This window comes from Metapseudomonas otitidis (assembly GCF_900111835.1).
Classification (GTDB): Bacteria; Pseudomonadota; Gammaproteobacteria; order Pseudomonadales; family Pseudomonadaceae; genus Metapseudomonas; species Metapseudomonas otitidis.
In genome coordinates, this window is sequence record NZ_FOJP01000015.1 from 110,287 (window position 1) to 165,358 (window position 55,072).

Consider the following 55,072-nt stretch of genomic DNA (forward strand, 5'->3'; position numbering starts at 1 on the left):
GAAGGCAAATCGAAGGCCGGTGATATTTCCAACACCACCTTCTCTCTGGCTGCTTCTTACTCCATCGGCGCTCACAAGCTGACCCTGGCTCATCAACGCGTGAACGGTGACGAGCCCTTCGACTATATCTCGATGGACGGTCAGAACTCTGGCGACTCCATCTTCCTGGCGAACTCTGTTCAGTACTCTGACTTCAACGCTCCGAATGAGCGTTCCTGGCAATTGCGCTACGACCTGAACATGGCGACCCTGGGCGTTCCTGGCCTGAGCTTTATGGCCCGATACATCACCGGTACTCATGCCGACGGTACGAAGGCCGATGCAAATGGCGCCTACGCCGGCTCCTTTGGCAGCGACGGCAAAGAGTGGGAACGCGATCTGGAAGTCAAGTACGTCGTTCAGGAAGGCCCGGCGAAAGACCTGTCCTTCCGCGTCCGTCACGCGACTTGGCGCTCCAACAATGATATGGGCGGTTTCTACTCCGCTGGCAGCAGCGCTGTGGATGAAGTTCGCGTCATCACCGAGTACCCGCTGGACATCCTCTAACACAGGACGGATAGCGAACTCACGAAAAAGCCCGGCCTAGCCGGGCTTTTTCTTTTCCGCTGTCCCGTCATTTATATCGGCAGCGCATAGGTGCCCGTTACATGGGCCACCATCTCCTCCTCCGCCCCCACCGAATACAGCGCGACCTCGCACACAGCCTGACGCCTGCTCAAACGCAGGATGCGAGCATCGGCCAGCAGGTCAACCGGCTTGGGTTTCGCCAGGAAGTTGATGTTGAGGTTGCTGGTGACCGCCATCTCCACCCTCCCCAGGCTGCCCAGCACCACCGCGTACATCGCCGCATCGGCCAGCGCCATGATGGTCGGGCCGGACAGGGTGCCGCCAGGGCGAACCAGGCGAGGATGGAACGGCACCCGTGCCAGGGCACGGCGGGTATCGAGGAGGTCGATGTGCAAGTCGATATCTGCCGCCATCGGCACCCCTTCCCGAATCAGCGCCTGCACCTGCTGGGCACTCAATGACGACATCACCACCCTCCTCTCACGGTTGGACCCGCAACCTGTACGCGCCCCGATGAGCGCCGTACAATGCCCAGCCACTCAAACCCATCGCAACCGACGAAACGGCCAAACATGCGTACCAGTCAGTACCTGCTTTCCACCCTCAAGGAAACTCCCGCCGATGCCGTGGTGATCAGCCACCAGCTGCTGCTGCGTGCCGGCATGATCCGCAAGCTGGCGTCGGGCCTCTACACCTGGTTGCCGATGGGCCTGCGGGTACTCCGCAAGGCGGAGACCATCGTCCGCGAAGAAATGAATGCCGCCGGCGCGCTGGAAGTGCTGATGCCCGCCATCCAGCCCGGCGAGCTGTGGCAGGAGTCCGGTCGCTGGGAGCAGTACGGCCCCGAGCTGCTGCGCCTGAAGGACCGCCATGGTCGCGAATTCTGCGTCGGCCCGACCCACGAAGAAGTCATCACCGACCTCGCCCGCAACGAGCTGAACAGCTACAAGCAGCTGCCCATCAACATGTATCAGATCCAGACCAAGTTCCGTGACGAGATCCGTCCGCGCTTCGGTCTGATGCGTGGCCGCGAATTCATCATGAAGGACGCCTACTCCTTCCACGACTCCCAGGCTTCCCTGCAGGAAACCTACGACGTCATGTACGGCGCCTACTGCAAGGTCTTCACCCGCCTGGGCCTCGACTTCCGCCCCGTGCAGGCCGACAACGGCTCCATCGGCGGCAGCGGTTCCCACGAATTCCATGTGCTGGCCGAGTCTGGTGAAGACGACATCGTCTTCAGCGACAGCTCCGACTACGCCGCCAACATCGAGAAGGCCGAAGCCGTACCGCGCGAGAAGGAGCGCCAAGCCCCCCATGAGGAGCTGCGCCTGGTCGACACCCCTGACACCAAGACCATCGCCGCCCTGGTTGAAAAGTTCGGCCTGCCGATCGAGAAGACCATCAAGACCCTGGTGGTCCACGGCGCCGAGGAAGGCACCCTGGTGGCCCTGATCGTCCGTGGCGACCACGAACTTAACGAGATCAAGGCTGCCAACCAGCCCCTGGTCGCCAGCCCGCTGGTCTTCGCCAGCGAAGAAGAACTGCGTGCCGCCATCGGCGCCGGTGCCGGCTCCCTCGGCCCGCTGAACCTGCCCACGCCCTGCATCGTCGACCGCTCCGTGGCCCTGATGAGCGACTTCGCCATCGGCGCCAACATCGACGACAAGCACTACTTCGGCGTCAACTGGGAGCGCGACCTGCCGCTGCCCGAAGTCGCCGACCTGCGTAACGTCGTCGCCGGCGACCCGAGCCCCGACGGCAAGGGCACCCTGGTGATCAAGCGCGGCATCGAAGTCGGCCACATCTTCCAGCTCGGCACCAAGTACAGCGAGGCCATGAACCTCAGCGTACTGGGCGAGAGCGGCAAGCCGGTCACCCTGATCATGGGCTGCTACGGCATCGGCGTTTCCCGCGTGGTGGCCGCCGCCATCGAGCAGAACAACGATGACCGCGGCATCCTCTGGCCGGACGCCCTGGCGCCCTTCCAGGTAGCCCTGGTTCCGCTCAAATACGAGACCCCCGCCGTCAAGGAAGCCACCGACAAGCTGTATGCGGACCTCACCGCCGCCGGCATCGAAGTGCTGCTGGACGACCGCGACAAGAAGACCAGCCCCGGCGTGAAGTTCGCCGACATGGAGCTGATCGGCATCCCTCACCGCGTCGTCGTGAGCGAACGCGGCCTGGCGGATGGCAACCTGGAATACAAGAACCGTCGCGAGACCGAAAGCCAGCCCGTTGCCGTCGACGACGTGCTGTCCTTCATCAAGGCCCGCCTCAACCGCTGATCGAGAAGACATGTCCAAGCGTCGTACCACCCGCCTCCTGGGAGCTGCCTTGTGCAGCTCCCTGTTCCTCGGCGGCTGCGCCAACCACCTGCCCCAACGCAGCGAACATGAGGAGCGTGTCGAGCGCAAGCTGCTCAACCACGCCCTGCAGGTCGACGCTGGCGAACCCCGTGTCCTCGAACTGCCGCAACGCCGCGTGCGGGTCTATGACCAGAAGACCTTCGAAGTCACCGAATTCGAAGTCACCCGCCGCTATGACCGCTACACGCCCTACCAGCCCTGGCGCGAGATCTACGAGATTCCCCTCGGGGCCGTCGCGGTGGTGGCCGGTGTAGGCGCCAACGTCCTCAACGTCGCCCTGCTGGGCAGCCTGCCCGACACCGCCACCAAGGACTGGATCAGCTACGGTTTCGCCGGGCTCAACCCGTTCATGAACGTCGAGTCCAACGGTCGCTCGGAACAGAACCTGGCCAGCATCGACGAAGAACAGCGCGACAAGCGCGTCGAGTATTCCAGCCTGCCCTGGTCGGAACGGCCGGTGATGGTCACCGCCGGCAAGCAGACCAGCGAGCTGCTCACCGACCGCCATGGCGTGCTGCGCCTCAACCTGCTGGATGGCCCCTTCGCCGATCAGGACATCAGCCGCGTCGGCAAGCTGCTATTGAGCGTCGAAGATCCGCAGGACAGCGCCCGCGCCGAAACCACCCTGATGGTCAGCCGTGACCTGCGCGGCAAGCTCAAGGAAGCCCATGCGCTGATCTACGAAGACCTGGAAGACGACGAGGTGTCCCAGTGGGTCCACCGCGTCAAGCGCCTCTCCGAGCTGGGCCTGGAAGAAGAAGCCAGCGAACTGGAACAGAGCCTGATCGAACTGACGCGCAATGATCCGGAACTCCAGCAGGAATTCCTCAAGGCACTGATGAAGGATGCCGGCCGCCTGGTGGCTGACCCGGGTGAAGGCGAGTAAGCCGTCACAACGTGACGGCCATGCCGATTCAGCGACGGACCACGAACCCCGCGATCCCCTGTAGCGGGTGAACCTCCAGCTCCACGGCGCTGACCCGTGCCTCCTCGGGGCCCTGCTCCAGCCAGGCTGCCAACTCACGAACGGCGGCCTCTTCCCCCTCGAACAGCACCTCTACGCGCCCATCCTCAAGGTTGCGCACCCAGCCATCCAGCTCCAGCCGGTCGGCCTCTTCCTGAGTGGATTGGCGGTAATAGACGCCTTGCACCTTGCCGCTGACATAGCCATGCATGCAGATTCTCGCCATCACGGTTTCTCCTGCCGCAGGCCTGCAAGCCGCTCGCTCAAGCCCTTCGCGGTCTGCTCGCCCAGCAGGCGCTCGCGCACCTGGCCACGGGTATCGAGGATGTAGGTCACCGGCAACGCCTCGCTGCGCGGCAGCTTGAAGCGCTCGGAAGGGTCCTGGGCCAGCACGGTGAAGCCGATACCCATCTGGCGGCTCGCCTTTTCCAGCTCGGCGCCCTGCAAGCCATCGAAGTTCACCCCCATGACCTGCACCCCCTGCCCCTTCAACTGTTCAGCCAGAGCGTTCAGCTCGGGGATTTCCGTGCGGCACGGCGCGCACCACTCAGCCCAGTAATTGATGACCAGCCACTGGTTTTCGAAGCGCTCACTCGTTACCTTCTGCCCATGCTGATCGAGGCCCAGATCCTCAGAACAGCCTCCCAGCAACAGAGCGGCCCCCGAAACGATGAGCGCCCCGAAAACAGCCTGGAGTCGTGATCCCATCTCGTCGATCCTCGTACCTGCGGGGTTGATATGACGTTGGATGCCCTGCGCCTCGAGGTACCGGACATCATCGACGAGGATGGCAGCTGCCTCATGGGGCTCAACCCCGCGCTGGCCAGCGCCCGGCTGCTGCCCCTGGAGACCGGCCTGCAACAGGCCCTGGGACAGCTGTTCCGCCTCAATCGAAGTGCGGTGACCTTACTCGAAAGGCAGCGGGCGCTGCAAAGCTTCAGCGAGGAATACCGCCACTACGCCGTCGACTTCATCGAGTCCCGCCCCCCACCGCCACTGTTCCTGCGCTATTGCGCCGAACTGGCCGCCGGCTTCAAGCGCCTGCTGCTGCAGATCCTCCAGGGCCGCCAGCCCTCGCTTCCGCACCTCGCCTGGTGCCTCTACATGGCCCAGCACTTCACCGCGCAGACGCTGATGCGCCACTACCAGCAGTACCAGGAGCCGCCCGGCGCCCTCTGGCGTGACAGCCACCTGCTGTACTGGATCGGCGAGCACCAGGGCTGCCTGGACGAACCGGTCGCCGCCGCCTTCCGCCCAACCCCGGCCGATACCCTGCGCGGCCTCTACCAGCAGGTCCTGCTGCTGGCCCTGAGCAACCCGTTCCACCTCACCGAAGGCGAGTGCCCGCTGCTGTTCGGCGCACTCGCGCCCCTGGCCGGCCTCGCCCGGTTGCTGCCCTGGGACGGCGAGGACGAATCCGAAGGCCCCGTCGTCGACCTCGGCCTACCGCAACCCTACCTGCCACTGGACCAGCCCGCCCGCGCCCCGTCCGCCCAGTTGCGCAGGCTCGAACTGGGCCCCCTGCTGGTGGCCCTGTACGAACCCGCGCCCCTGCAAAGCCCGGTCGAGCACGACCTGCTGGAGCGCGTCAGCGCCAACTGGCTGGGTCGCCAGCAGCGACGTCATGTCCGAACCGAGAACGAAACCGCCTGCACCCTGGTGGCCGGCCTGCCCGCCATCCATGCCCACCTGCTGGCCCAGCGTCCCGGGGCCATCGAAGCGCGCATGCAGGACGCCAGCGCCGGCGGCGCGCGCCTGCTCTGCCTGCCCCACCAGGCACCGCAACTGGCGGTCGGCCAACTGGTGCTGCTGCTCAACAGCGGCACCCCCACCCTGGCCCTGGTGCGCTGGCGCCACGGCAACCGCGAGGGCCTGCACATCGGGCTGCGCTACCTCAAGGGACTGCCCCGCCCCGTCTGGCTGAGACGCGCCCCCAACGCCCAGACCCACCCCGGCGTCCTGCAGAGCACCCCGGCCCCCGGCAACGGCTGGCACCACGGCCTGTGGCTGCCCCAGGACCAGTTCGTCGAAGGCGAACAGCTCTGGCTCCAGCTCGCCAGCGTCAACAGCCAGGCCATGCTGCCGCTGCCTGCCGCGAACCTGGCGACGCCCCTGGTGGCCCGCCACCCGCTGAAACTTGCCTGATCGGCCAAACTGCGAGCCGAGTCACGCCGCGCGCCGCTCAAGCGCACAGTTTCCCCGCCCGTCGATTCCTATAATCAGCGGCCTACCGTCCGCCGCCCTGCCCGAAGACAGGAATCCCCACGATGTCTCAGAACCTCGACAAACTGATCGGCCCCGTTCCCTCCCGAATCGTCGAAGGCGCGCATTTCGTAGTGACCCCCTACGAGGGTCGCGTGGCCGAATTCAACGTCGCCGCCTGGCTGCAACTGCCTGGGCTGGCCAGCCTGCCGGTGTCGCTGCTGGTGAGCTACCGCGATGGCGAAACCCGCCGCGAAGTCATGGTCGACCACGGCAAGGTCAACGCACACGGCAAGATCCTCCTCTCCGGCATTGCCCGCCTGCCCGCCCGGCAACGCATCGAGGACATGCAGGTGCGCCTGAAATCCGCCGTGCCCTGCCAGAGCCTGCAGGTCGAAGAACTGTTCGTGCAGGCCGTCGAACAGGCCGTCAGCGACAGCCGCCAGGCCATGGCCTGACAGCAACCGGACATGAAAAACCCCGCCTTGGCGGGGTTTTTCATTTATGCGGCAACTATGTCAGGCGCGCGCAGCATCACTGGTGGGCGGCGTCGACTCGTCCGGCCTGACCGGCAGCGCGTCATCCGCCGTCCTGGGCGGCACCAGCGACTCCGGCCAGCGGGTGAAACGCAGCCCGGTGATGCGGTTCAGGCGTTCGAGGGCCTCTTCCGGATCACGCTCATGTAGGTGGACAACCTTCGATCTGCCCTTGCTCATAGAAGTACTTCAGTCCTTGCGGCCCGCCTGCTGGCAGGGTGATGGCATGTTGTACAGGTATCTGCCAGAAACGTGCCAGTCATCCCGAATGCAGGGGCGCCCCACCGTTACACGCCAGATACCAAGCGCCACGAAACAGACACCCGCAACCAGCTGACCTTTTTTGTCACTCCTCGACCGGCCGCAGCCAACTGGCCAGGCTTTTGTCGAACAATGCCTGCTGATCCTCCTGTAGCCGCTCCAGCGCGACCTTGAGCGCCGGATACCAGGGCTCGTCCAAGTGACCCGGCAACTGCGCCGGTTTCGGCAACGGCCAGGGGCAGTGGTTGAGCAGTTGGTGCAGGCTGTAGCTGGAAAGGTCTCGGCACAGCACCCAGGAACCCACCGCCACCGGGCAGGCTAGGTGCTGGGCCTCGAGGAAGTCCATCAGCTCCAGCCACTCATCCTCCGGCAGCAGCCAGCCGGCACGCTGCGCATCCAGGTGGCGGACCGGCAGGCCACGCTGCTGGCGGTCATGCATCACCCGCAGGATGCCCAGCACCACCAGCAGACGCGGCAAGGCCTGGCGGCGCCAGTGGCGCGAATGGCCCAGGTTGCACACCAGCTCCGCCCCAAAGAGCACGATCACCCATGAGACATAGACCCACAGCAGGAACAGCGGAACCGTGGCAAACGCACCATAGATCAGCTGATAGCCGGGAAAGAGGCTGACATACAGGCCGAACAAGGCTTTCGCCAATTCGAACAACAGCGCCGTGAACGCGCCCCCCACCACGGCATGCCGCAGGGGCACGCGGACGTTGGGCACCGCCGCATAGAGCAGGGTAAAGGCCGCCACGTTGAACAGCAGCGGGGTGAACCCCAGCAGCGCGCGGGTGCCGGCGATCTCGTTGAGGCTGGACAGCAGCGCCAGGGAAGTGATGTAGGTGCTCACCGCGAAGCCCGCGCCCAGCAGCAGCGGCCCCAGGCTCAGCACCGCCCAGTAGAGCAGGAAGCTGGCCATGCCCCGGCGCCGCTGGCGCACGCGCCAGATGGTGTTGAAGGCCTTCTCGATGGTCACCAGCATGGTGAAGGCCGTGATGGCCAGCAGCCCCACACCCACCCAGGTCAGGTGCCGCGCCTGCAGCGTGAAGCCCTGCAGGTACTCCTGCACGGCCTCGCCGGTACTGGGCACGAAGTTGTGGAAGATGAACCGCTGGATCTGCTCGCCCATGCCCTGGAAGGCCGGGATCACCGAGAGCATGGTGAAGGTCACCGTCATGATCGGGACCACGGCGAACAGGCTGGTGTAGGTGAGGGCCGCCGCGCTGTTGAAACCGTTGTCGCTGATGAAGCGCTGCAGCAGGAAACGCCAGAACTCCTCGATGTCTCTGATCCGCTGGCGCATTCCTTCTCCTTCGTTGACTGAGGTGCCTTGTCCGCCGCCCGAAACCACATGCACGGTTCAGGCCCGCACGCGGACGCGGTTAGAATAGCCGCCTCACTCAAGGCCTTGCGACCCCCGCCATGACCGAAATGACCCTGTATCACAACCCGCGCTGCTCGAAATCCCGTGGTGCGCTGGAGCTGCTGGAGGCCCGCGGCCTCACCCCGACCGTGGTGCGCTACCTCGAAACCCCGCCCAGCCCGGCCGAGCTGAAGACCCTGCTGGCGCGCCTGGGCATCGGCGCCCGCCAGTTGCTGCGCACCGGCGAGGAGGAATACCAGAGCCTGGGCCTGGCCGACACCGGGCTCAGCGACGACCAGTTGATCGATGCCATGAGCCAGCATCCGCGCCTGATCGAGCGCCCCATCCTGGTGGTGGGTGACAAGGCCGTGGTGGGCCGCCCACCGGAGAAGGTGCTGGAGATCCTGCCTTGAGCACGCCCTACGTCCTCGTCCTCTACTACAGCCGCCACGGCGCCACCGAGCGCATGGCCCGCCAGATCGCCCGTGGCGTCGAACTCGCCGGGCTGGAAGCGCGCCTGCGCACCGTGCCGGCGGTGTCCGCCGACTGCGAGGCCAGCGCGCCGGACATCCCCGCCGAAGGCGCCCCGTACGCCACCCTCGACGACCTCAAGGGCTGCGCCGGGCTGGCCCTGGGTAGCCCGACCCGTTTCGGCAACATGGCGGCACCGCTGAAGTACTTCATCGACGGCACCAGCAGCCTCTGGCTCAGCGGTGAATTGGTGGGCAAGCCGGCTGCCGTGTTCACCTCCACCGCCAGCCTGCACGGCGGCCAGGAGAGCACCCTGCTGTCCATGCTGCTGCCCCTGCTGCACCACGGCATGCTCATCACCGGCATTCCCTACAGCGAACCCGCCCTGCTCAGCACCACCGGCGGCGGCACCCCCTACGGCGCCAGCCACTACGCCGGCGCCGACGGCAAGCGCGGCCTGGATGAGCAGGAGAGCGCCCTCTGCCGCGCCCTGGGCCAACGCCTGGCACAGACGGCACTGCGACTGGAGAACGGACGTGGCTAGAAAACCCAAGAAACTCCCGGAGCTGGACTGGCTCGCCCCGCGCCTGGCCATCAGCCGCGCCCTGAGCCTGGCCAGCTTCCTCGGCCTGATCCTGCTGCTGACCGTATGGACCCTGGTGTACGCGGACCTGAACGGCGCCCGCTACTGGGTGGTGCTCAGCATCGAGCTGCTGCCCCTGGTGCTGCTGGCCCCCGGGATGCTCCTCGGCAACGCCCGCGCCCACGCCTGGGCCTGCTTCGTGATCAACCTCTACTTCATCCAGGGCGTGCTGGCCGCTGCCGATCCCAAGCGCATGGTGTTCGGCTGGCTGATGGTGGTGCTCAGCGTGGTGCTGTTCTGCGCGGCTTTGCTGTACACGCGCTGGAAGTTCCAGCACAACCGCAAGCTGGCCGGCGAAAGCTGAGGTCGGGAACGGTGAATCGCACGAAGCGCCCTACGGGGCGCTTCGTCGTTACCAGCCCAGGGTTTCCTTGAGGAAGGGGATGGTCAGCTTGCGCTGCGCCTGGAGAGAGGCCTGGTCCAGGCGTTCGAGGATGTCGAACAGCACGCTCATGTTGCGCGAGCCGCGGGTCATGATGAAGCGGCCGACTTCCTCGGTCAGGTGCAGGCCACGGCGCGAGGCACGCAGTTGCAGGGCACGCAGCTTGTCTTCGTCGGAGAGGGCGTGGAGCTGGAAGATCAGCGCCAGGGTCAGGCGCGACTTCAGGTCCGGCAGGGCGATGGGCAGTTCCCGCGGCGCGGTGTTGGCAGCCAGCAACAGCTTGCGGCCGGCATCACGCAGGCGGTTGAACAGGTGGAACAGCGCCTCTTCCCAGTCGGCGCGGCCAGCCACGGCATCCAGGTCATCCAGGCAGACCAGCTCGCACTGCTCCAGGTTGTCGAGGATCGCCGTGCCGTACTGCACCAGGTCCGCCAGGGGCAGGTACACCGCCTGCTCGCCACGCTGCTCGAAGCGCAGGCAAGCCGCCTGCTGCAGATGGCTGCGCCCGACACCCTCCGCACCCCACAGGTAGATCAGGCTCTCGGTCCACCCGGCATCGGGTTCGCAAAGGCGCTCGACATAGCCGAGGGCCGCGGCGTTGGCGCCGGGGTAATAGTTGGCGAAGGTCGCGTCGTCACGCAGGCGCACGCCAAGGGGAAGCTGGATGGGTTTCATGCCGTATCGCTGGGTTCGTCGGAACCGCTGCCGGTCTCTCCGTAAAGATCCGAAAGTTTATAGAAATCATGCGCATGGCGCAGCAAAACCATGATCACGGCCGCCACTGGCAGCGCCAGCAGTACACCGGTGAAGCCAAACAGCTGGCCGCCGGCGAGGATCGCGAAGATCACCGCCACCGGGTGCAGGCCGATCCGGTCGCCCACCAGCATGGGGGTCAGCACCATGCCTTCGAGCAACTGGCCAACGCCGAACACCACGGCAATTCCCAGCAAGGCATAGGGGTCGACCCCGCCGAACTGGAACAGCGCCGCCACCACGGCCATGCCGATACCGACAATGAAGCCCATGTACGGCACGATGCTGGCCAGCCCGGCCAGCAGGCCGATCAGCAGGCCGAGGTCGAGGCCGACGATCATCAGGCCCACCGCATAGATGCCGCCCAAGGCCAGCATCACAAGCAGTTGCCCACGGATGAACGCCCCCAGCACCTCGTGGCATTCGCCGGTGAGCTTCACCACCAGCCCTTCGCGGCTGCGCGGCAGCAGGCCACGCAGCTTGGCCACCATCAGGTCCCAGTCACGCAACAGGTAGAAGCCCACCACCGGGATCAGCAGCAGGTTGCCGACCCAGCCCACCAGCGCGAGGCCCGAAGCCGTGGCACTGGCCAGGATCACGCCCACCAGGTCGGTGGTCTGTCCCAGGTGGCCACTGACGACCTCCTTGAGCTTGTCGAAGCGCCAGAAGCCCTGGGGCAACCCCAGCTTGGCCTGGACCCAGGGCAGCGCGCTGTTCTGCAGCCAGTCCAGCATCTGCGGCGCCGTCTCGTAGAGCCGCGCCACCTGCCGCGCCAGCATCGGAATCAGGATCAGCAGCAGCGCCAGCAGCACCAGGCTGAACAGGGTGAACACCGCCACCACGCCCCAGGTGCGGGACAGCCCGCGAGCCTCCAGGCGGTCCACCAGCGGGTCCCCCATGTAGGCCAACAGCATGCCCACCAGGAACGGCGAAAGAATCGGATGCAACAGGTACAGCAGCCAGCCCAGGAGCAGAACGCCCCCGACCCACAGCCAGCGACGCGAATCAGTCATGACGGCCCCTCATCCCGGACGAATGTGGCAGGTAAAGCATCCTTACCACTGGAAGCGCAGCGCATTCTGCCGTGGCACGACCTGCGGCGCAGCGCCCGGTGCAGCCGGTTGGGCCGCGTCCACCGGCGCCTGCTCGGCGGGCGACTCGGTCAACCCACTAAGGGCCAGCTGGGCACGCAGTTGGTCGACGCTGGCGCTGACGTGGAAGCGCAGGACATTGCCCTCCACCTGGTACAGCCGGGCCCCGAAGGGCTCCAGCGCGCGCGACAGCTCGGCGTAGCGGTCCAGGTCGGCGCCCTTCACTTCCAGCACCTGCTCCTGACCGACGCCCGGCGCCACCACGAAACGCGGCGCCAGGCGCTGGCTCACGGCGAGCATCACGACATCGGCCAGGGCCGCCGGATCGGCCGCCTCCAGGGTGCCCTGCTCGCGGCTGTCACCGATCCACAGGTGCCAGGTGGCCTTCCACTTGCCATCCGCCTCGCTGGCCAGCACGGCGAGCAGGGCATCGGCACCATAGCGCTCGGAGGCCGGGTGCAAGGCTGCCGGGTCGGCAGCAGTCAGGTTCTCCGGCGTCGCGGCCAGTTGCTCACTGAGGTCCGCCAGCGGCAGGCGCAGCGGCAGTCCACGGTGCTGGGCGGCATCACGCAAAGGAGCGGCGGCGGTCTGGGCGTCGCCCACCAGGCTGGCGCCCTCGGCCGCCTGGTTCAGCCACCAGGTCAGGATCGCCGGGCGGTTGGCACTCCACAGGCCGATGCCGGCCTGGCGGAAGGTGCGATCGGTGGTCACCGGGTCGAAGTCCACCTGCAGCGACTGCCCCTCGTAGCCGAACTGGCTGATCAGTTGCTGCGGGTTCTTGCGCACCTCGGCCAGCGCCGGGTTGTTCAGCGCCTTGGTGTCGCCGGTCAGGCGGATCACCAGGGTTTCCAGCGCGCGGTTCAGCGCCTGGTCGCGCTCCTCGGGTTGCTGGGACAGCACCGGCTCGCGCACCTGATAGAGGCTGGCGACCGTTTCGGCATGGGCCAGCGGGCTGAGCAGCGGCAGGCAGACCAACAACAGGCGGGCGATCAGGCGCATGGGGGGACTCTCGACGAACGGATGGAGCGGCCGGGGCCGCATCGGGAAGGGCTATACCTTAAACAGGCCCATCCTGGCCGGCAACGGGCGGCGCCCGGCGGTGCGGGCTTTTCCCCCTGCGCGACCGCTGCCGATGGCCGCTACAGGCCAACCCTGATAAAATCGCGCGCCTTCGCGAACCGGCCCTTGTTGCCGGTCGACCCACGAATTTCCCCTAAAGGCCTGGATCTATGAGCAAGCAACCCTCCCTGAGCTACAAGGACGCCGGTGTGGACATCGACGCGGGCGAAGCCCTGGTCGAACGCATCAAGGGCGTGGCCAAGCGCACCGCCCGCCCTGAAGTGATGGGCGGCCTGGGTGGCTTCGGCGCCCTCTGCGAGATCCCGGCCGGCTACAAGCAGCCCGTGCTGGTCTCTGGCACCGACGGCGTCGGCACCAAGCTGCGCCTGGCGCTGAACCTGAACAAGCACGACAGCATCGGCCAGGACCTGGTCGCCATGTGCGTGAACGACCTGGTGGTCTGCGGCGCCGAGCCGCTGTTCTTCCTCGACTACTACGCCACCGGCAAGCTCAACGTTGACGTGGCCGCCACCGTGGTCACCGGCATCGGCGCCGGCTGCGAACTGGCCGGCTGCTCCCTGGTGGGTGGCGAGACCGCCGAGATGCCCGGCATGTACGAAGGCGAGGACTACGACCTGGCCGGCTTCTGCGTCGGCGTGGTGGAAAAGGCCGAGATCATCGACGGCTCCAAGGTCCGCACCGGCGACACCCTGATCGCCCTGCCCTCCTCCGGCCCGCACTCCAACGGCTACTCGCTGATCCGCAAGATCATCGAAGTCAGCGGCGCCGACATCGAGAACGTGCAGCTCGACGGCAAGCCCCTGGCCGACCTGCTGATGGCCCCGACCCGCATCTACGTCAAGCCGCTGCTCAAGCTGATCAAGGACACCGGCGCGGTGAAGGCCATGGCCCACATCACCGGCGGCGGCCTCACCGAGAACATACCGCGCGTGCTGCCCGAGGGTGCCCAGGCCGTCATCGACGTCGCCAGCTGGACCCGCCCGGCCGTATTCGACTGGCTGCAGGAGAAAGGCAACGTCGATGAGCGCGAGATGCACCGCGTACTCAACTGCGGCGTCGGCATGGTCATCTGCGTGGCCCCCGAACAAGTGGACGTGGCCCTGGAAACCCTGCGTGCCGCTGGCGAACAGCCCTGGGTGATCGGCCAGATCGCCGCAGGTGCCGAAGGCAGCGAGCGCGTCGTGCTGAACAACCTGAAAGCCCACTGATGACCGACCGCTGTGACGTGGTGGTGCTGATTTCCGGCTCCGGCAGCAACCTGCAGGCCCTGATCGACAGCACCACCAGCGCCGGGCATCCGGCGCGAATCCGCGCGGTGATCTCCAACCGCGCCGATGCCTACGGCCTGGAGCGTGCGCGCCAGGCCGGCATCGAAACCCGTGTACTGGACCATCGCGAATTCGACGGACGCGAGGCCTTCGACCAGGCCCTCGCGGCACTGATCGACAGCTTCGCCCCGCACCTGGTGGTCCTGGCCGGATTCATGCGCATCCTCAGCCCAGGCTTCGTGCGCCACTACACCGGCCGCCTGCTGAACATCCACCCCTCCCTGCTGCCCCGCCACAAGGGCCTGCACACCCACCAGCGCGCGCTGGAAGCCGGCGACGCCGAGCATGGCTGCAGCGTCCACTTCGTGACGGAGGAACTCGATGGTGGCCCTCTGGTCGTACAAGCGGTAATCCCGGTAGAGTCTGGCGATTCGCCAGACACCCTGGCCCAGCGGGTGCACGCCGAGGAACACCGTATCTACCCGCTGGCCGTGCGCTGGTTCGCCGAAGGTCGTTTGCGCCTCGGCGAGAACGGCGCCCTACTGGACGGCCAAGCGTTGCCCCCTACCGGGCAGCAGTTGCGTAACTAGGAGATTTGCCAATGCGTCGTGCTGTGCTGTTGCTCCTCGCCCTCTTCACCCTGCCGGTCACTGCGGCCGAGCTGAAGCCGTTCAAGGCCAGCTACACCGCCGACTGGAAGACCATGCCCATCAGCGGCAGCGCCGGCCGCTCCCTGAAGCAACTGGACGATGGGCGCTGGCAGCTGGATTTCGAGGCCTCCATGCTGGTGGCCAGCCTGAGCGAAGTCAGCGTATTCCGCCTGGACAAGACCACCTTCCTGCCCGTTACCTACCGCTTCAACCGCAGCGGCCTGGGCAAGAGCAAGCAGGTCGAGCTGGACTTCGACTGGGGTGAGAAGCAGGTCATCGGGACCGACCGCGGCAACCAGGTGCGCCTGCCCCTGAACCGCGGCATGGTCGACAAGTCCACCTACCAACTGGTGCTCCAGCGCGACGTTGCCGCCGGTAAGAAGAGCATGAGCTACCAGGTGATCGACGGCGACGAAGTGGAAACCTACGACTTCCGCGTCCTCGGCCAGGAGCGCGTGGACACCATGGCCGGCAGCGTCGATGCCATCAAGGTCGAGCGCGTGCGCGACCCCACCCAGAGCGCCCGCAAGACCACCCTCTGGTTCGCCAAGGACTGGGACTACCTGCTGGTGCGCCTGAACCAGGTGGAGAAGGACGGCAAGGAATACCAGATCATGCTCAAGGAAGGCAGCGTCGACGGCCGCGAGGTCAAGGGCAGCTGAGCCACCACGCCACCATCCCAGAAGCCGGGCCCTGCGCCCGGCTTTTTATTGGGCGCCCCACCGCAAGGCCGGGCTGGCAGCCACGCCGGACGGGTATAGGATGTCGGGGTACAGCCCTTGAGGATGCCCTCATGACCCCTTACCTGCCCCTTTCCTGCGAGCTGTACGACTACATCGAACTGGCCTGCCTGCACCGCTACCAGTTGCTCATCGAACTGGACGACGGCCGCCAGCTGGAAGCACGCGCCATGGACACCGAGACCGACCGCAACAAGGACGAATTCCTGCTGGTACACAGCGAGGCCGGGCGCGAGCGCTTGCGGCTGGACCAGATCGCCGCCATCACCCCGCTGACCGAGGGCGCGCACTTCGGCCGGGTGCTGCTGGGCAACCAGGTCTGCTGAGGATCCCCCAGCCATGAAAAAGCCGGGCATTGCCCGGCTTCTTCCCATTCAACCCGCACTCACCACATCAGGTCGTCCGGCACCTTGTAGGCGGCGTACGGATCGTCCTCGTCCACCTCTTCGGAGGCGACGTTGAGCAACACGATGCGACGCGGATCGCGCTCCTGGATACGCAGGGCGGCATCACGCGGGATCACCTCGTAGCCGCCGCCGTGCTGGACGATGGCCAGCGAGCCACGGCTCAGCTTGTCGCGCATCAGGTCGTTGACGGCGATGCGCTTGACCTTCTTGTTGTCGACGAAGTTGTAGTAGTCGTCGGTGGTCAGCTTGGGCAGGCGGGTGCGTTCGATCAGTTGCTTGACCTGCGCTGCGCGGGCCTTCTGGTCGGCCTTCTCCTGCTGCTGGCGGTTCAGCTCCTGGTCCTTGGCCAGCTTCTCGGCCTGGGCCTGGAGGGTGGCCTGGCGCAGGCTGTCGTCCTTCTCCACCTGGTTCTTCTTCTCCAGGCGCTGTTGCTTCTGCTGTTGCTTACCGGCCTGCTTGGCCTGCTTTTCACTGACCAGTCCGGCTTTCAGCAGCTGGTCACGAAGGGAAAGGCTCATGGGTCGTTCAGTCTCTCTGCTTAGCAGCCAAGGGTGGCTTTTTCCTGTTTCTTGGCCTCGCCCCAGAGGGCGTCCAGTTCATCCAGGGTGCAATCTTCAATGGGACGACCCGCTTCGCGCAATGCCTGTTCGATGTAGCGGAAGCGCCGCTCGAACTTGGCGTTAGCCGAACGCAGTGCCGTCTCGGGGTCGACCTTCAGGTGACGGGCGAGGTTGACCGCAACGAACAGCAGGTCGCCCAGTTCCTCGGCCACCGCCTCGGGGTCGTTCTCGCTCATGGCTTCGAGGACCTCGTCCAGCTCCTCGCGGACCTTGTCCACCACCGGCAGCGCCTCGGGCCAGTCGAAGCCCACCTGAGCCGCGCGCTTCTGCAGCTTGGCCGCCCGGGACAGGGCCGGCAGCGCGCTGGGCACGTCGTCCAGCAGGGAGAGCTGCTCCGGGGCGGCGGCCTGCTCGGCGCGCTCCTCGGCCTTGATCTCCTCCCAGCGCTGCTTGATGGCGGCCTCCTCCAGGCGTGCCATGTCCGGGGCGCCGTACAGGTCGCCGTCGGGGAACACATGGGGATGGCGGCGCACCAGCTTGCGGGTGATCGCATCGACCACCGTGGCGAACTCGAAGCGGCCCTCCTCCTTCGCCAGCTGGCTGTAGTAGACGACCTGGAACAGCAGGTCACCCAGCTCGCCGGGCAGGTGGGCGAAGTCACCCCGCTCGATGGCGTCCGCCACCTCGTAGGCCTCTTCGAGGGTGTGCGGGACGATGCTGGCGTAGTCCTGCTTCAGGTCCCAGGGGCAGCCGTACTGCGGGTCACGCAGCCGGGCCATCAGGTGCAGCAGGTCATTGAGTTGGTACATGGCAGATCCAGTGGTTGAACCCGGCGCGACCTGAACGTCACGCGCGAATCGCACAGCGGTTCAGGCTGCGCGATTACGACGGGCCTCGATGATGTTGGGCAGCTGGGCGATCTTCGCCAGCAGGCGGCCCAGGGCGTCCAGCCCCGGGATCTCGATGGTCAGCAGCATGGAGGCGGTGTTGTCCTCCTTGTTCGAGCGGGTGTTCACCGCCAGCACGTTGATGCGCTCGTTGAGCAGCACCTGGGACACGTCACGCAGCAGGCCGGAACGGTCGTAGGCCTTGATGACGATGTCCACCGGGTAGGTCTGCACCGGCACCGGGCCCCAGCTGACCTGGATCATCCGCTCGGGTTCGCGGCTGGCCAGCTGCAGCGCCGAGGCGCAGTCCTGGCGGTGGATGCTGACGCCACGACCGAGGGTGATGTAGCCGACGATCGGGTCGCCCGGCAGCGGCTGGCAGCAGCCGGCCATCTGGGTGAGCAGGTTGCCGACGCCCTGGATCTGCACGTCGCCGCGCTTGCCCGGCTTGTACTGTCCGGTGGAGCGGCGGGGGATGAGCTCCAGCTGCTCGCTGGTGCCGCGCTCCGGCTCCACCAGTTGCTGGGCGTTGCTCACCACGTGGGCCAGGCGCAGGTCGCCGGCCCCCAGGGCCGCGTGCATGTCCTCGGCGGTGCGCAGGTTGCACTTCTCGGCGAGCTTCTCGAAGTCCACCGGCGGCAGCGCCAGGCGCGCCAGCTCGCGCTCGAGCATGGCCTTGCCGGCGGCGACGTTCTGGTCGCGGGCCTGCAGCTTGAACCAGTGGACGATCTTCGCCCGCGCCCGGGAGGTGGTGATGTAGCCCAGGTTGGGGTTGAGCCAGTCGCGGCTCGGCGAGCCCTGCTTGCCGGTGATGATTTCCACCTGCTCGCCGGTCTGCAGGCTGTAGTTCAGCGGCACGATGCGCCCGTTGATCTTCGCGCCCCGGCAGTTGTGGCCGATCTCGGTGTGCACGCGGTAGGCGAAGTCCAGGGGCGTGGCGCCCTTGGGCAAGTCGATGGCGTGGCCATCGGGGGTGAACACGTAGACGCGGTCGGGCTCGATGTCGACCCGCAGCTGCTCGGCCAGCCCGCCGATGTCGCCCAGCTCCTCGTGCCACTCCAGCACCTGGCGCAGCCAGGAGATCTTCTCTTCGTAGTGGTTGGAGCTGGTCTTGACGTCGGTGCCCTTGTAGCGCCAGTGGGCGCAGACACCGAGTTCGGCTTCCTCGTGCATGGCGTGGGTGCGGATCTGCACCTCCAGCACCTTGCCGTCCGGGCCGATCACCGCCGTGTGCAGGGAGCGGTAGCCGTTCTCCTTGGGGTTGGCGATGTAGTCGTCGAATTCCTTGGGGATGTGGCGCCACAGGGTGTGCACGATGCCCAGCGCGGTGTAGCAGTCGCGCACTTCCGGCACCAGCACGCGCACAGCGCGCACGTCGTAGATCTGGCTGAACTGCAGGCCCTTGCGCTGCATCTTCCGCCAGATGGAATAGATGTGCTTGGCACGCCCGCTGATGTCGGACTTGATGCCCGCCGCCGTGAGTTCCTGGCGCAGCTGGTTCATCACGTCGGCGATGTACTGCTCGCGGTCCAGGCGGCGCTCGTGCAGCAGCTTGGCGATCTTCTTGTACTGGTCCGGCTCCAGGTAGCGGAAGGACAGGTCCTCCAGCTCCCACTTGATGTGGCCGATGCCCAGGCGGTGGGCCAGGGGCGCGTAGATGTCGAACACCTCGCGGGCAACGCGGTGGCGCTTCTCCTCGTCGGCGTTCTTCACCTCACGGATGGCGCAGGTGCGCTCGGCCAGCTTGATGAGAGCGACGCGCACGTCGTCGACCATCGCCACCAGCATCTTGCGCAGGTTCTCCACCTGGGTCTGGGTGCCCAGCACCATGGACTGGCGCGGGTTGAGGCTGGCACTGATGGCGGCCATGCGCAGCACGCCCTCGATCAGCTTGGCGACCACCGGACCGAAGCGCTGCTGCACGTCGGCCAGGGGGATCTTGCCCTCGCGCACGCCGCGGTAGATCACCGCCGCCACCAGGGATTCCTGGTCCAGCTTGAGGTCAGCGAGAATCTCGGCGATCTCCAGACCCGTCTGGAAGCTGGAGGTGCCTTCGGCCCAGAGGTTCTGCGCGGCGTTGGCCTGCTGCTCGGCATCGCGGGCGAACTCGCAGGCCTGCTTCAGCACGGCGCGGTCCAGCACCGGATCGAGACTGAGCACATGGTCCAGCCATGCCTCGAGGTTGATACTGCCGTCGGTGTTGACCGGCTGTTGCGCTCTGACCTGTACCATCTTGCCTTACCTTCCCTACGGCGCATGCCAGCGCGCCGAATGATCGCCAGCCTCTCTGGGCCAGTCGGATTACGCGAGCGTCCTAGCCCGCCTCGAATAACGCCATGGCCTCCACATGCGCCGTCTGCGGGAACATGTCGAGGATGCCGGCCGTCCTCAGCCGGTAGCCCTGCCGGACCAGCTCGGCGCTGTCGCGCGCCAGGGTGGCCGGGTTGCAGGACACATACACCACCCGCTTCGCCTTCAGTTCGCCCAGGTGGCGAGCCACCTCGAACGCCCCGTCACGCGGCGGGTCCAGCAATACTGCATCGAAGCCCCCGGTCGCCCAGGTGGCTTCGGCCAGCGGCTTCGACAAGTCGGCCGCAAAAAAGTGCGCGTTGCCCAGGCCGTTCGCCCGGGCGTTGTCACGGGCCCGCTCGACCATCACCTCGACGCCTTCCACCGCCACCACTTCGCGGCTCATCCGCGCCAGCGGCAGGGCGAAATTGCCCAGCCCGCAGAACAGGTCCAGGACCCGCTCGTGGCACTGGGGTGCCAACCAGTCTAGCGCCTGGCGGACCATCGCTTCGTTGATCCAGGCATTGACCTGGACGAAATCGCCCGGGCGGTAGCCCAGCGCCAGGTCCCACTGTTCCAATCGGTAACCCAGCTGCGCGTCGGCGTGGTCCGGCTGCGGCTCACCCGCCCCCTGCAGCCAGAGCAACGCCTGGTGCTCGGCGCAGAACGCGCGCAGGCGTGCCAGGTCGCCGTCGACCAGCGGTTGGGTATGGCGCAGCAGGAGGGAAGAGGCGGTGCCGTGAAAGAGCTCGACGTGTCCGATCGCTTGCGGTCTTTCCAGGCCGGCCAGCAGGGGCGGTAACGCACGCAGGATCGTCTGCAAGGGCTGTACCAGCACGGCACAGTCCTGCACGGCGACGATGGACTGGCTCGCCGCAGCGCGGAAACCCACCTCCAGGCGCGCGGCCTTGGCGTCCCAGCGCACCGCCACGCGGGCGCGACGCCGGTAGCCGAACTCCGGCCCCACCAGCGGCGCGGCCCAGGTTTCCGGCACCAGGCCGGCGAAGCGCTCCAGCTGCTCGGCCAGCGTGCGCTGTTTCAGGGCGAGCTGGGCCTCGTGGGGCAGATGCTGGAGCGAACAGCCACCGCACTGGCGGGCATGGGGGCACGGCTCGGCGCGACGCTCCGGGCTGGCCCGCAGGATACGCTCGGCACGGGCCTCCACCACCTGGCTGCGGGCACCCAGCACCCGCGCCTCGACGGACTCGCCCGGCAGGGCGCCGTCGACGAACCAGGTGCGCCCCTGCTCGAAGGCGATGCCCCGGCCGTCATGGGCCAGGCGCTCCACCTCCAGGGTCTGCTTCTTGCCCACCGGCACTGCCGGCGCGGCCTGGCGCTTGCCGCCTCCGCTCTGGAAGCGCAGCCCACCGTTACGCTTGGACATCGGGCCTCCGTAGCGGCAGGTGCATGCGCAGCGGCACCAGCACGCTCGGCGCGCAGCGCGAGAGCACCGGCAATGCCGGCACGCGGCTGGCCCCGTGCACGGGCGCGGTGGACAGGTGAATGCGATAGGCCCGGAGCGAGTAGCGCCCCGGGCGAAGGTCAGGACGGGAAATCGGAGTCATCACGGGCGCGCGTCGTACACACCGGTGGACAGGTAGCGATCGCCACGGTCGCAGATGATCGCCACCATCACGGCGTTCTCCACCTCGCGGGACAGGCGCAGCATGGCCGCCACCGAACCGCCGGAGGACACGCCGCAGAAGATGCCTTCCTCGCGCGCCAGGCGGCGCATGGTGTCCTCCGCCTCGGACTGGGCCATGTCAACGACGCGGTCCACGCGCTCGGCCTGGTAGATCCGCGGCAGGTATTCCTGGGGCCAGCGGCGGATGCCGGGGATGGCCGAGCCTTCCTGGGGCTGCAGGCCGACGATCTGGATCGCCGGGTTCTGCTCCTTGAGGTAGCGCGAGGTGCCCATGATGGTGCCGGTGGTGCCCATGGAACTGATGAAGTGGGTCACGGTGCCCTGGGTCTGGCGCCAGATCTCCGGGCCGGTCCCCACGTAGTGGGCCTCGGGGTTGTCACCGTTGGCGAACTGGTCCAGCACCTTGCCACGGCCTTCGGCCTGCATGCGCTCGGCCAGGTCGCGGGCACCTTCCATGCCTTCGTCCTTGCTGACGATGATCAGCTCGGCGCCATAGGCGGTCATCGCCGCCTTGCGCTCGGCGCTCATGTTGTCCGGCATGATCAGGATCATCCGGTAGCCCTTGATCGCCGCCGCCATGGCCAGGGCGATGCCGGTATTGCCGGAGGTGGCCTCGATCAGCGTGTCGCCGGGCTGGATGTCACCGCGCAGCTCGGCACGGGTGATCATCGACAGGGCCGGGCGGTCCTTCACGGAGCCGGCCGGGTTGTTGCCTTCGAGCTTGACCAGGAGGGTGTTGCGGGTGTCGCCCCCCAGGCGCTGCAGGCGCACCAGCGGGGTGTTGCCGATGCAGTCGGCGATGGTTGGGTACTGCAGGGTCATGGCGGTTCTGCGATCCAGACTCAGAGGGGCGCCCATGATACCGGCAAACCCCTCTACGCCATATCGCACAAGCGTTTCCGCTTATGGCTTAGCGCTATATCCATGGAACGGAATGGCATTTGGAAAGGCAGCGCCCGTGGTTTTACAGCACAAATGGAAATGAATACTATTCGCCGCTTTTCCCCTGGCCATACCGCCCATGTCCCTCACCCTCACCCGCACCGACATCCTCGACCGCGAGGCCCTGCAGCAACGCCTGGCCAGCGAACCGCGCCAGGCCGCCAGCGCCGTGCTGGCCGCCGCCCGTGAAGGCGTGGTGCCCGCGCAGACCCTGCTGGGCCAGCTGCTGCTGGACGGGCGCGGCATCGAGCGCGACCCGGCGCTGGCGCGGCAGTGGTTCCGCATCGCCGCCGCCCAGGGCGACCCCATGGCCCACAACATGCTCGGCCGCTGCCTGGAACAGGGCTGGGGCGGCGAGGTGGACCTGCCCGGCGCCGCCCGGGCCTTCCGCCAGGCCATGGAAGCCGGGCTCGACTGGGGTTGCTACAACTACGCCCACCTGCTGGCCGCCGGACGCGGCGTGGCGAAGGACCCGGCCCAGGCCCTGGCCCTCTACGAGCGCGCCGCCGCCCAGGGCCACGCCAAGGCGATGAACTTCGCCGGGCGCTTCCATGAAGAAGGCATCGGCGTGCCCGCCGACCCCGAGCGCGCCCACGCCTGGTACCGGCGCTCCGCCGAGGCCGGCGACTTCCGTGGCCAGTTCAGCCACGCCACCGTGCTGGCCGACCAGGGCGACCTGGCAGGCGCCCTGCACTGGCTGCGCCTGGCCCTGGCCGGCGGCAACCTCAACTTCCTCCGGGAAAGCCGCGCCCGCCTCGCCCAGGCCCGGCACGCCGACATCCGCGCCCTCGCCCTGCCCTACTACCAGCGCGCCGCCGAACTGGGTGACGACAGTGACCGCCAGGCCCTGGAGGCCTACCAGCAAAGCAGCGCGGGCTGAGGTTCAGGGCAGCCCCTGCACCACGCCCAGGACGGCCATGACCGGCAGCCAGCCCAGCGGCAACCACGCCGCCAACCTGGGTCGATAGGGCAACAGCAGCGCCAGCAGCAACCCCGACAGGGACACCAGCCCGAACCAGGCCACCGGCCCCATCGCCCAGCCCCAGAACGCCGCGCTCGCCGGCAAGGCCAGCGCCAACAGGCACCAGCCCGCCGCCCGCAGGCCACGCCGCAGTGCGGGCGTCGGCTCACGCTGCCACACCTGGCGAAAATGCCGGGGCAGGCCCAGGCACAACGCGGCCATTCCGCCGTGGGCCAGGCCCGCCGCCACGCTCAGCATCAGGCTCATCCCTGCACCTCCGCCTTCGGGCGGCGCACCCGCACCGGGCGCACGGCCGCCGGCTGCTGCACGCGCCAGGCACACCCGGCCAGCAACAGGCCGATGGCAACGGCCGTCACCTCCAGCATGCCGCGGGTGAAATCCCCTGCCCCGCTGCCGGTGGCCCAGCCCAGCAACGGCACGCCCAGGCACAGCGCCGCGCCACAGCCGAGCTGCTCGCTCCAGCCCCGCGCCCCGGGCCGCCACGCGGCGTGGACCAGGCTGGCCAGCCAGAGCAGGAAGAACACCCGCACCTCCCACTGCGCGCGCCCGGCCAGCTCCAGCGGCAGCAGGCGGTTGGCCCACAGCAGCCCCACGCAGGCCACGCCCAGGCCGGCCAACGCCGCCAGGTTCAGCGCCGCCACCAGGCGCGCGCCCATGCCAGGGTTGGCCTGGCGCCGCTGCTTCACCTCGTAGAGCAGCAGGCCGGTGGCGATCATCACGCAGCCGCCGAGCCCACAGAGGAAGTACAGCCAGCGCATGGGGTAGCCGCCGAACTGGGCGAAGTGCAGGCCCATGATCACCCGGTGGGTCAGCACGCTGGCGCGCATGGCCGGCGGTGCCTGCAGCAGCGCCCCGGTCACCCCGTCGAAAACCATGTTCTGCCCCTTGGTCAGGGCGATGCGGTTGCCCAGCACCCGCCGCACTTCCACCCGGGCATCGCTGCGCCCGGGATGGCGTATCACCACGCCACCCACCGGCCCCATCTGCCGCTCGGCCTCGGCCAGCATCGGCGCCAGCGCGGCCAGAGGGGCCGGTTGCGTCGGGCCACGGGGCGAGTGGACCTCCTCGGTGCCGGACTGGGCGTGGAAGTACGCCTCGACGTCACCGTCGAACAGGCTCTCCAGCGCCGCCGGCATGTAGATCAGCAGGAATATCGCCAACCCGGTGTAGGCGATCATCAGGTGGAACGGCAGCAACAGCACCGCCGTGGCGTTGTGGGCATCCAACCAGGAGCGCTGGCCCTTGCCGGGGCGGAAGGTGAAGAACTCCTTGAAGAACTTCTTGTGGATGACGATGCCGGTCAGCAGCGCCACCAGCATGCCCAGCGCCAGCAGGCCCACCACCCAGATGCCGAGCATGCGCGGCAGGTCGAGGGTGAAATGGAAGCGGAAGAAGAACAGCCCGCCGGCACTGTCACGTTGCGGCAGCACCTCCCCCGTCGCGGGGTCCAGGGCCACGCCACCGCCATGGCGACGTTCGCCCGCAGAGACGGACAACCCCGGCGAGCGCTCGGTGGGCAGGTTCAGGGTCCAGGCCCGTGCCTCGGGATGGTGCTGCCGCAGGTAGGCCAGCCCGCGCTCGGCGGCCTCGGCGGTGGGCACCGGGGTGTCGCGCACCTCCGGGTGCATCCAGTGATCGATCTCCTGGTCGAACACCGCCAGCGTCCCGGTGAGGAACACCGCGAACAGCAGCCAACCGGCCAGCAGGCCGCCCCAGGTGTGCAGCCAAGCCATGGACTGGGTGAAGGTCTTCTTCATGCCAGCCACTCCAGCAGGCGCGGCCAGAAGCCCAGGGCCGCCAGCGGCAGCGCCGGGGCCAACCCCAGCCAGGCACGCAGGGCAGTACGGGCGGCGAAGGCCCAGCACACCGCCAGGGTGTAGACCACGAAGCACGGCAGGCTGGCCACCAGCAGCGCATCCACCGGGTGCAGCGGCAGCAGCCGCGCCAGCGCGGCGGTGAAGGCGTAGGTGAAGGCATAGCCGCCGAGCAAGGCGGCCACCACACGCGAAAGGACCGGCGCCCAGGCCGGCAGGGACAGGGTCATGAACAGGCTCCTCACGGGGTCATGGCACCACGCCCAGTTGCCGCCAGACCGGCAGCACGGCGTGTTCGAACTGGTTCAGCTGTGCGTCGTCCACCTGCACCTGCCAGCCCTCGCGGCGCAGCAGGGCCAGGCCGGTTTCACGCAGCAGGCCGCCGCGCAGGCCCGGCATCTCCAGCAGCACCCGCGCCAGGGCCATCTGCTGCGCCGTCACGGGGATGGACGCCCCCAGGCTGGGCGCCACCAGGTGGCGATAGCCAGCCCCGGCCAGCGCCCCTTCGGCCAGCAGGCGGTTGAGCCGCTGACCGGCTTCCACTGCCACCGGCCCCGGCGTCAGCGGGTGGGCATGCCCGGCCCAGGCGAGCATCTGCAACGCCCGGTTGAGCTGGCCGAGCTGGGGCGCCAATGTCGGCCGCCGGGCCAGCTCGGCGAAGCCCTGGGGCCCTTCGGCGAGGGCCTGCAGCAACGGCGAGAACAGCGACGCCTCGCCCTCCACCGGGCCGATGCGGGTGTCGAAGCGCAGGCCTCCCCGGGTCGGCGCCCCCGGCAATGCCGCCCAGCATCCTTCCAGCAAGGCCTGGCGATGGGCCGCCGGCGCGAGCGCCTGGCCCGTGCGCTGGTAGAGGTCGCGCCGCTGGGACTGGTTGCGCGCCAGGTCCTTGGCCGTCTCGCGGGCCTCGGTCGTCCGCAGCGCCTCCAGCAGCGGCAGGCAGGCGCCGGGCACCGACAGCGCGTCGATGTTCTCCAGCGGCACGGCACTGCCGGCGTAGTCCAGGCCGATCGCCGCGAACTCGCCCATCACCTGGGCCACCGGCAGGGGCTCCCAGTGTTCGCAGAGCAGTTCATGGGCGAGCTGGGCCAGGTCCTCCGGCTCGCCGGCGTCCAGCCGCCGGGCCACGTCGGGGTGCTCGACGAAGTAGCCGGCGCCCGCCGCCTGCCAGCCGCGCAGGGCGGCGAAGGCACTGCGCAGGCGTTGCGTCGGTGTGCCAGGTGCCTGCCGGGCGTGCTGCCAGATGAAGCGCTGGGCGGCGCGGAACGCCAACAGGCCCGGCTCGGTCATGTAGCCCAGGTAAGCCACGCCACCAGGCCGCAGGCGCTGTTGGATAAAGCTGCGGATGGCCGCCCGGTTGGCCGGCGACACCCAGGAATAGACGCCGTGCAGGACGATGAAGTCGAAGCCCTCGCCCAGATCCTGCCCGGCCAGCCCGTCGAACGCCGCCTCGACGAAGCGCAGGTTGCCGAGCCCGGCCCGGGTGGCCAGGTCACGTCCGTGGGCGATGTGCCGGGGGTTGAAGTCCACCGCGACGAACTCGCCAGCCGGGTTGGCCGCTGCCAGCAGCAGGCTGCCCAGCCCCTGGCCGCAGCCCAGCTCGCAATAGCGAAAGCCCCGGGACAGGTCCGGGGCGCTGCGCCCGAGGGCGGTGAGGGTGGCCACCATCCAGCTCGGTGCGAGTTCCGGCTGGACCAGGTGGGGATAAGGGGCATCGGCCAGGTAGCCGTCGTGCCAGAGGCTCATGCGCTGCATCCATCATGAAAAGGCCCCGCCGGAGCACCCGGCGGGGCATGGGCCCGCCGTCTCCGGCAGGCCAGGAGCCCAGGTCAGAACGAGGCGGTGACGGAGGCGAAGTACGACCGGCCCGGTTCGTTGTAGGTGTTGGCGCCGGCGTCGCTGGCGTTGCCTTCGCGGTAGATGCGTTTGTCGAACAGGTTGTTGATGCCCAGGCGCACGCTGTAGTTCTCGCTGAACGCGTAGCCGGCGCTGACGCCCATCAGCCCGTAGGGGTCCACGTCCTTCTGCGCTGTGGTGGCGTAGGCCTGGTTGGTGCGCTGGTTGAGCGAGGGCGCTTCCTGCTTGCCGTAGTAGGTGCCGCTGACCTGCAGGGAGAGCTGCTCGGTGGCGTACCAGTCCAGGGTGGTGTTGACGGTGTACTCGGGGATGATGCTCAGCGGCTCGCCGGTGTCGCGGTCCTCGGACTGGATCATGTAGGTGAGGTTGGTGTTCCACTCCAGGCTCGGGTCGAGGGCGATGAACAGGTTGCCCTCGATGCCTTCCACCACCGCCTTGCCGGCGTTCTCCCACTGCTGCACGCGACGGCCGTTGGCCAGGCGGTAGGTGAAGTTGTTGCTGCCGACGATCTTGTTCTTGTAGTCGTTGCGGAAGTAGGTGGCGCTGGCGCGCCATTGCCCCATGTCCAGGGCCAGGCCGATTTCCTTGTTGATGCTGGTTTCCGCTTCCAGGTTAGGGTTGCCCACCAGGTAGCAGCCGCCGCTGTTGGTCTGCCCGGCGTTGCAGCCGTTGCCCATGCTGTAGAGCAGGTAGTTGGGGTTGGACTGGTAGAGGTTGGGCGTCTTGTAGGCGCGTGCGATGCCGCCCTTCAGGGTCAGCTCATCGGTGAGCTTGTGGGAGGCGTTGAGGCTCGGGCTCCAGTTGCCGCCGAACTCCTCATGCTGGTCGTAGCGCAGGCCCGGGGTGACGGTGGTGCGGCTGTCCAGCTCGATGTTGTCCTCGGCGTACAGCGCGTAGCTGCGGGCATCGGTCTTGGTCTCGCCACGGCTGAAGCCGGGGATGGGCGGTACACCGGCGCTGCCCGGGTCGAAGGTCTGGGCACGCAGGGAGCCCGGGTCGTTGAGGACCTCGTAGAGGTACTCGCCCCCCAGGGTGAGCATCTGCTCGAACCCCAGGCTCAGGGGCAGGTTCACCTCGCCGCTGGCGCGGGTGTTGCGCAGGCGCGAGGTGAAGGCCCCGGCGCCGTTGGCAGGCGCGCCTTCGGAGCTGCCGGCCAGGCCTTCGTTGAGGCGCCAGTTGCGGGTGTAGTCGTAGGCCAGGCTGGCCTTGGAGGTGCCCCACGCGAAGTCGCCGTTGTGGGTCAGCGAGTAGGCACTGCGCTGCATCACGTTGGTTTCCGAACCCACCAGGCCGCTGACGAAGGCGCCGCCGTTGTTGAGCATGGTGTCGCCGGCAAAGATGTTGCCCTGGCGGCTGTAGCTGGCCTCCAGGTCGAGGCTCTGCTCGGGGTTGAGCTGCCAGCTGAGCAGGCCGTTGACGTCCTTGTTGCGCACGCCTTCACGGCCCGCCACCAGGGAAGTGGGGTCGCTCTGGTGGCCGGCGTTGAGGTCGGCGTCGTCGGCATCGGTCTTGCTCATGCCGCCGTAAACGCGGAAGGCCAGCGCGTCGTTCAACGGGCCGCTGAGGTTGAAGTTGGTGCGGCGGCTGGCGCCCTCGGCATCGTCCTCGGGGAGCTGGGTGAACACGGTCATCGAGCCGTGCAGCTCCTGGGTGGGGCGCTTGGTGATGATGTTGACCACGCCGCCCATGGCGCCGGAGCCGTAGCGGGCAGCGGCCGGGCCACGGAGGATCTCGATGCGCTCGACTTCCTCGGCCGGCACCCAGTTGGTCTCGCCACGGGTGTCGCGGTCGCCGTTCCAGCCGTAGCGCACGGCGTTGCGCGAGGTGGAGGGCTTGCCGTCGATGAGGATCAGGGTGTTTTCCGGGCCCATGCCGCGCAGGTCGATCTGGCGGTTGTTGCCACGGTTGCCGCTGGTGCTGTTGCCGGTGAGGTTGACCCCCGGCTCGCGGCGGATCACGTCGGACAGGTCGTTGGCCGGCGGACGCTTGCGGATGTCCTCGGCGGTGATGATGGAAACCCCCGGGGCCTGCTTCAGCTCCTGCTCGGCGGTGCCGATCACGCGGGTTTCCTGCAGCTCCAGCGCCTGCTCGGCGGCTTCACCGACCTTTGCCCGGGCCTGCTCGGCGACGTCGTCGGCCAGCTCCAGCGTCTCGGCCTGGACCCAGGCCGGCGCGGAGGCGGCCAGCAGGGCCAGGGCGAAGGGGTTGAGGGTGAATCGCGGCTGCGTCATGGGGCACTCCTTGGGCAATCGGGCAGTCACGTGGGACGGGGCATGCCGATGCAGGCGGAGCGACCGCGCTGGTCTTCATTTGGCAGGCCCGAGTCGGACGCGGGTCGGCGCAAATGGTATTTATTCTTATTTGGCAGTAAAGATCATTTACAAACTATACATTTTCCAAACGCAGGCACAGGCGCAGGCCCCGCGCGCCGTTCTCTGCCCACAGGTCACCACCCTGTGAGCGCAGCGTGCCACGAGCAATGGCCAGGCCCAGGCCGAAGCCCTCGCCCCCCGGGCGGGCACTGCTGAGGCGGGTGAAGGGGCGGAAGATGGCTTCCAGCTGGGCCGGATCCACGCCGCCGCCCTCATCCTCCAGCCACAGCTGCCAGTGCGCGTCCTCGCGCTGTGCACCGAGGCGGATCGTGCCGTCCGGCGGGGAATGGCGGATGGCGTTGCGCAGGCCGTTCTCCAGGGCCTGGGCCAGGCCGTTGAGGTTGCCGTGGACGCGGCAGTCCGTCGGCAGCTCGCAGCGCAGGCGCTCCGGCGGCCAGCCGCTTTCGAAGCAGGCGTCCTCGCTGAGCACGGCCCAGAGCGAGGCCACATCGATCACCTCCCGTGGCAGCTGCGGGCGCTCGGTGTCCAGCCACACCAGTTCCAGGGTGTCGTCCACCAGCTTCTGCATGCACTGCACCTCGCGCTCCAGGCGCTGGCGCAGTTGGCCGATCTCCAGCTCGCTCTCTCCCGCCACCCGCAGCCGGCTCAGCGGCGTGCGCAGCTCGTGGGAGAGGTCGCAAAGCAGCTGGCGCTGGTGCTCCACCGTGGTTTCCAGGCGCTCGGCCATGTGGTCGAAGGCCCGGGCCAGCTCGCCCAGCTCATCGCGACGGCGGCTGACCTCGGGTGAAACCCGGGTGGACAGGTGGTTGCCGCGCAGGGCGTTGGCCTGCTCGCGCAGGTGACGCAACGGGGCGAGCAGCAGGCGGTACAGCCCGACGCAGAGGAGGAAGGCCAGGGCCCCCGGCACCACGCCGTGGATCACGAAGCGCGCCAGCAGGCTGAACCCGCCGGGCAGGTAGCGCTCGGGCAGGTGCATCACCAGTTGGCCGGCATCCGGTGCCTCGGGGAACGGCAGGCTGAGGATCGGCAGCCCGCCACTGCGCTTGCTCATGGGCCAGTCGACGCGCCGCATGAAGGTCAGGCGCCCGTACTCCTCCACGCTCAGCGGGCGACTGCCCAGGCTGCGCAGGTCGGGCCCCACCACCACGGCCCAATCCGGTTCGCGGGCCTGGTGGCGCTCCAGCCAGCGGTCCACACCAGCTTGGCCGTCACGCTGCCAGGCCTGCTCGGCCTCGGCGGCGTAGTGGTTGAGCCGGGCCTGGGCAGCCTCGGTGAGGTGGTAGCTCTGCAACTCGACGTACTCGCCCCAGGCGCGGGCGAGCCAGATCACCAGCACGCTGAAGGCCACCAGCAACACCGCGAGGGGCCAGAACAGCGAACGCCGCCCGGGCATGTCAGGCGTCCTGCCGGGTGAACAGGTAGCCCTTGCCCCAGGCCGTTTCCACGCGGCCATTGGTGTAGCCGGCGGCAACGAGCTTGCGGCGGATGTGGCTGACGTGCATATCCAGGCTGCGGTCGTGCTGGGAATAGGCCCGGTGCAGCACCTGCTGATAAAGGAAGGCCTTGCTGAGCACCTCCTCGGCGTGGCGGACCAGGGTCTCCAGCAGGCGGTACTCGGTGCCGGTGAGCCCGGCCCAGTTGCCCTCGCAGGCGACATCGCCCTTCACCTCATCGAACTGCAGGCCCGGCTCCTCCAGCGCGGCAGCGGTGACCGCGCCCCGGCGCTCATAGGCCACCCGGCGCAACACCGCGTCGACGCGCACCTGCAGCTCCACCAGGCTGAAGGGCTTGGGCAGGTAGTCGTCGGCGCCCCGGCTGAAACCGGCGATGCGGTCCTGCTCGGCGCCCAGGGCGGACATCAGGATCACTGGCACGCCACGCTCCCGGCGCAGTTCGCCGAGCACCTCAAGGCCGTTGCGCCCGGGCAGCAGGATGTCCAGAAGGATCAGGTCGAAGGGCTCGCGGCGGGCCAGCCCGAGGCCGGCCTCGCCATCGTGCTGCAGGACCACTTCGAAACCTCGGCGCCCGAGGTGGTCGGTCAGGTGGGCGGCCAGCACCGGGTCGTCCTCGATGGCCAGGATGCGGGCGGCCCCCGGCGAGCAATTGTTCATGACTTGCACCAGCGAATACGAAGCATTCTCCAAAGTGCGCGCATTCTGTCAAAACGGCAGGCAGATTCCCACCGGGCGAGTCGCTACACTTCGGGCACTTTCGTCTAAAGGATTCCGGCGTGTTCAAGGATCTCGGCATCAAGGGTCGCGTGCTGTTGCTGACCCTGCTCCCCACCAGCCTGTTGGCCATGGTGCTGGGCGGCTACTTCATCTGGGCCCAGCTTTCCGACATGCAGGCCCAGCTCCTGCAGCGCGGGCAGATGATCGCCGAGCAACTCGCGCCCCTGGCCGCCCCCGCCCTGGTGCGCGGCGACGGCCTGCTGCTGGAACGCATCGCCGACAACGCCCTGGACCAGCCCGACGTGCGCGCGGTGAGCTTCCTCAGCCTCGACCGGGTGCGCCTGGCCCACGCCGGGCCGAGCATGCTCAACGGCAGCCCGGACAACGACGGCAGCCACACCAGCCAGATCAGCAACACCGATGCCACGCGCTTCATGCTGCCGGTGTTCGAGCGCCACCGGGTGCTCGCCGGCGACGCGCCACCCGGCGAAGGTGACAAGGTGCTGGGCTGGGTGGAACTGGAGATGTCCCACCACGGCACCCTGCTGCGCGGCTACCGCAGCCTGTTCGCCAGCCTGATGCTGATCACCGCCGGCCTGGCCGTCACCGCACTGCTGGCGCTGCGCATGAGCCACTCCATCAACGAACCGCTGCGGCGCATCAAGCAGGGTGTCGCCCTGCTCAAGGAAGGCCGCCTGGAAACCCGCCTGCCGCAACTGGGCAACCACGAGATGGACGAGCTGGCCGCCGGCATCAACCGCATGGCCGAGGCCCTGCAGAGCGCCCAGGAAGAGTTGCAGCACAACATCGACCAGGCCACCGAGGACGTGCGGCAGAACCTGGAGACCATCGAGATCCAGAACATCGAACTGGACCTGGCGCGCAAGGAGGCCCTGGAGGCCAGCCGCATCAAGTCCGAGTTCCTCGCCAACATGAGCCACGAGATCCGCACGCCGCTCAACGGCATCCTCGGTTTCACCAACCTGCTGCAGAAGAGCGAGCTGTCGCCGCGCCAGCAGGACTACCTGGGCACCATCGAGCAGTCCGCCGAGAGCCTGCTGGGGATCATCAACGAGATTCTCGACTTCTCGAAGATCGAGGCCGGCAAGCTGGTGCTGGAGAACATCCCCTTCAACCTGCGCGACCTGATCCAGGACACCCTGACCATCCTCGCCCCGGCCGCCCACGAGAAGCGCCTGGAGCTGGTCAGCCTGGTGTACCGCGACACCCCGGTGCACCTGATGGGCGACCCGCAGCGCCTCAAGCAGGTGCTGACCAACCTGGTGAGCAACGCCATCAAGTTCACCCGCGAGGGCACCATCGCCGTGCGGGCGATGCTCGAAGACGACAGCGAGCCGGACCTGGTGCAGCTGCGCATCAGCGTGCAGGACACCGGCATCGGCCTCTCCGACGAGGACCTGCGGGCGCTGTTCCAGGCCTTCACCCAGGCTGACAACTCGCTCTCGCGCCAGGCCGGCGGCACCGGCCTCGGGCTGGTCATCTCCAAGCGCCTGGTGGAACAGATGGGCGGCGAGATCGGCGTGGCCAGCACCCCGGGCGCGGGCTCGGAGTTCTGGATCAGCATCAGCCTGCCCAAGGCCCGCGACGATGCCGACGACCTGCCCAAGGCCACCCTGGCCGGGCGTCGTGCCATCGTCTTCGAGCCCCAGGAGCTGACCCGCCAGGCCCTGCGCCACCAGCTGGAGGACTGCGGCCTGGAAGTACTCGATGCGCCCAGCCTGGAGGCCCTGCTGGAGCAGGTCGCCGCCCAGCGCCAGGGGCCGCAGGCCATCGGCTTCGCCGTGCTGGCCGCGAGCACCGCGGAACTGCCGGCGGAGCGCCTCGCCCAGTACATCTGGGACCTGGAACAACTGGGCTGCAAGAGCCTGGTGCTCTGCCCCACCACCGACCAGGCGCTGTACCACCCGGTGCTGCCCGACTCCCACAACCAGCTGCAGGCCAAGCCGGCCTGCACCCGCAAGCTGCACCGTGCCCTCAGCAGCCTGGTGGGGCCGCGCCCGGTCCGCGTGGAGGCGCCGATGCCGGTGGTGCAGCGGGCACCGCGCATCCTCTGCGTGGACGACAACCCGGCCAACCTGCTGCTGGTGAAGACCCTGCTCGGCGACATGGGCGCCGAGGTGACGGCGGTGGACAGCGGCTACGGTGCCGTGGACGCGGTGCGCCAGCAGACCTTCGACCTGGTGCTGATGGACGTGCAGATGCCCGGCATGGACGGGCGCCAGGCCACGGAGGAAATCCGCCGCCAGGAGGCCAACCACGAGACCAGCCCGGTGCCCATCGTCGCCCTCACCGCCCACGCCCTGGCCAACGAGAAGCGCGCCCTGCTGCAGGGCGGCATGGACGACTACCTGACCAAACCCATCGGCGAGCGCCAACTGGCCCAGGTGGTGCTGAAGTGGACCGGCCTGGCGCTCCAGGGCCCGGTGGCGGAGCGCCCGCCGAGCCCGCCGAGCCCCAGGAGGAGCCAGCGGTGCTGGACCCGGAGGAAGGCCTGCGCCTGGCCGCCGGCAAGGCCGACCTGGCCGCCGACATGCTGGGCATGCTGCTGGCCTCCCTGGACGCCGACCGCCAGGCCATCCGCCAGGCGTTGGAGGCGGATGATCGCGCCACACTGCTGGAGCGGGTGCACCGCCTGCATGGGGCGACCCGCTACTGCGGCGTGCCCCAGCTGCGGGCCGCCTGCCAGCGCAGCGAGACCCTGCTGAAGAAGAACGACCCGGCCAGCCGCGAAGCCCTGGACGACCTGGACCGCGCCATCGAGCGCCTGGCGACCGAGGCCGGCTGAGCTGACCTGGGGCAAGGCCCCGGCGGGAAGGGATTCCTAGACTCCGGGCACCTATAAAGGAGCGCCCATGCGAACCATCCTGTTCAGCACCCAGACCTACGACCGCGACAGCTTCCAGGCCTGTTCGTCCGACCTCGACCTGCACTTCCAGCCCGCCCGCCTGACCCTGGACACCGCCGCACTGGCCCAGGGCCATGCGGTGGTCTGTGCCTTCATCAACGACGACCTTTCCGCCCCGGTGCTGAAGTGCCTGGCCGAGGGCGGCACCCAGCTGATCGCCCTGCGCTCGGCCGGCTACAACCACGTCGACCTGCACGCCGCCCAGCAGCTGGGGCTCACGGTTGTGCGGGTGCCGGCCTACTCGCCCCACGCCGTCGCCGAGCATGCGGTGGCGCTGGTCCTGGCCTTGAACCGGCGCCTGCACCGCGCCTACAACCGCACCCGCGAGGGCGATTTCAGTCTCCACGGGCTGACCGGCTTCGACCTGGTGGGCAAGCGCGTCGGGGTGGTGGGCACCGGGCAGATCGGCGAGGTGTTCGCCCGCATCATGGCCGGCTTCGGCTGCGCCCTGCTGGCCTACGACCCGTATCCCAACCCGGCGGTGGAAGCCCTGGGCGGACGCTACGTGCCCCTGGACGAGCTGCTGGCCGAGAGCGACATCGTCAGCCTGCACTGCCCGCTGAACGACGGCACCCGCTACCTGGTCAATAGCCACAGCCTGCAGCGCATGAAGCGCGGCGCCATGCTGATCAACACCGGGCGCGGCGCGCTGGTGGAGACACCGGCGCTGATCGAGGCGCTGAAGAGCGGCCAACTGGGCTACCTGGGCCTGGATGTCTATGAAGAGGAGGCCAACCTGTTCTTCGAGGACCGCTCCGACCTGCCGCTGCAGGACGATGTGCTGGCGCGGCTGCTGACCTTCCCCAACGTGATCGTCACCGCCCACCAGGCCTTCCTCACCCGCGAGGCCCTGGCCGCCATCGCCCGCACCACCCTGGACAACATCAGCGCCTGGGCCAGCGGCGCGCCGGTGAACCGGGTCGAAGCCTGAGCCTGTGCGAAGGCGCCTGGCGCGCCTTCGCAATCCGATGAAGACGCCTAGTCTGTTAGCATGCGCGTCGATTCCGGAGGACCCATGGCCGAACACGATTTCCGCTACACCCTGCTCAACCCCGCCCACACCCTCAATGAATGCCGCGCCCTCGCGCCGGGCCGCTACCAGGTCACCGGGGTCGGTGGCTCGGTGAAGGACGGCGACACCCTGCTGGTCACCCTGCGCGGCAGCCGCGAGCTGTCCATGCGCCTGGAAGTGGAGAAGGTCCGCCACCTGATCAACCCGCCCGGCCAGTGGCTGGCCGTGGCCAAGGGCCCGGCGTTCAAGGAGCTGTCGATCCTGCAATGGAAGGTCGACTGCGACGCCTGCGGCAAGCGCCTGGACTTCGAATTCGCCGTGGACGCCAGCCTGGGCAAGCCCGCCGAGACACCCGCCGCCGAAGCGCGCATTGCCGAGCTGGGCTGGGCCAAGCGTGACGGCCGCCACCTCTGCCCCACCTGCCAGGAGACCGTGTGATGAAACGACTCGCCCTGCCGCTGGCCCTGGTCGGCGCCACCCTCGCCGGCTGCGCCACCGAAGGCCCCACCCTGGAAACCGAACGCACCTACCAGGTGGAGTGGATCGGTGAGCGCCCGCTGATCGACCGCAGCCACCTGACGCTGACCCTGGGCCACGATGGCCGCGCCTACGGCAACGCGGGCTGCAACCACTGGTTCGCCTCCTACACCCTGGAGGGCGAGCGCCTGAGCTTCGGCCCGGTGGGCAGCACCCGCAAGGCCTGTGCCCCAGCCCTGATGGAACAGGAACAACGCTTCCTGGACTTCCTCCCCAACGTGCAGCGCTGGGACTTCTCGGCCACCGAGCAACTGCGCCTGTGGCCGGCCGAAGGCAAGGCCCTGCGCCTCTGGCCGGAGCGCTGAGTCGGCGTCAGAACAGGCTGAGCTGTTCGGCGGCGCCGCGCAGGTCCTGCAGGCGCACGCCGATGCCGATCAGCCGCACCGGGCGCTCGCCCCGCGCGAAGGCGGCGCCCAGCAACAACCGATAGCTGTCCAGGTCCCGCCCGGCCCCCGCCTGCTCTAGTGTGGTCTGGGTGAAATCGAGGAACTTCAGCTTCACGAACGGCTTGTCCGGCCGGTAGCTGGCATCCAGCCGCGCCAGGCGCCGCTCCAGCTCCTCATGCAGTGCCGGCAGGCGTTCCAGGCAGGCCGCCAGGTCCGGCAGGTCATGGTCGTAGGTGTTCTCCACGCTCAATGACTGGCGCCGGCTGTCCACCTGTACCGGGCGCTCGTCGTGCCCACGCGCCAGGTTGTAGAGGCGCTCGCCGAAGCTGCCGAACTCCCGCGCCAGTGCCGTCAGGCTCCATTCCCGCAGGTCCGAGCAGAGGTGCACGCCGAGGCGCCCGAGCTTGTCGGCCGTGACCTTGCCCACTCCATGCAGCTTCGCCACCGGCAGCTCGGCGACGAACGCCTCGACCTGGTCCGGAGTGATGACGAACAGGCCATCGGGCTTGCGCCAGTCGCTGGCGATCTTGGCGAGGAACTTGTTCGGCGCCACCCCGGCGGAGACGGTGATGCGCAGCTCCTGCCAGACCCGCCGGCGGATGTCCTGGGCGATGCGGGTGGCGCTGCCGCTGAAATGCGGGCTGTCGGTGACGTCGAGGTAGGCCTCGTCCAGGGACAGCGGCTCGATGCGCTCGGTGTAGTCCCGCAGGATGCCGTGGATGGCCTTCGAGGCTTCGCGGTAGGCCTCGAAGCGCGGCTTGACGATCAGCAGGTCCGGGCACAGCTTCAGCGCGTGGCGCGAGGACATCGCCGAGCGAACGCCGTAGGCCCGCGCCTCGTAGTTGCAGGTGGCGATCACCCCGCGACGATCCGCCGAGCCGCCAACGGCCAGCGGCCGCCCCACGAGGCTGGGGTCGTCACGCATCTCGATGGAGGCGTAGAAGCAGTCGCAATCGATGTGGATGATCTTCCGCTGGCTCATGGAGGCGGCACGGGTCACGGCTGCGCAGGCGGGGCGCACGTCCATATGAAGGGAGGCGGATTCTAGCGGATTCGCGGCAAGGTGGCCCGGCCGCGTGAGGGCCGGGCCGGCGGGGTCAGGCAGGGCAGGCAGCCAGCGCGCGCTGGTAATGGGCGGGCCAGTCCCGGCGAGCCGCCTCGTCGACGGCCCAGTGGCGCTGGTAGCAGGCCCAGGCGTCGGCCTCATCGCCGAGCGATGGCAGGCCGGCCGGGTCGCTCCATAACAGCAGGCGCGCCAGGGCAGCGGCGAGCACATCGTCATGCTCCAGCGCGCTGTAGACCCGCTCGGCAATCGGCGGCACCTGCCGGGCATCGCACACCGCCACGGCCAGGTCACGGGTCTGCGCCGCCCGCAGCACGCCACCGACCATCACCCCGTCGGGCAAGGCCCGCCAGTAACCCCGGCCCGGGCCACGGGCATCCCGCCGGGTCTGGAAGCCACTGGCGGCCAGGCCGCTGGCCAGCAACAGCACCTGCGCCTCGCGCCCGGACAGGGATTCGGGCAGCAGGGCCAATGCAGGGTGCAGGATGGTGCGACGGATCGCATCGAGCATGAGGAGTCCTCCGGAACGATTACGCAGTCGGGCTGGGCAAGAACCGCCAACCCTGACGAAAAAAGCCCCACTCAAGGAGTGGGGCTCGCCGGGAGAGGCGACGGCCGTACCGGGTACGACCGCCCGGCCAGTATCCCCACCGCCGGACGCGCTTCAACGCTCGGATCGCCAATCAGAAATCTCCTACCCTTTTCTGACAACTTTCCCAGCCAGCCCCCCGCTAGCCTGCTCGGGTGCCTGGTAATGGAAGGACCGGCACCCTCGAGGCCGGTCCCTACCCCGTACCGGCCTCGAGGTCTTTCCTACCCCCTTGAGTAAACAATTCTCCCAGCTGCAGGCCATGTACCACGGGGGATGGAGCCGTTTCGACGCGCTAAGTTTCTGATGAAAAACCACTTTTTCAGAAATCAGTTGTTGACAGGGCCAGATTAATCGCTAGAATGCCGACCCACAGACGCGGGATGGAGCAGTCTGGTAGCTCGTCGGGCTCATAACCCGAAGGTCGTTGGTTCAAATCCAGCTCCCGCAACCAAACAAAGAAAGGCCACTCAAACGAGTGGCCTTTTCTTTTGTGGGGTGTTTTCCTCTACCGCCAGGAGCGCCAGGGAAAAATTGCACGCCGGGGCTTGGAACTTGAACGTCCAGCCCACATCCTGTGGCGCAAATTTCCATGAGGTGCTCGATGCGCGCCAGCCCCGCTACACCCGACGAATCCGCCCTGCCTGATGACGAGCAACCGGTCGACGCCAACCAGTTGCGCTGGCTCGACCGCCTGAGTGCCTACCGGCAACCCCTGGGGCTGGCCTTTACCCTCCTTCTCTTCACCATCGGCCTGGTGGCCTGCTGGCACCTGCTGCGCGAACTCGACCCCAACGCCCTGCGCGGTGCCCTGCACGACGTGCCGGTGAGCAGCCTGCTGGCGGCCGTCGGCGCCACGGCGGTGAGCTTCATGGCCCTGGTGGGCTACGAGTGGTCCGGCCTGCGCTTCGCCGGCGTGCGCATCCCACTGCCACGCATGGCCCTGGGCAGTTTCTGTGCCTCGGCCATCGGCAATGCCATCGGCCTCTCGGTGGTCACCGGCGGCTCGGTGCGCTACCGCCTCTATAGCCGCGACAACGTCAGTGCGCCCGATATCGCCCGGGTCACGGTGTTCGCCAGCCTGGCGCTGGGCTCGGCCCTGCCGCCGCTGGCAGCCGTTGCCGCGCTGAGCAACCTGGACGCGGCCTCCCAGGCGCTACGCTTGCCGCCCTCGATGGTGGCGCTGATCGCCGGCGCCGTACTCGGCCTCACCCTGCTGGCGGTGTTCTGGTTCTCGCGCCTGCGCGAACCCGAAGCCCCGGTGCCCGGCTGCATCAGCGTGCGCCTGCTGGGCCGTGGCGTGCGCCTGCCCGGCCTGGGCCTGTCGGGCCTGCAATTGCTGATCACCCTGGTGGACGTCTGCGCAGCCGCCAGCGTGCTCTACCTGCTGCTGCCGGAGGCCCCGCCCTTGGGCGCCTTCATGCTGGTGTACCTGCTGGCCCTGGCGGCCGGCGTACTCAGCCACGTGCCCGGTGGCGTCGGCGTGTTCGAAGCGGTGCTGCTGGCCGCCTTCGCCGGCCAGCTCGGTGCTGCACCGCTGGCCGCTGCGCTGCTGCTCTATCGCCTCATTTATGTGGGGCTGCCGCTGGTAGTCGCTTGCATGCTGCTGCTGGTGAACGAAGCCCAGCGCTTCCTGCCGGCTGGCCGCCAGGCCATGCGCAGTGCCTCGGGCCTCGCGGCGCCGGTGCTGTCGTTGATGGTGTTCCTCTCCGGTGTGGTGCTGCTGTTCTCCGGCGCCACCCCGGCCATCGACACCCGCCTGGACGACCTCAGCTTCCTCATCCCCCACCGCCTGATCGACGCCTCGCACCTGGCCGCGAGCCTGGTGGGCGTGCTCTGCCTGCTGCTGGCCCACGGGCTGCGCCGGCGGCTGTCGGCAGCCTGGGCGCTGACCCTGGTGCTGCTGGTGACCGGCGCGGTGCTGTCGATGCTCAAGGGCGTGGACTGGGAAGAGGCCACCCTGCTGCTGCTGACCGCCTCGCTGCTGGCGATGTTCCGCAGCGCCTTCTACCGCCCCAGCCGTCTGCTGGAGGTGCCGTTCTCCCCGGTCAACCTCGGTGCCGCCGCCTGCGTACTGGCCGCGTCGATCTGGCTGATGTTCTTCGCCTACCAGGACGTGCCCTACAGCCGCGAGCTGTTCTGGCAGTTCGCCGTGGACGCCGACGCGCCGCGCACCCTGCGCGCCGCCCTGGCCAGCGGCCTGCTGCTAGCCGGCCTGGGCCTGGTGTGGCTGCTGCGTCCGGTGCCGCTGGTGATCCACGAACCCACCGAGGAAGAGCTGCTGAAGGCCGCGCGCATCGTCCGTGGCTCCGCCCAGCCCGATGGCGGCCTGGTGCTGACCGGCGACAAGGCCCTGCTGTTCCACCCGGAGGAAGACGCCTTCCTGATGTTCGCCCGCCGTGGCCGCAGCCTGGTGGCGCTGTTCGACCCCATCGGCAAGGCCAACCACCGCGCCGAGCTGATCTGGCAGTTCCGCGACCTGTGCGACGTGCACCACGCCCGCCCGGTGTTCTACCAGGTACGCGCGGAGAACCTGCCCTACTACATGGACATAGGCCTCAGCGCCCTGAAGCTCGGCGAGGAGGCCCGCGTGGACCTGCGCCGCTTCGACCTGGACGCCAAGAACAAGGCCATGAAGGACCTGCGCTACACCCTCAGCCGGGGCCAGCGCGACGACCTGACCCTGGCCTTCCACGAAGCGGGCGAAGCGCCCATCGAAGCGCTGCGGGAAATCTCCGATGCCTGGATGCAGGGCAAGAACGTGCGCGAGAAGGGCTTCTCCCTGGGCCGCTTCGACCCGGACTACCTGAAGTACTTCCGCATCGCCGTGGTGTCCTTCGAAGGCCGCCCCATGGCCTTCGCCAACCTGCTGGAGACCGACAGCCAGGAACTGGCCAGCCTGGACCTGATGCGGGTGCACCCGGAAGCGCCGAAGCTGACCATGGAATTCCTCATGCTCAACCTGCTGCTGCACTTCAAGGAGCGGGGCGTGGAGCGCTTCAGCCTCGGCATGGTGCCGCTGGCCGGCCTGCAACCCCGTCGCGGCGCGCCGCTGACCCAGCGCCTGGGCGCACTGGTGTTCCGCCGTGGCGAGCAGTTCTACAACTTCCAGGGGCTGCGCCGCTTCAAGGACAAGTTCCAGCCGGACTGGGAGCCCCGCTACATGGCCGTACCGCCGGGCCTTGACCCCCTGGTGGCGCTGGCCGATACCGCAGCCCTGATCGCGGGCGGCTTCACTGGACTGGTCAAACGCTGAGGGACCCATGCTCAAACGCCACTGGCACCGCCTGCTGATCATCTTCCTCGTGCTCGTGGTGGGCACCGCCTTGCTGCTGTGGGGCCGCCCCTCGCCGCAAGCCCGGGTGGAACAACGCACCCTGGCCGACGGCAGCCGCGCCACCATCGCCCTGCCCCCGGGCGAGACCCGTGCCCGCGTGCTGCTGGTGGTGGACGCCAAGCAACAGCTGAACGAGGCCCAGTTGCTGACCCTGGCGCAGGACGGCGGCGCACGCCTCGTCCAGCTGCAACTGCCCGCTGACAACTGCGATGCCCAGCAGCACCTGCTGGGCCTGGCCCGCACCGTGCTGGAAGGCGACCCGACCCTGGTGGCCGGCATCGGGCCGGGTGCAGCCTTCGCCTGGCGCTGGCTGGCCGGCCAGGGCAACGACCAGGCCCGCGCCTTGTCCATCGACTTCAGCCTCGACCAGCCCGATTGCAGCGCCCCGCTGCCCAAGGCGGCGCCCCACGGCCACTGGACCATCGCCTGGAACGACAACCCGGACGACCCCAGCGCGGCTTTCGCCCGTGACCAGGCCAACGCCGATACCGGCATCAGCGACTACGACACCAGCCTGCCCGAGCTGCTCAACGAGCGCCTGCGCAGCCTGCTGGAAGGCGGCGGCAGCCAGATGCCGGTGGTGGAAGTGCCGGCGGACCATCCCTCCGACACCGTCACCCTGTTCTATTCCGGCGACGGCGGCTGGCGCGACCTGGACCGCGCCGTGGCCGAAGAGATGGCCAAGCTCGATCACTCCGTGGTCGGCATCGACGCGCTGCGCTATTTCTGGCAGCACAAGAGCCCCGAGCAGGGCGCAGCCGACCTCAGCCGCCTGATGAAGCGCTACCGCGAGCAATGGGGTGCCAAGCGCTTCGTCCTGGCGGGCTACTCCTTCGGCGCCGACGTGTTGCCGGCCTTCTACAACCGCCTGCCCAAGGCCGACCAACAGCAGGTGGACGCCATCCTGCTGCTGGCCCTGGCCCGCAGCGGCAGCTTCGAGATCGAGGTCCAGGGCTGGCTGGGCAAGGCCGGCCAGGAAGCGGCCACCGGCCCGGAACTGGCCAAGCTGCCGCCGGAGAAGGTGCTTTGCGTGTACGGCAAGGACGAAGCCAAGGACAGCGGCTGCACCCAGCCCGGCGCCATCGGCGAAGTGCTGGGCCTGCCCGGCGGCCACCACTACGACGAAAACTACCCGGCCCTGGCCGAGCGCCTGGTCAAGGCCATCGCCAAGCGCCAGGCCAAGCCCTGAGCCCTCCGCCGCCCCGCCCAGGGGCGGCGAATCCCCCGTTCTTTGACCTGCTTCATTTTCACTTAAGGCCCAGCCGCTAAGCTGAGGACAAGCCCGCCACCACGATGCGGGACAACAAGGAGCCGTGATGACCACCCAGACCTCCCGCTACGGGAAACTTTCCATCGCCATGCACTGGCTGATGCTGCTGCTGATCGCCGCCGTCTACGCCACCATCGAACTGAAGGGCAACTTCCCCAAAGGCAGCGAGACCCGCGAACTGCTCAAGCAATGGCACTTCATGCTGGGCCTTTCGGTATTTGCCCTGGTGTTCGTGCGCATCGCCGCACGCTTCCTCTCGCCCACCCCGCCGATCACCCCGAACCCGCCGGCCTGGCAGAACGCCCTGGCGAAGCTGGCGCACCTGGCGTTGTACGGCCTGATGCTGGGCCTGCCGTTCGCCGGCTGGCTGATCCTCAGCGCCGCCGGCAAGCCGATCCCTTTCTTCGGCCTGGAACTGCCGCCGCTGATCGGCAAGAACCCCGACCTCGCCGGGCAGATCAAGGAAGTGCACGAGACCGTGGCCGTTCTCGGTTACTGGCTGATCGGCCTGCACGCGGTGGCCGCGCTGTTCCACCACTTCATCAGCAAGGACGACACCGTGCGGCGCATGCTGCCCGGCCGCGACTGATCGTCACCCCATGAAAAAGCCCGGGCCATGCCCGGGCTTTTTCGTTGTGGCGAACCTCGTCGCCGGCTAGATCTCCACCTGAGTACCCAGCTCGATCACCCGGTTCAGCGGCAGGTTGAAGTAGCGCAGGTTGCCGTTGGCGTTCTTCAGCAGGAAGGCGAACAGCGCCTCGCGCCACAGCGCCATGCCGATCAGCTTGGAGGGGATCACCGTCTCGCGGCTGAGGAAGTAGGTGGTGCGCATCGGGCTGAAGTCCAGGTCGTTGAGGTGGCACAGCTTGAGCGCCTGGGGAATGTCCGGGTCCTCGATGAAGCCGAAATGCAGCAGCACCCGGAAGAAACCCTCGCCATAGGCGTCCACCTCGAAGCGCCGCTCCGGCGCCACGCGCGGGCTGTCTTCGTTGACCACGGTGAGCAGCACCACCTGCTCGTGCAGCACCTGGTTGTGCAGCAGGTTGTGCAGCAGCGCATGGGGCACCGCATCGGAGCGGGCGGTGAGGAACACCGCCGTGCCCTGTACGCGGTGCGGCGGCTGCGAGCGGATGCTGGCGATGAACAGCGGCAGCGGCAGCGAACCCTCGTCGAGGCGCTCCACCAGCAGTTGGCGGCCGCGCTTCCAGGTGGTCATCAGGATGAACAGCGCGATGCCGGCGATCACCGGGAAGGCACCGCCCTGGATGACCTTGGGCAGGTTGGCGGCGAAGAACAGGCTGTCCACCAGCAGCATCATCAGGAAGAACGGAATGGCCATCCACATCGGCCACTTCCACAGCAGCCAGATCACCACGCCCATCAGCAGCGTGGTCATCAGCATGGTGCCGGTCACCGCCACGCCGTAGGCCGAGGCCAGGGCCGCAGAAGACTCGAAGCCCAGCACCAGCAGCACCACGCCCACCATCAGCGCCCAGTTCACGGCGGCGATGTAGATCTGCCCCTGCTCCTGGCTGGAGGTGTGCTGGATGAACATGCGCGGCACGTAGCCCAGCTGGATGGCCTGGCGGGTCAGGGAGAAGGCACCGGAGATCACCGCCTGGGAGGCGATGACGGTGGCGGCCGTGGACAGCGCCACCATCGGCAGCAGCGCCCAGCCGGGGGCCGTCAGGTAGAAGGGGTTACGCGCGGCTTCCGGGTTGACCAGGATGGTCGCGCCCTGGCCGAAGTAGTTCAGCACCAGCGCCGGCAGCACCAGGGCGAACCAGGCGCGGGCAATGGGCTTGCGGCCGAAGTGGCCCATGTCGGCGTAGAGCGCCTCGGCACCGGTCAGCGCCAGCACCGTGGCGCCGAGGATGGCCACGCCGATGCCCGGGTGGGAGATGAAGAAGTTCACCGCCCAGGCCGGGTTCATCGCCTTGAGCACTTCCGGCTGCTGGGCGACGCCGTAGATGCCCAGGGCGGTCAGCGCCAGGAACCAGGCCACCATCACCGGCCCGAAGAGGATGCCGATGCGCGCCGTACCGTGCTTCTGGATCAGGAACAGGCCCACCAGCACCACCAGCGACAGCGGCACCACCCAGTGCTCCAGGCCGTCGAAGGCGATCTCCAGGCCCTCGATGGCCGAGAGCACCGAGATGGCCGGGGTGATCATGCTGTCGCCATAGAACAGCGCGGCGCCGATCAGGCCGGCCGCCACCACCATGGCCTGCAGGCGGCGGCGCCCGGTGGCAGCACGACGGGCCAACGCCGAAAGCGCCATGACGCCGCCCTCGCCTTCGTTGTCGGCCCGCAGGACGAAGATCACGTACTTGATCGTGACCACCCAGATCAACGACCAGAAGATCAGCGACAGCACGCCGAGCACGCCATCGTGGTTGGCCTGCACGCCATAGCCGCCGATGAAGACTTCCTTGAGGGTGTACAGCGGGCTGGTGCCGATATCGCCGTAGCACACCCCGACGGCGCCGACCATCAGGCCGACGGCGGAGCTCGAGTGGGGGTGTTGTTCCTGCTCAGCGGTCCCGGTGCTTGCATCGGACATGTAACAAAATCCCTCAGACAAAATTCGGCGCATCCTGCTCTCACACCAATCGGGTTGCAAGAGCCGGTCATTTTCATTCCCGCTGACTATAGGCCGTATTCCCTGGAGCGCCCGCTGGCAGGGCCTGGGCATGCACCTGCGACGACTTGCCTCGGGGAGGCTGTTCAAGTGTGTAGGCCGCCGCTAGAATTGCGCACTTTTTGATCAGAGGCGCCCCCAAGGTGCCCTTCCGAGGTTAGCCCCCATGTCCACCGCAACACCCAAAGTCGGATTCATCTCCCTCGGCTGCCCCAAGGCGACCGTCGACTCCGAGCGCATCCTCACCCAGCTGCGCATGGAGGGTTACGAGATCGTTCCGACCTACCAGGACGCTGACGTCGTGGTGGTCAACACCTGCGGGTTCATCGACAGTGCCAAGGCCGAGTCCCTGGACGCCATCGGCGAGGCGCTCTCGGAAAACGGCAAGGTGATCGTCACCGGTTGCATGGGCGTGGCCGAGGACAGCATCCGTGACGTGCACCCGAGCGTGCTGGCCGTGACCGGCCCGCAGCAGTACGAGCAGGTGGTCAACGCCGTGCACGAAGTGGTGCCGCCGAAGACCGAGCACAACCCGCTGATCGACCTGGTTCCGCCCCAGGGCATCAAGCTGACTCCGCGCCACTACGCCTACCTGAAGATTTCCGAAGGCTGCAACCACAGCTGCAGCTTCTGCATCATCCCCTCCATGCGCGGCAAGCTGGTCAGCCGTCCGGTGGGCGACGTGCTCTCCGAGGCCGAGCGCCTGGTGAAGGCCGGCGTGAAGGAACTGCTGGTGATCTCCCAGGACACCAGCGCCTACGGCGTGGACCTCAAGTACAAGCTGGACTTCTGGAACGGCCAGCCGGTGAAGACCCGCATGCTGGAGCTGTGCGAGGCGCTCTCGGCCATGGGCGTGTGGGTGCGCCTGCACTACGTGTACCCGTACCCGAACGTGGACGACGTGATTCCGCTGATGGCCGCCGGCAAGCTGCTGCCCTACCTGGACATCCCCTTCCAGCACGCCAGCCCGAACGTGCTCAAGGCCATGAAGCGCCCGGCCTTCGAGGACAAGACCCTGGCCCGCATCAAGAAGTGGCGCGAGATCTGCCCCGAGCTGACCATCCGCTCTACCTTCATCGTCGGCTTCCCCGGCGAGACCGAAGAGGACTTCCAGTACCTGCTGGACTGGCTGACCGAAGCCCAGCTGGACCGCGTCGGCTGCTTCCAGTACTCCCCGGTGGAGGGCGCCCCGGCCAACGACCTGGGCCTGGAGCCGGTGCCGGACGACATCAAGCAGGACCGCTGGGACCGCTTCATGGCGCACCAGCAGGCCATCTCCGCTGCCCGCCTGCAGCGCAAGATCGGCCAGGAGATGGACGTGCTGGTGGACGAGGTGGACCACGAGGGCGCCGTGGCCCGTTCCTGGGCCGATGCCCCGGAGATCGACGGCAGCGTGTTCATCGACAACCCCAATCTGAAGCCGGGCGAGAAGGTCCGCGTGCGGGTGGTGGACGCCGACGAGTACGACCTGTGGGCCGAGTGCATCTGATCCCCGCGATCGGCTGACGAACGCCGCGACGCCCCCAGGGCTCGCGGCGTTTTCGTTTCCATGGGGGCTGGAATGGCCGTGCATTCCCCGTCTCGATGATGGCTTTGCCGCCGCCCGCCAGCGGCTAGGGTAAGGCCCTCACCCACTGACGAGGCTCACCCCCATGGAGAAGTACTTCAGCCTGAAAGGCCGCACGGCACTGGTCACCGGCGGCACCCGCGGCATCGGCCGGATGATCGCCCAGGGCCTGCTGGAAGCCGGCGCCCGCGTGTTCATCTGCGCCCGCAACGCCGAGGCGTGCGCGGAAGCCGCCACCGAACTCTCGGCCTTCGGCGAATGCGTCGGGCTGGCAGCGGACCTCTCCAGCGAAGAAGGCGCGCGTGCCCTGGCCGAAACCCTGGGCGGGCAGGTCGGGCAGCTGGACATCCTCGTCAACAACGCCGGCACCACCTGGGGCGCGCCGCTGGAAAGCTACCCGGTCAAGGGCTGGGAGAAGGTCATGCAGCTCAACGTGACGGCCGTCTTCAGCTGCATCCAGCAGTTGCTGCCGCTGCTGCGCAAGGCCGGCACCGCGGCCAGCCCGGCGCGGGTCATCAACATCGGCTCGGTGGCGGGGATCACCGCCATGGGCGAACAGGCCTACGCCTACGGCCCCAGCAAGGCCGCCCTGCACCAGCTGTCGCGCATGCTGGCCCATGAGCTGGTGAAGGAACACATCAACGTCAACGTCATCGCCCCCGGCCGCTTCCCGAGCAAGATGACCCGCTTCATCGCCCAGGACGACGATGCCCTGGCGGCGGACGTTGCCCTCATCCCCATGCAGCGCTGGGGCCGCGAAGAGGAGATGAGCGCCCTGGCCATCGCCCTGGCCGGCACCGCCGGGGCCTACATGACCGGGGCCATCATCCCCATCGACGGCGGCTTCCACCTCTGACGCCCGAGCCGGGCGCTGCGCACCGGCGCGCGCCCACGGCTTGCACCTGGCGAAGGCCGGCGCAGGCAGGAAGGCGAAGCACGAAAAAAGCCTGGTCCAGGTGGAGTAAATGGGCCACTTGAGGGCGCCTTCAGCGCTGCAGCGGCGGCGTGGCCAGTGTTTCAACAACCTGCTAGGGTAGCCGCGCATTCTTCCCGGAACCCCACCATGCGTGCCCTGCTGCTGTGCCTCGCCCTGCTCCCTGCCCTGCCGGTCCTTGCCGCGCCGGCGCCGTTTTATGTCTGGCAGAGCACGCTGGACGGCCGCTTCACCTGCGCCCAGGTGCAACCCGGCGAGGGCTGGGTGCGCCACAGCGGCCCCTACCGCGACGCCGGGTGCCGGGTGCCCCAGGGCGCACCGATCCGCAGCCGCTGAGTCACACGCCATGCAGCATCTGGTTTCCCCGGTCGGCATCCTGCGGTCCTGCTTCAAGGAAAAATTCGCCATTCCCCGCCAGCCCCAGCTCGCCCCGGCCGCCCGTGGCGTGCTGGAGCTGCTGCCACCCTTCGATGGCGGCGAGGCGGTGGCCGGTCTGGAGCAGGTGAGCCATGTGTGGCTGCTGTTCCTCTTCCATCAGGCGCTGGAGAACACACCGCGCCTGAAGGTGCGCCCGCCCCGCCTGGGCGGCAACCAGACCCTGGGGGTCTTCGCCAGCCGCGCCACACACCGCCCCAACGGCATCGGCCAGTCGGTGGTGAAGCTGGACAAGGTGGAGGCCGGCCGGCTCTGGCTGTCGGGCATCGACCTGCTGGACGGGACGCCGGTGCTCGACATCAAGCCCTACGTGCCCTACGCCGACTGCCAGCTGGACGCACGCAACGGCATCGCTGCGGCCCCGCCGGAACTGATTCCGGTGGAATGGACGCCCGAAGCCCTGGCCCAGGCCCGACTCGAAGGCGAGCGCCTGGGTGAGCCGCTGGTGGCGCTGGTGGAGCAGTGCCTGGCACAGGACCCCCGCCCGGCCTACCAGAAGCCCCAGCCGGAGCGCCGCTATGGCGCGCGCCTGTGGGACGTGGACGTGCGCTGGCACTACCCCGAGGCTGGCCGCATCCGCGTGCTGGAGATCGCACGCGGAGCGGACGCCTGAGGCGACTCAGCGAAAGGGGTTGAGGGCCAGCGCATCGGCCTCGATGCAGTCCTGCCGGAGAATCAGCGGCTCCACCAGCGGTCGGCTCGCCAGGAAGTGCGGCGTCTGCATGTGGGCCTCGAACGCCGCTTCGTCGGTGTACACCTCGTACAGCCACACCCGATCCGGATCACTGCGGTCACGCAGCACGTCGAACACCAGGCAACCCGGTTCATCCCGCACGGAGGCGGCGGCATTGATGCGCATCGCTTCCATGAAAGCGTCCAGGCTTCCGAGTTTCAGTTGGGTCTTGAGCAGCAGGCAGTACATGGGTGAGTCCTTTTGTCTTATATTCTCGAAAAATTGTATACAAAAAGGAGTGCCACCACATGTCCAACCGCCCTGCCCGGCTCAACGGCCTGCGCCACATCGCCCTGCTGGTTCCGGATCTCGAGGCGTGCGAGCGCTTCTACGTCGACGTGCTGGGCATGGAGGTGCTGCACCGTGCCCACGAGGACCTGGTCTACCTCACCTGCGGCAACGATAACCTGTCCCTGGGGCGCGCCACGGTGCCGAGCCACGGCGCGCAGGCGGTGGACCATTTCGGTTTCGTGGTGGACAGCCTGGAAGACCTGGAGGCCTGGTACCGCTACCTGAAGGACCAGGGCGTCACGCTGCTGGACCGCCCCTTCGCCCATGGCGACGGCACCCACAGCTTCCACCTGCTGGACCCGGCCGGGAACAAGGTCCAGCCGATCTACCACCCTGCCCTGTCCGGCCAGCGCTTCAGCCTGCCGGGCTGAAACGAAAAAGCCCGCCGGATGGCGGGCTTCTCGTCAGGCGCAGCGCGGGATCACTTCTCGACGAAGGCGCGCTCGATCAGGTAGTCACCCGGCTCACGCATGCGCGGCGATACCTTCAGGCCGAAGCTGTCGAGCACCTGGCTGGTCTCGTCGAGCATGCTCGGGCTGCCGCAGATCATGGCGCGGTCGTCCTGCGGGTTGATCGGCGGCAGGCCGATGTCGCGGAACAGCTTGCCGCTGCGCATCAGGTCGGTCAGGCGGCCCTGGTTCTCGAAGGGCTCGCGGGTGACGGTGGGGTAGTAGATCAGCTTTTCTTTCACCGCCTCGCCGAAGAACTCGTTCTGCGGCAGGTGCTCGGTGATGAACTCGCGGTAGGCCACTTCGTTCACGTAGCGCACGCCGTGCACGAGGATGACCTTCTCGAAGCGCTCGTAGGTCTCCGGGTCCTGGATCACGCTCATGAAGGGCGCGAGGCCGGTGCCGGTGCTCAGCAGGTAGAGGTGCTTGCCCGGGTTCAGGTCATCGAGGACCAGGGTGCCGGTGGGCTTCTTGCTGATGATGATCTCGTCGCCTTCCTTCAGGTGCTGCAGCTGGGAGGTCAGCGGGCCGTCCGGCACCTTGATGCTGAAGAACTCCAGGTGCTCTTCCCAGTTCGGGCTGGCGATGGAATAGGCACGCATGAGCGGACGGCCGTTGGGCTGCTGCAGGCCGATCATGACGAACTGGCCGTTCTCGAAGCGCAGGCCAGGGTCGCGGGTGCACTTGAAGCTGAACAGCGTGTCGTTCCAGTGATGAACGCTGAGGACGCGCTCGGAGTTGAAGTTGCTCATGTTTCCGGAAGCTCCGAAGAGGGAATGTCGCCAGCGCCGCTTGGGCGCAATTGCGCGGCATTGTAGTGATCGCCACAATATCTGTTAACTGGATTATCAAGATATAGGTTATCGGTTATATCGATATGCGTTTCACACTCCGTCAATTGCAGGTTTTCGTCAGCGTCGCCCAGCAAGGCAGCGTCTCTCGCGCAGCCGAATCGCTGTCCCTTTCACAATCGGCGGCCAGCACCTCGCTGACCGAGCTGGAGCGGCAGTCTGGCTGCCAGTTGTTCGACCGTGTCGGCAAGCGCCTCAGCCTCAATGCGCTGGGCCACCAGTTGCTGCCCCAGGCGGTCGCCCTGCTGGATCAGGCCCGGGAGATCGAGGACCTGCTCAACGGCAAGAGCGGCTTCGGTTCGCTGGCGGTAGGCGCCACCCTGACGGTGGGCAACTACCTGGCGACCCTGCTGATCGGCAGCTTCATGCAGCGCCACCCGGAGTGCCAGGTGAGCCTGCACGTGCAGAACACGGCGAATATCGTCCAGCAGATCGCCCACTACGAACTTGATCTGGGTCTAATCGAAGGCGATTGCCAGCACCCGGACATCGAGGTCCTGCCCTGGGTGGAGGACGAACTGGTGGTGTTCTGCGCCCCCGGCCATCGCCTGGCCCAGCAGCAGCCGGTGAGCCTGGACGAGCTGTGCCGGGAGGCGTGGATCCTCCGCGAGCAGGGCTCCGGTACGCGCCTGACCTTCGACCAGGCCATGCGTCATCACCCGGTGCCGCTGAACATCCGCCTGGAGCTGGAGCACACCGAAGCGATCAAGCGGGCGGTGGAGTCGGGGCTGGGCATCAGTTGCATCTCGCGCCTGGCGCTGCGCGATGCCTTCCGCCGGGGCAGCCTGGTGCCGCTGGAAACCCCGGGGATCGACCTGCGTCGGCAGTTCTATTTCATCTGGCACCGGCAGAAGTACCAGACGGCGGCCATGCGCGAGTTCCTCGAACAGTGTCGCGAACTCACTGTGGGGGTACGGCGCAGCGACGAGATCGTGCTGCCCGAGATTCCCTGATCAGCCCAGCAGGATGGTGGCCCAGACCGAGCCGATGAGCGTCAGGGCGACGAACTGGGCGGCGCTGCCCATGTCCTTGGCGTTCTTGGACAGCGGGTGGCGGTCCAGGGAGATGCGGTCGATGGCCGCCTCCACCGCCGAGTTGAGCAGCTCGACGATCAGGGCCAGCAGGCATACGCCGATCATCAGCGCCCGCTCGCCGCGGCTGACATCGAAGAAGAACGCCACCGGAATCAGCACGACGTTGAGCAGCACCAACTGGCGGAACGCGGCTTCACCGGTGAAGGCGGCACGCAGGCCATCGAAGGAATAGCCGGCGGCGTTGAGGATACGTTTGAGGCCGGTCTGGCCTTTGAATGGCGACATGGGAAGGCTGGCTGTTTGAAAGGAGCGCGCAGCCTAGCGCGGCGCGTCTCAAATTTGCGTGAAAAGGCCGGCGTCAGGCCGGCGGAATCGATTCCATCTGTTGCAGCAGCAAGGCGGCCTGGGTACGGGTCCGCACGCCGAGCTTGCGGAAGATCGCCGTGACGTGGGCCTTCACCGTGGCCTCGGACACATTCAGCTCGAAGGCGATCTGCTTGTTCAGCAGGCCTTCGCAGACCATGGTCAGCACGCGGAACTGCTGGGGCGTGAGGCTGGCCAGGCCGGCACTGGCGGCACGGGCCTCGTCGGATACGACCACCGCCTCGTCTGCTTGCGGCGGCCACCAGGCATCGCCATCGAGCACGGCACGCACGGCCGACTGGATGACCTCGAGCGGGCTGGACTTGGGAATGAAGCCGCTGGCACCGAACTCCCGCGCCCGCACCACGACCGATGCCTCCTCCTGGGCGGAGATCATCACCACCGGGATCTGCGGGTACTGGCCGCGCAACAGCACCAGGCCGGAGAAGCCGTAGGCGCCGGGCATGTTCAGGTCCAGCAGGACCAGGTCCCAGTCACTCTTCTGCGCCAGGCGCTCCTCGAGTTCGGCAATGCTGGCCACTTCCACCAGACTCACATCCTGGCCCAGTCCCAGGGTCAGGGCCTGGTGCAGGGCGCTGCGAAACAGCGGGTGATCGTCGGCGATGAGGATGTCGTAAGCGGCCATCGAGGGGTCCTTTTCTGGCGGGCCCCACCGCCCTGGCGGCGATTGGAGGGCCCTGGCGGCTAATGGGCGGCCGTGGAGCGGCGCCCAGCATGCCGACCCTCGGCGGGGTGGTCAAGCGGCCATCTTTGCGTCAGAGTCTTGGCCTTTTGACTGCCGAGAAGTCCCATGCGAAGCCAAGCCCTGCGCGCCGACATCCTGATGCTGATCACCGCCGCCATCTGGGGCGCTGCGTTCGTGGCACAACGGCTCGGCATGGATGCCATCGGCCCCTTCCTCTATACCGGCCTGCGCTTCGGACTCGGTGCCCTGGTGCTGCTGCCGCTGCTCTACCTGCTGCCACGTGGCGAACACCATGAGCCGATGAACCGGGGCCTGCTGCTGGGCGGTGTGCTGATGGGGCTGGCCCTGTCCCTGGGTATCAACCTGCAGCAGGTGGGCCTGCTGTTCACCAGCGTGACCAACTCCGGCTTCATCACCGGCCTGTACGTGATCATCGTGCCGCTGCTGGGGCTGTTGCTGGGCCATCGCACCGGCATGGGCACCTGGATCGGCGCGCTGCTGGCGGTGGGCGGCATGTTCCTGCTCAGCGTCGGTGACAACTTCCAGGTGGCGCGCGGCGACTGGCTGCAACTGGCGGGTGCGGTGGTCTGGGGTGTGCACGTGCTGCTGGTGGGGTTCTTCGCCAGCCGCCACGACCCGGTGCGACTGGCCATCCTGCAGTTCATCACCTGCGCGGTGATCAGCCTGGCCCTGGCCCTGGTGCTGGAGGACATCCGCCTGGACGCCATCGTCTCGGCCGGCCCGGCCATCCTCTATGGCGGGGTGATCGCCGTGGCCATCGGCTACACTCTGCAGGTGGTGGCGCAGAAGCACGCGATTGCGTCCCACGCGGCCATCATCCTTTCCCTGGAGGCGGTGTTCGCCGCCATCGCCGGCGCCCTCATGCTCAGCGAGTCCCTGCATGCGCGGGGCTATCTGGGCTGTGCGCTGATGTTCGTCGGCATGCTGGTGGCGCAGCTCTGGCCGCAGCGCCACGAGGCTCAGAGGTAAGGACGCAGCGCCTGGTGCGCCGGGCTCTCCAGGTCCAGCGGCAGGGCGTGCTTGGCGCCCAGGTAACGTTCGGTGAACAGGTCCAGGTACGCATCCAGCGCGCCGGCGGCCTGTGAGTCACCGCCCAGTTCCAGGCACAGCGCGGCCACCTCGGCCGTGCACAGGTGCTCGTCACGCTTGGAGCGGCGCAGGCGGTAGCGGGAAATCTGTTCCGGGCGCAGGCTCAGCACCGGGAAGCGGTCCAGGTACGGGCTCTTGCGGAACATCTTGCGAGCCTCCGTCCAGGTCGCATCCAGCAGGATGAACAGCGGTCGCTTGCCTGGCTCGACCGCCACCTCCTCCACCACCCGCTCCGGCTCGGCGTATTCCCCCGGGAACACCACGTACGGCTGCCACTGGGGATCATTCAGCAGGGCCTCGGCTGCCGGGTCGAGGGCGATCCGCGACCATTCGAAGGCGGCGGTATCGGCCACCACATCGGCGATCAGCCAGCCGGTATTGCTCGGCTTGAGCGGCTCCGAGTAGTACATGAACAGGCACATCCCGGCGTTGGCCGGCACCTGCGGACGCTGGTCGCAGAAGCAGTAGGCGGGAATCACCCGGCAACGCGGACAGCGGGGTGCGCGGGAGCCGCGGGCAACGAACGGGCGGGTGGCGCGGGCCAGGCATTCGGCGCGCAAGCGGAAGACGGCGTGGGTCATGGAAGGCGTGAAACCAGGGCTGTGCGGAAACGGCGCGCAGTGTACCCCCGCCCGGTCATCGATGGGCAGCGGGACGGACGAGCCGTTGCCCACTGCCCATCGCCCCACTCAGAAGGTGTGGTTGAGGGCCAGCCCGATGAAGTGGATCTGGGTCTTGTACTCGCCCTTGTAGTTGCCCCCATTGCCGGTGCAACGCTGGCCGCTGTCGACGTAGAGGCCGCCGCTGCCGGGTACCCAGCCTGCGGGGGAGCAGTTGTCGGTGTAGTCCATCTTGCCGGTGTCGAACTGCACGAAGCTGTAGGCCAGGTCCACCGAGGTGTCCTTGAACAGCTGGTAGTTGGCGCCGAACGACAGCCAGTAGCGATCCGCGTCGGGGAAGCCGGGGTGGCGCGTGCTGGCGCCGCTCACCGGGCTCTTGTCGTAGGCGACGCCGGTGCGCAGCAGCAGGTCATCGCTGTACTGGTAGTTCATCCCCAAGGAGATCTTGTAGGTGTCGTTCCAGTCCTGGCGGACGTTGAGGTCGCCCTCGGTGACGCCGTTGAAGTAGGGGTAGCCGGCCACCTGGTCCAGGCCGACGCCGATGGTGCCGAGCCGGGAGTGACGGGTCCAGGTGACGTCGGCCATCAGCGCGACCTTGTCGTTGAGCTGGTGGAAGGCGTTGATGGAGAGCGACTCGGGGGTGTCGATGGAGGTGCTGGCCTTGGAGTTGGGGTGCAGGCGGGTGGCGGCGAAGTCCCCCGGGTTGACCCAGTTAGCCGGATCCAGCACCAGTTCGAGCTGGTCCTTGGGCGGCAGGGTGATCACGCCCAGGTCGATCCCGCCGCTGAGGTCCGCGGTCGGCGAGGGCACGGCGCCCTGGACATCGGCGAAGCTCCACTTCGACTCGCCCTTGAGGGTGTGCTTGATGTGGGAGCGGTAGGCGATGCCGAAGCGGGTCGACTCGGTGGGCTCCCAGAGGTAGCCGATGTTCCAGCCGAAGCCCCAGTCGTCGCCCTTGGCGCGGAAGTAACCATCGCCCTGGACGTTGTCG

At 67.8% G+C, this 55,072-nt stretch carries 55 protein-coding genes, 1 tRNA gene and 1 pseudogene (2 of these 57 running past the window's edge); 28 read left to right on the top strand and 29 right to left on the bottom strand.

The genetic code is table 11. From position 1 onward, the window contains the following. Positions 1-546, top strand: the 3' end of a protein-coding gene (locus tag BM198_RS20125; protein WP_074971891.1) for an OprD family porin. It extends 795 nt beyond the left edge of the window; only the last 546 of its 1,341 coding nucleotides appear in the window; its start codon lies beyond the left edge, outside the window; its stop codon occupies positions 544-546. Between the two features lie 71 nt (positions 547-617). On the opposite strand, the gene BM198_RS20130 is transcribed toward BM198_RS20125, so the two are convergent. After that, positions 618-1,025, bottom strand: a complete 408-nt coding sequence (locus BM198_RS20130; RefSeq protein ID WP_244165722.1) for a PaaI family thioesterase — start codon at positions 1,023-1,025, stop codon at positions 618-620. Between the two features lie 114 nt (positions 1,026-1,139). Between BM198_RS20130 and BM198_RS20135 the strand changes: the two genes are divergently transcribed. Together BM198_RS20135 and BM198_RS20140 are read left to right on the top strand one after the other, a co-directional pair. Continuing rightward, on the top strand, positions 1,140-2,855 hold the full coding sequence (locus BM198_RS20135) for a proline--tRNA ligase (RefSeq protein ID WP_074971893.1): 1,716 nt from the start codon (positions 1,140-1,142) through the stop codon (positions 2,853-2,855). Between the two features lie 10 nt (positions 2,856-2,865). Further along, positions 2,866-3,822: a hypothetical protein gene (locus tag BM198_RS20140; protein WP_074971894.1), complete on the top strand. Its 957-nt coding sequence runs from the start codon at positions 2,866-2,868 to the stop codon at positions 3,820-3,822. A 28-nt stretch (positions 3,823-3,850) separates the two neighbouring features. Here the strand turns inward: BM198_RS20140 and BM198_RS20145 are convergent, their stop codons facing one another. Both BM198_RS20145 and BM198_RS20150 read right to left on the bottom strand, forming a co-directional pair. Further along, a complete protein-coding gene (locus BM198_RS20145; protein ID WP_074971895.1) occupies positions 3,851-4,126 on the bottom strand; it encodes an acylphosphatase in 276 nt (91 codons plus the stop codon). After that, positions 4,126-4,608: a TlpA disulfide reductase family protein gene (locus BM198_RS20150; protein ID WP_074971896.1), complete on the bottom strand. Its 483-nt coding sequence runs from the start codon at positions 4,606-4,608 to the stop codon at positions 4,126-4,128. Before BM198_RS20150 ends, BM198_RS20145 begins: the two co-directional genes overlap by 1 nt. A 30-nt stretch (positions 4,609-4,638) precedes the next feature. On the opposite strand from BM198_RS20150, the gene BM198_RS20155 reads away from it, so the two are divergent. Then, on the top strand, positions 4,639-6,045 hold the full coding sequence (locus BM198_RS20155; protein ID WP_074971897.1) for a PilZ domain-containing protein: 1,407 nt from the start codon (positions 4,639-4,641) through the stop codon (positions 6,043-6,045). A gap of 122 nt (positions 6,046-6,167) precedes the next feature. Then, a complete protein-coding gene (locus tag BM198_RS20160) occupies positions 6,168-6,560 on the top strand; it encodes a hypothetical protein (protein WP_044414152.1) in 393 nt (130 codons plus the stop codon). A 60-nt stretch (positions 6,561-6,620) separates the two neighbouring features. On the opposite strand, the gene BM198_RS20165 is transcribed toward BM198_RS20160, so the two are convergent. Both BM198_RS20165 and BM198_RS20170 read right to left on the bottom strand, forming a co-directional pair. Next, on the bottom strand, positions 6,621-6,818 hold the full coding sequence (locus BM198_RS20165) for a hypothetical protein (RefSeq protein ID WP_044414154.1): 198 nt from the start codon (positions 6,816-6,818) through the stop codon (positions 6,621-6,623). A 166-nt stretch (positions 6,819-6,984) separates the two neighbouring features. Further along, the gene (locus BM198_RS20170) at positions 6,985-8,205 is read right to left on the bottom strand and encodes a YihY family inner membrane protein (protein WP_074971898.1); all 1,221 of its coding nucleotides are present in this window, start codon (positions 8,203-8,205) and stop codon (positions 6,985-6,987) included. A 119-nt stretch (positions 8,206-8,324) separates the two neighbouring features. Between BM198_RS20170 and arsC the strand changes: the two genes are divergently transcribed. The 3 genes from arsC to BM198_RS20185 are packed head-to-tail and all read left to right on the top strand — an operon-like array spanning position 8,325 to position 9,683. Continuing rightward, the gene (gene arsC, locus BM198_RS20175) at positions 8,325-8,678 is read left to right on the top strand and encodes an arsenate reductase (glutaredoxin) (protein WP_069562213.1); all 354 of its coding nucleotides are present in this window, start codon (positions 8,325-8,327) and stop codon (positions 8,676-8,678) included. After that, positions 8,675-9,280: an NAD(P)H:quinone oxidoreductase gene (gene wrbA, locus BM198_RS20180; protein ID WP_044414163.1), complete on the top strand. Its 606-nt coding sequence runs from the start codon at positions 8,675-8,677 to the stop codon at positions 9,278-9,280. The genes arsC and wrbA overlap by 4 nt, the downstream gene beginning before the upstream one ends. Next, positions 9,273-9,683, top strand: coding sequence for a DUF2069 domain-containing protein (locus tag BM198_RS20185; protein ID WP_044414166.1), 411 nt, complete (start codon positions 9,273-9,275; stop codon positions 9,681-9,683). Before wrbA ends, BM198_RS20185 begins: the two co-directional genes overlap by 8 nt. Before the next feature lie 48 nt (positions 9,684-9,731). Here BM198_RS20185 and hda read toward each other — a convergent pair whose 3' ends face one another. Genes hda through BM198_RS20200 form a run of 3 tightly spaced genes read right to left on the bottom strand, consistent with a single transcriptional unit; the run spans position 9,732 to position 12,604 of the window. Next, positions 9,732-10,436 (bottom strand): DnaA regulatory inactivator Hda, encoded by a 705-nt coding sequence (hda, locus tag BM198_RS20190; RefSeq protein ID WP_044414169.1) that lies wholly within the window; start codon positions 10,434-10,436, stop codon positions 9,732-9,734. Then, entirely contained in the window at positions 10,433-11,527 is a 1,095-nt protein-coding gene (locus tag BM198_RS20195; RefSeq protein WP_074971899.1) for an AI-2E family transporter, read from the bottom strand. Before BM198_RS20195 ends, hda begins: the two co-directional genes overlap by 4 nt. A gap of 42 nt (positions 11,528-11,569) precedes the next feature. Continuing rightward, positions 11,570-12,604, bottom strand: a complete 1,035-nt coding sequence (locus BM198_RS20200) for a DUF2066 domain-containing protein (protein ID WP_074971900.1) — start codon at positions 12,602-12,604, stop codon at positions 11,570-11,572. 230 nt (positions 12,605-12,834) lie between these two features. On the opposite strand from BM198_RS20200, the gene purM reads away from it, so the two are divergent. The 4 genes from purM to BM198_RS20220 all read left to right on the top strand — a co-directional run bounded on the left by purM (position 12,835) and on the right by BM198_RS20220 (position 15,669). Next, positions 12,835-13,893 (top strand): phosphoribosylformylglycinamidine cyclo-ligase, encoded by a 1,059-nt coding sequence (purM, locus tag BM198_RS20205; protein ID WP_074971901.1) that lies wholly within the window; start codon positions 12,835-12,837, stop codon positions 13,891-13,893. Beyond that, positions 13,893-14,543: a phosphoribosylglycinamide formyltransferase gene (purN, locus tag BM198_RS20210; RefSeq protein WP_074971902.1), complete on the top strand. Its 651-nt coding sequence runs from the start codon at positions 13,893-13,895 to the stop codon at positions 14,541-14,543. Before purM ends, purN begins: the two co-directional genes overlap by 1 nt. 11 nt (positions 14,544-14,554) lie before the next feature. Continuing rightward, positions 14,555-15,265, top strand: a complete 711-nt coding sequence (locus BM198_RS20215) for a DUF3108 domain-containing protein (protein ID WP_044414180.1) — start codon at positions 14,555-14,557, stop codon at positions 15,263-15,265. A gap of 131 nt (positions 15,266-15,396) precedes the next feature. Beyond that, complete coding sequence (locus tag BM198_RS20220) at positions 15,397-15,669, top strand: Rho-binding antiterminator (RefSeq protein ID WP_044414183.1); 273 nt, start codon at positions 15,397-15,399, stop codon at positions 15,667-15,669. 59 nt (positions 15,670-15,728) lie between these two features. Here the strand turns inward: BM198_RS20220 and BM198_RS20225 are convergent, their stop codons facing one another. The 5 genes from BM198_RS20225 to cysM form a co-directional block, all read right to left on the bottom strand. Next, positions 15,729-16,268: a DUF2058 domain-containing protein gene (locus BM198_RS20225; protein WP_044414186.1), complete on the bottom strand. Its 540-nt coding sequence runs from the start codon at positions 16,266-16,268 to the stop codon at positions 15,729-15,731. Between the two features lie 20 nt (positions 16,269-16,288). Then, entirely contained in the window at positions 16,289-17,119 is an 831-nt protein-coding gene (gene mazG, locus BM198_RS20230; protein WP_044414189.1) for a nucleoside triphosphate pyrophosphohydrolase, read from the bottom strand. Positions 17,120-17,179: 60 nt separating this feature from the next. Next, entirely contained in the window at positions 17,180-19,429 is a 2,250-nt protein-coding gene (gene relA, locus BM198_RS20235; RefSeq protein WP_044414192.1) for a GTP diphosphokinase, read from the bottom strand. 82 nt (positions 19,430-19,511) lie between these two features. Further along, complete coding sequence (gene rlmD, locus BM198_RS20240) at positions 19,512-20,870, bottom strand: 23S rRNA (uracil(1939)-C(5))-methyltransferase RlmD (protein WP_074971903.1); 1,359 nt, start codon at positions 20,868-20,870, stop codon at positions 19,512-19,514. A gap of 180 nt (positions 20,871-21,050) precedes the next feature. Beyond that, the gene (gene cysM, locus BM198_RS20245) at positions 21,051-21,953 is read right to left on the bottom strand and encodes a cysteine synthase CysM (RefSeq protein WP_069562225.1); all 903 of its coding nucleotides are present in this window, start codon (positions 21,951-21,953) and stop codon (positions 21,051-21,053) included. A 199-nt stretch (positions 21,954-22,152) separates the two neighbouring features. On the opposite strand from cysM, the gene BM198_RS20250 reads away from it, so the two are divergent. Next, a complete protein-coding gene (locus BM198_RS20250) occupies positions 22,153-22,953 on the top strand; it encodes a tetratricopeptide repeat protein (protein WP_074971904.1) in 801 nt (266 codons plus the stop codon). A gap of 3 nt (positions 22,954-22,956) precedes the next feature. Here BM198_RS20250 and BM198_RS20255 read toward each other — a convergent pair whose 3' ends face one another. From BM198_RS20255 to BM198_RS20285, 7 genes are all read right to left on the bottom strand, one after another. Then, positions 22,957-23,301, bottom strand: coding sequence for a DUF3325 domain-containing protein (locus tag BM198_RS20255; protein WP_174244744.1), 345 nt, complete (start codon positions 23,299-23,301; stop codon positions 22,957-22,959). Beyond that, positions 23,298-24,812 carry a PepSY-associated TM helix domain-containing protein gene (locus tag BM198_RS20260; RefSeq protein ID WP_074971905.1) on the bottom strand — a complete coding sequence of 505 codons (1,515 nt, stop codon included), beginning with the start codon at positions 24,810-24,812 and terminating at the stop codon, positions 23,298-23,300. The genes BM198_RS20255 and BM198_RS20260 overlap by 4 nt, the downstream gene beginning before the upstream one ends. After that, on the bottom strand, positions 24,809-25,099 hold the full coding sequence (locus tag BM198_RS20265) for an iron transporter (protein WP_074971906.1): 291 nt from the start codon (positions 25,097-25,099) through the stop codon (positions 24,809-24,811). Before BM198_RS20265 ends, BM198_RS20260 begins: the two co-directional genes overlap by 4 nt. Positions 25,100-25,118: 19 nt before the next feature. Further along, complete coding sequence (locus BM198_RS20270) at positions 25,119-26,612, bottom strand: class I SAM-dependent methyltransferase (RefSeq protein WP_074971907.1); 1,494 nt, start codon at positions 26,610-26,612, stop codon at positions 25,119-25,121. Positions 26,613-26,695: 83 nt separating this feature from the next. Then, positions 26,696-28,954 (bottom strand): TonB-dependent siderophore receptor, encoded by a 2,259-nt coding sequence (locus BM198_RS20275; RefSeq protein ID WP_074971908.1) that lies wholly within the window; start codon positions 28,952-28,954, stop codon positions 26,696-26,698. A 154-nt stretch (positions 28,955-29,108) separates the two neighbouring features. After that, complete coding sequence (locus BM198_RS20280; RefSeq protein WP_244165719.1) at positions 29,109-30,449, bottom strand: HAMP domain-containing sensor histidine kinase; 1,341 nt, start codon at positions 30,447-30,449, stop codon at positions 29,109-29,111. A 1-nt stretch (position 30,450) separates the two neighbouring features. Further along, positions 30,451-31,167, bottom strand: coding sequence for a response regulator transcription factor (locus BM198_RS20285; protein WP_074971910.1), 717 nt, complete (start codon positions 31,165-31,167; stop codon positions 30,451-30,453). Between the two features lie 119 nt (positions 31,168-31,286). Here BM198_RS20285 and BM198_RS20290 point away from each other — a divergent pair. From BM198_RS20290 to BM198_RS20305, 4 genes and pseudogenes are all read left to right on the top strand, one after another. Continuing rightward, a pseudogene (locus BM198_RS20290) lies at positions 31,287-34,033 on the top strand (response regulator). A gap of 67 nt (positions 34,034-34,100) precedes the next feature. Continuing rightward, a complete protein-coding gene (locus BM198_RS20295) occupies positions 34,101-35,084 on the top strand; it encodes a 2-hydroxyacid dehydrogenase (protein WP_074971911.1) in 984 nt (327 codons plus the stop codon). An 84-nt stretch (positions 35,085-35,168) separates the two neighbouring features. Further along, on the top strand, positions 35,169-35,603 hold the full coding sequence (locus tag BM198_RS20300) for a hypothetical protein (protein WP_044414224.1): 435 nt from the start codon (positions 35,169-35,171) through the stop codon (positions 35,601-35,603). Continuing rightward, on the top strand, positions 35,603-36,007 hold the full coding sequence (locus BM198_RS20305) for an META domain-containing protein (RefSeq protein WP_074971912.1): 405 nt from the start codon (positions 35,603-35,605) through the stop codon (positions 36,005-36,007). Before BM198_RS20300 ends, BM198_RS20305 begins: the two co-directional genes overlap by 1 nt. A gap of 7 nt (positions 36,008-36,014) precedes the next feature. Here BM198_RS20305 and dinB read toward each other — a convergent pair whose 3' ends face one another. Together dinB and BM198_RS20315 are read right to left on the bottom strand one after the other, a co-directional pair. Beyond that, entirely contained in the window at positions 36,015-37,070 is a 1,056-nt protein-coding gene (gene dinB / locus BM198_RS20310; RefSeq protein ID WP_044414228.1) for a DNA polymerase IV, read from the bottom strand. 115 nt (positions 37,071-37,185) lie between these two features. Further along, entirely contained in the window at positions 37,186-37,662 is a 477-nt protein-coding gene (locus tag BM198_RS20315; RefSeq protein WP_074971913.1) for a hypothetical protein, read from the bottom strand. Between the two features lie 455 nt (positions 37,663-38,117). Between BM198_RS20315 and BM198_RS20320 the strand changes: the two genes are divergently transcribed. From BM198_RS20320 to BM198_RS20335, 4 genes are all read left to right on the top strand, one after another. Beyond that, positions 38,118-38,194 (top strand) — tRNA-Met (locus BM198_RS20320). Positions 38,195-38,344: 150 nt separating this feature from the next. Beyond that, entirely contained in the window at positions 38,345-40,996 is a 2,652-nt protein-coding gene (gene mprF / locus BM198_RS20325; RefSeq protein WP_074971914.1) for a bifunctional lysylphosphatidylglycerol flippase/synthetase MprF, read from the top strand. Between the two features lie 7 nt (positions 40,997-41,003). Further along, positions 41,004-42,266 carry a virulence factor family protein gene (locus BM198_RS20330; RefSeq protein WP_044414236.1) on the top strand — a complete coding sequence of 421 codons (1,263 nt, stop codon included), beginning with the start codon at positions 41,004-41,006 and terminating at the stop codon, positions 42,264-42,266. Between the two features lie 127 nt (positions 42,267-42,393). Beyond that, complete coding sequence (locus BM198_RS20335) at positions 42,394-42,936, top strand: cytochrome b (protein WP_074971915.1); 543 nt, start codon at positions 42,394-42,396, stop codon at positions 42,934-42,936. 66 nt (positions 42,937-43,002) lie between these two features. Here the strand turns inward: BM198_RS20335 and BM198_RS20340 are convergent, their stop codons facing one another. Beyond that, the gene (locus BM198_RS20340; protein WP_074971916.1) at positions 43,003-44,910 is read right to left on the bottom strand and encodes a potassium transporter Kup; all 1,908 of its coding nucleotides are present in this window, start codon (positions 44,908-44,910) and stop codon (positions 43,003-43,005) included. Positions 44,911-45,154: 244 nt separating this feature from the next. Between BM198_RS20340 and rimO the strand changes: the two genes are divergently transcribed. The 4 genes from rimO to tsaA all read left to right on the top strand — a co-directional run bounded on the left by rimO (position 45,155) and on the right by tsaA (position 48,537). Then, positions 45,155-46,477, top strand: a complete 1,323-nt coding sequence (gene rimO / locus BM198_RS20345) for a 30S ribosomal protein S12 methylthiotransferase RimO (protein ID WP_074971917.1) — start codon at positions 45,155-45,157, stop codon at positions 46,475-46,477. Between the two features lie 163 nt (positions 46,478-46,640). After that, entirely contained in the window at positions 46,641-47,411 is a 771-nt protein-coding gene (locus tag BM198_RS20350) for an SDR family oxidoreductase (protein ID WP_074971918.1), read from the top strand. A 207-nt stretch (positions 47,412-47,618) separates the two neighbouring features. Next, positions 47,619-47,825, top strand: a complete 207-nt coding sequence (locus BM198_RS20355; RefSeq protein WP_074971919.1) for a hypothetical protein — start codon at positions 47,619-47,621, stop codon at positions 47,823-47,825. A gap of 10 nt (positions 47,826-47,835) precedes the next feature. After that, positions 47,836-48,537 carry a tRNA (N6-threonylcarbamoyladenosine(37)-N6)-methyltransferase TrmO gene (tsaA, locus tag BM198_RS20360; RefSeq protein ID WP_074971920.1) on the top strand — a complete coding sequence of 234 codons (702 nt, stop codon included), beginning with the start codon at positions 47,836-47,838 and terminating at the stop codon, positions 48,535-48,537. 6 nt (positions 48,538-48,543) lie between these two features. Here the strand turns inward: tsaA and BM198_RS20365 are convergent, their stop codons facing one another. Next, positions 48,544-48,846, bottom strand: coding sequence for a putative quinol monooxygenase (locus tag BM198_RS20365; protein ID WP_074971921.1), 303 nt, complete (start codon positions 48,844-48,846; stop codon positions 48,544-48,546). Between the two features lie 59 nt (positions 48,847-48,905). On the opposite strand from BM198_RS20365, the gene BM198_RS20370 reads away from it, so the two are divergent. Next, positions 48,906-49,319 (top strand): VOC family protein, encoded by a 414-nt coding sequence (locus tag BM198_RS20370; RefSeq protein WP_044414257.1) that lies wholly within the window; start codon positions 48,906-48,908, stop codon positions 49,317-49,319. A gap of 50 nt (positions 49,320-49,369) precedes the next feature. Here the strand turns inward: BM198_RS20370 and fpr are convergent, their stop codons facing one another. Next, positions 49,370-50,149, bottom strand: coding sequence for a ferredoxin-NADP reductase (gene fpr / locus BM198_RS20375; protein ID WP_044414260.1), 780 nt, complete (start codon positions 50,147-50,149; stop codon positions 49,370-49,372). Between the two features lie 125 nt (positions 50,150-50,274). Between fpr and BM198_RS20380 the strand changes: the two genes are divergently transcribed. After that, complete coding sequence (locus tag BM198_RS20380) at positions 50,275-51,201, top strand: LysR family transcriptional regulator (RefSeq protein WP_044414263.1); 927 nt, start codon at positions 50,275-50,277, stop codon at positions 51,199-51,201. Here BM198_RS20380 and BM198_RS20385 read toward each other — a convergent pair whose 3' ends face one another. Beyond that, entirely contained in the window at positions 51,202-51,567 is a 366-nt protein-coding gene (locus BM198_RS20385; protein WP_044414266.1) for a diacylglycerol kinase, read from the bottom strand. A 73-nt stretch (positions 51,568-51,640) separates the two neighbouring features. Beyond that, positions 51,641-52,291, bottom strand: a complete 651-nt coding sequence (erdR, locus tag BM198_RS20390; RefSeq protein WP_044414269.1) for a response regulator transcription factor ErdR — start codon at positions 52,289-52,291, stop codon at positions 51,641-51,643. A 165-nt stretch (positions 52,292-52,456) separates the two neighbouring features. On the opposite strand from erdR, the gene BM198_RS20395 reads away from it, so the two are divergent. Then, positions 52,457-53,341 (top strand): DMT family transporter, encoded by an 885-nt coding sequence (locus BM198_RS20395; RefSeq protein ID WP_044414272.1) that lies wholly within the window; start codon positions 52,457-52,459, stop codon positions 53,339-53,341. On the opposite strand, the gene BM198_RS20400 is transcribed toward BM198_RS20395, so the two are convergent. Next, positions 53,332-54,042, bottom strand: a complete 711-nt coding sequence (locus BM198_RS20400; protein ID WP_044414274.1) for a tRNA-uridine aminocarboxypropyltransferase — start codon at positions 54,040-54,042, stop codon at positions 53,332-53,334. The genes BM198_RS20395 and BM198_RS20400 overlap by 10 nt on opposite strands. Before the next feature lie 108 nt (positions 54,043-54,150). After that, positions 54,151-55,072, bottom strand: the 3' portion of a protein-coding gene (locus BM198_RS20405) for an OmpP1/FadL family transporter (RefSeq protein ID WP_083422431.1). The gene runs 779 nt beyond the window's last position; only the last 922 of its 1,701 coding nucleotides appear in the window; the start codon falls outside the window, past its right edge; its stop codon occupies positions 54,151-54,153.

Excerpts from the sequence above, each read along its gene's own strand:
- BM198_RS20225 (WP_044414186.1), bottom strand. The coding sequence starts at position 16,268 with ATGAGCCTTTCCCTTCGTGACCAGCTGCTGAAAGCCGGACTGGTCAGT.
- BM198_RS20195 (WP_074971899.1), bottom strand. The coding sequence starts at position 11,527 with ATGACTGATTCGCGTCGCTGGCTGTGGGTCGGGGGCGTTCTGCTCCTG.
- rimO (WP_074971917.1), top strand. The coding sequence starts at position 45,155 with ATGTCCACCGCAACACCCAAAGTCGGATTCATCTCCCTCGGCTGCCCC.
- BM198_RS20135 (WP_074971893.1), top strand. The coding sequence starts at position 1,140 with ATGCGTACCAGTCAGTACCTGCTTTCCACCCTCAAGGAAACTCCCGCC.
- BM198_RS20385 (WP_044414266.1), bottom strand. The coding sequence starts at position 51,567 with ATGTCGCCATTCAAAGGCCAGACCGGCCTCAAACGTATCCTCAACGCC.
- erdR (WP_044414269.1), bottom strand. The coding sequence starts at position 52,291 with ATGGCCGCTTACGACATCCTCATCGCCGACGATCACCCGCTGTTTCGC.
- dinB (WP_044414228.1), bottom strand. The coding sequence starts at position 37,070 with ATGAGCCAGCGGAAGATCATCCACATCGATTGCGACTGCTTCTACGCC.
- mprF (WP_074971914.1), top strand. The coding sequence starts at position 38,345 with ATGCGCGCCAGCCCCGCTACACCCGACGAATCCGCCCTGCCTGATGAC.
- BM198_RS20350 (WP_074971918.1), top strand. The coding sequence starts at position 46,641 with ATGGAGAAGTACTTCAGCCTGAAAGGCCGCACGGCACTGGTCACCGGC.
- BM198_RS20160 (WP_044414152.1), top strand. The coding sequence starts at position 6,168 with ATGTCTCAGAACCTCGACAAACTGATCGGCCCCGTTCCCTCCCGAATC.
- BM198_RS20255 (WP_174244744.1), bottom strand. The coding sequence starts at position 23,301 with ATGAGCCTGATGCTGAGCGTGGCGGCGGGCCTGGCCCACGGCGGAATG.
- BM198_RS20165 (WP_044414154.1), bottom strand. The coding sequence starts at position 6,818 with ATGAGCAAGGGCAGATCGAAGGTTGTCCACCTACATGAGCGTGATCCG.
- BM198_RS20140 (WP_074971894.1), top strand. The coding sequence starts at position 2,866 with ATGTCCAAGCGTCGTACCACCCGCCTCCTGGGAGCTGCCTTGTGCAGC.
- BM198_RS20265 (WP_074971906.1), bottom strand. The coding sequence starts at position 25,099 with ATGACCCTGTCCCTGCCGGCCTGGGCGCCGGTCCTTTCGCGTGTGGTG.
- BM198_RS20340 (WP_074971916.1), bottom strand. The coding sequence starts at position 44,910 with ATGTCCGATGCAAGCACCGGGACCGCTGAGCAGGAACAACACCCCCAC.
- BM198_RS20215 (WP_044414180.1), top strand. The coding sequence starts at position 14,555 with ATGCGTCGTGCTGTGCTGTTGCTCCTCGCCCTCTTCACCCTGCCGGTC.
- BM198_RS20280 (WP_244165719.1), bottom strand. The coding sequence starts at position 30,449 with ATGCCCGGGCGGCGTTCGCTGTTCTGGCCCCTCGCGGTGTTGCTGGTG.
- tsaA (WP_074971920.1), top strand. The coding sequence starts at position 47,836 with ATGCAGCATCTGGTTTCCCCGGTCGGCATCCTGCGGTCCTGCTTCAAG.
- arsC (WP_069562213.1), top strand. The coding sequence starts at position 8,325 with ATGACCGAAATGACCCTGTATCACAACCCGCGCTGCTCGAAATCCCGT.
- BM198_RS20285 (WP_074971910.1), bottom strand. The coding sequence starts at position 31,167 with ATGAACAATTGCTCGCCGGGGGCCGCCCGCATCCTGGCCATCGAGGAC.
- rlmD (WP_074971903.1), bottom strand. The coding sequence starts at position 20,870 with ATGTCCAAGCGTAACGGTGGGCTGCGCTTCCAGAGCGGAGGCGGCAAG.
- BM198_RS20380 (WP_044414263.1), top strand. The coding sequence starts at position 50,275 with ATGCGTTTCACACTCCGTCAATTGCAGGTTTTCGTCAGCGTCGCCCAG.
- BM198_RS20370 (WP_044414257.1), top strand. The coding sequence starts at position 48,906 with ATGTCCAACCGCCCTGCCCGGCTCAACGGCCTGCGCCACATCGCCCTG.
- cysM (WP_069562225.1), bottom strand. The coding sequence starts at position 21,953 with ATGACCCTGCAGTACCCAACCATCGCCGACTGCATCGGCAACACCCCG.
- BM198_RS20355 (WP_074971919.1), top strand. The coding sequence starts at position 47,619 with ATGCGTGCCCTGCTGCTGTGCCTCGCCCTGCTCCCTGCCCTGCCGGTC.
- BM198_RS20295 (WP_074971911.1), top strand. The coding sequence starts at position 34,101 with ATGCGAACCATCCTGTTCAGCACCCAGACCTACGACCGCGACAGCTTC.
- BM198_RS20305 (WP_074971912.1), top strand. The coding sequence starts at position 35,603 with ATGAAACGACTCGCCCTGCCGCTGGCCCTGGTCGGCGCCACCCTCGCC.
- BM198_RS20260 (WP_074971905.1), bottom strand. The coding sequence starts at position 24,812 with ATGAAGAAGACCTTCACCCAGTCCATGGCTTGGCTGCACACCTGGGGC.
- BM198_RS20365 (WP_074971921.1), bottom strand. The coding sequence starts at position 48,846 with ATGTACTGCCTGCTGCTCAAGACCCAACTGAAACTCGGAAGCCTGGAC.
- BM198_RS20220 (WP_044414183.1), top strand. The coding sequence starts at position 15,397 with ATGACCCCTTACCTGCCCCTTTCCTGCGAGCTGTACGACTACATCGAA.
- BM198_RS20250 (WP_074971904.1), top strand. The coding sequence starts at position 22,153 with ATGTCCCTCACCCTCACCCGCACCGACATCCTCGACCGCGAGGCCCTG.
- BM198_RS20275 (WP_074971908.1), bottom strand. The coding sequence starts at position 28,954 with ATGACGCAGCCGCGATTCACCCTCAACCCCTTCGCCCTGGCCCTGCTG.
- BM198_RS20330 (WP_044414236.1), top strand. The coding sequence starts at position 41,004 with ATGCTCAAACGCCACTGGCACCGCCTGCTGATCATCTTCCTCGTGCTC.
- fpr (WP_044414260.1), bottom strand. The coding sequence starts at position 50,149 with ATGAGCAACTTCAACTCCGAGCGCGTCCTCAGCGTTCATCACTGGAAC.
- mazG (WP_044414189.1), bottom strand. The coding sequence starts at position 17,119 with ATGTACCAACTCAATGACCTGCTGCACCTGATGGCCCGGCTGCGTGAC.
- BM198_RS20270 (WP_074971907.1), bottom strand. The coding sequence starts at position 26,612 with ATGAGCCTCTGGCACGACGGCTACCTGGCCGATGCCCCTTATCCCCAC.
- purN (WP_074971902.1), top strand. The coding sequence starts at position 13,893 with ATGACCGACCGCTGTGACGTGGTGGTGCTGATTTCCGGCTCCGGCAGC.
- BM198_RS20155 (WP_074971897.1), top strand. The coding sequence starts at position 4,639 with ATGACGTTGGATGCCCTGCGCCTCGAGGTACCGGACATCATCGACGAG.
- hda (WP_044414169.1), bottom strand. The coding sequence starts at position 10,436 with ATGAAACCCATCCAGCTTCCCCTTGGCGTGCGCCTGCGTGACGACGCG.
- BM198_RS20200 (WP_074971900.1), bottom strand. The coding sequence starts at position 12,604 with ATGCGCCTGATCGCCCGCCTGTTGTTGGTCTGCCTGCCGCTGCTCAGC.
- purM (WP_074971901.1), top strand. The coding sequence starts at position 12,835 with ATGAGCAAGCAACCCTCCCTGAGCTACAAGGACGCCGGTGTGGACATC.
- BM198_RS20170 (WP_074971898.1), bottom strand. The coding sequence starts at position 8,205 with ATGCGCCAGCGGATCAGAGACATCGAGGAGTTCTGGCGTTTCCTGCTG.
- relA (WP_044414192.1), bottom strand. The coding sequence starts at position 19,429 with ATGGTACAGGTCAGAGCGCAACAGCCGGTCAACACCGACGGCAGTATC.
- BM198_RS20400 (WP_044414274.1), bottom strand. The coding sequence starts at position 54,042 with ATGACCCACGCCGTCTTCCGCTTGCGCGCCGAATGCCTGGCCCGCGCC.
- BM198_RS20335 (WP_074971915.1), top strand. The coding sequence starts at position 42,394 with ATGACCACCCAGACCTCCCGCTACGGGAAACTTTCCATCGCCATGCAC.
- BM198_RS20145 (WP_074971895.1), bottom strand. The coding sequence starts at position 4,126 with ATGGCGAGAATCTGCATGCATGGCTATGTCAGCGGCAAGGTGCAAGGC.
- BM198_RS20300 (WP_044414224.1), top strand. The coding sequence starts at position 35,169 with ATGGCCGAACACGATTTCCGCTACACCCTGCTCAACCCCGCCCACACC.
- BM198_RS20395 (WP_044414272.1), top strand. The coding sequence starts at position 52,457 with ATGCGAAGCCAAGCCCTGCGCGCCGACATCCTGATGCTGATCACCGCC.
- BM198_RS20315 (WP_074971913.1), bottom strand. The coding sequence starts at position 37,662 with ATGCTCGATGCGATCCGTCGCACCATCCTGCACCCTGCATTGGCCCTG.
- BM198_RS20150 (WP_074971896.1), bottom strand. The coding sequence starts at position 4,608 with ATGGGATCACGACTCCAGGCTGTTTTCGGGGCGCTCATCGTTTCGGGG.